The organism is Zemynaea arenosa, from assembly GCF_004614185.1.
Lineage (GTDB): Bacteria > Pseudomonadota > Gammaproteobacteria > Burkholderiales > Burkholderiaceae_D > Telluria > Telluria arenosa.
Genome location: NZ_SPVF01000128.1, coordinates 55177 through 112001, shown reverse-complemented (window position 1 = coordinate 112001; position 56825 = coordinate 55177). Strand labels below are relative to the sequence as shown.

Below are 56825 nucleotides of genomic sequence, written 5' to 3'. Positions count from 1 at the left end.
CAAGACCTACGAAACGGTGGTGCACCTGGGTGTGCGTACCACCACGGGCGACACCGAAGGCGAGGCGGTTGAGACGCGGGACGTCGATCCGGCGCTCGACGTTGAGCAAATCGAGCGTGTGCTGGCGCAGTTCCGTGGTCCCATCCAGCAGGTGCCGCCAATGTATTCGGCACTGAAGCGCGACGGCAAGGCCTACTACGAGTACGCGCGCGAAGGAATTGTGCTGGAACGCGAGGCGCGTCCGGTCACGATTCACCGCCTGGAACTGCTGGGGTACGAGGCGCCGTTCCTGCGCCTGTCGGTCACCTGCAGCAAAGGGACCTACATCCGTGTGCTGGGCGAGGACGTCGGCGCGGCGCTTGGCTGTGGCGCGCACCTCAACGCCCTGCGCCGCACCGGCGTCGGCGCGCTCACGGCGGAGCACATGATCACGCTGGACGGCCTGGCCGGCCACGCCGATCCGCGCTCGCTGCTGGCGCCGGTGGACGCGCTGCTCTCCACCTTCCCGCGCATCGACCTGACCGACGACCTGGCCAAGCGCTTCCTGCACGGCCAGCGCCTTGCGCTCGGCAAGGAGCCCGCGGTCACCGTGCCCGCAGAGCACGGCCGCACCCGCATCTACCACGACGGCCGCCTGCTCGGCACGGGCGTCCTCGGCGACTACGCCATCCTCGCGCCGGAACGCCTGATCCGCACCGCTGGCTAACTGCAACCGCGAGCTCGCCCGCCATCGCAGGTGCGCGCTAACCCGCCATCGCAGGCGCGGGCTCACCCGCAATTGCGGCTGCGGGCACGCTGAACTCCAGGGTCGCGCCATCCGCGGGGATGTGCAGGCGGGCGCTGACGCCCGAACGGTCGGCGGCTGCGCGCAGGCCTGCGCGCGTGACGGGGCAGTGGCTCAGCGCTTCAAGGTGGTTCGCCACCACACTGCCTGTGGCGATGCGGGTGAACTCCACCACTTCGTCCTGCCCCATGATGATGTCCGCCCCAAAGTCGAAGTGCGCGCCACCGGCCGGGATCAGGCAGACGTCCGGCTGGTGCTCGGCCACGAAAGCCCGGACCTCGGGCGTCAGCACCGTGTCGCCGGACAGGTACAGACGCGGCTCCCCCGGCAGCTCGATCAGATAGCCCACTCCGTGCTCCATCAACAGCGAGACAAAGCCCGTGCCATGACGGCAGGCGAGGGTGCGGATTTGCCCGCCCAAAAACGGCTGCGGCTCATGATGTCCAACCCCCAGCGGCTGCACGTTCAAGCCGCGCTGGCGCAGGTGCTGCGCATCGTGCGGCGTGCAGACCACCGGAATCTGCCGCTCCCGCAGCCAGTGCTTGGCCGCGCGGTCGAGGTGATCGAAGTGCCCCTTCTGGCAGTGCGTGATCAGGCAGTGCGTGACCGTCTTCAGCAGTTCGTCCGCCGGCGCCGGAAGTTCGACCAGCGGATTGCGGGCGCGCGGGACGAGGAACTTCAACGGCGGCAGGGCATCCTTCGGCGCCAGCATCGGGTCGACCAGGATGCGGTACCGACCGGCTTCGACGATGATGGTGGCGTTGCGCAGCTGGGTGATCTTCATGGCGGGTCAGGGTGGAGTGGCGATGTGGAGATTGTGGCCGCCCGCGACTTCTGTTCAAATGGCAGGAACTGACATAAAGCATCCAATTTCTGACATGCCCGTCCCAGACCCGCTCCGCATCGGCCTTGTGCTGTACCCAAACTGCATGCCATCCGGCCTGCTGTCGTTTGCGGACCTGCTACATGGAGCCAACCGGCGCGCGGGCGCCCGCCTGTTCGAGCCGGTGTTCGTGGGCAGCGCGGGAGGGCAGGTCGAGTGCGCCCACGGCCAGGCCCTGCGTGCCACCGCGGCACTGCGGGACAGCGCAGTCGATGCGGTGCTGATCCCTGGCTTCTGGAGCGAGTCGGCCGGTCAGATCGCCAGCACGCTCGCGCAGAACGCGGAGCTGGTGCAGACCATGGCGCGCCTGCCGCGCAGCGTCATGGTGTGGAGCTACTGCACCGGTGTGTGCCTCGCCGCCGCAGCGGGCCGCTTGAACGGGCAGACGGCCACGGTCACGTGGTGGCTGGCGGACCTGATGCGCGCGCAGTACCCCAAGGTGGACTGGCAAACGGAGAGGACCTGCATCTTCAATGCAAAGAACGCCACCGCCTCCGGCGTCAACGGCCACCTGCCGATCGCCCAGGCCTTCATCGAGCAGCGCCTGAGCCGCGATGCCTACTCCGACCTCGTCAAGCTGCTGGTACTGCCGCGCCCCGAGCGCACGCACCACGCCTTCCGCATGCTGAACCTGATCGAACAGCCGGACCGCGTGATGCGGGCCCTGTACGCGCAGGCGGAGCAGATGCCCGCTGCGGGGGCGAGCGTGGAGCGGCTGGCGGCGCAGCTCAACATGACGGGGCGCACGCTGGCCCGCAAGGTTGCCGCCGCGAGCGGGCTGGCGGTGGGCGCTTACGTGCGCCGCGTGAAGCTGAACCAGGTGAGCGAGCGCCTGATCCACACTTCCGTCCCCGCCAGCACCATCAGCGCGGAGCTGGGCTTCAGCAGCGACTCGGGCATGCGCCGCATGTTCAAGGAACTCACCGGAATGACGCCCGCGCAGTACCGCCAGGCCTTCGGCCGCGCGTGACGCCCGCCACGCGGGGGAGTCAGTCCCGCAGCGGCCAGTTGAATTCCGTGCGCCACTGCTGAGGATCGGCGCTCGACTCCGGCCCGGCTGCATAAAACTCCCACAGTGAATGAGCGCTGGTGTGGCCTTGTGCCGTCACCCATTGCCCCAGCTCGCCCCACGCGTCGCCCAGTCCCTCATAGCCGCCGTGGTAGACGGTACGCGCGACGCGGGCTGCGGGCAGTTCCCACGCCTGTACCCGGCCCGCAGGCGTGAACGGTTCCTCCACCGGCACGCCCACGGCGAAGTCGAAGGTCTCCGCTGGCAGCTGCACATGGTGCGAGAACATCGGCCCCGCCGGGCGCACGCCTTGCGCGGCCAGCACCTGCATCACTTCCTGCATGGCCGGGTGCATCATTTCGCGTATCTGTGCGCGCGGGATCGTGATGCGGATCGCGGCGCAGGGCCGCGCCAGTGCCTGGACGATGGTGGGCGTATCGATCATGCGGGCTCTCCTTGGGCCAGCTCGGCGATGGTGCCCGATGCCAGCAGGCCTTCGAGCGCGTTGAAGCCCGCGGCCACGCCTTTCTCCATCGGGGTCTTGAGCACCGCATCGCGCACCGCGGCCGAGTCGTACTGCACGCTCAGGGTCAGGATGGTCTGGCCGTCCTGCTCATCGAAAGTCACCACTGAATGCGCCGCGCCGTCGTACCAGGCCTGGTCAAAGCGTTCGGTTGCGGCCAGCCGCTCGCCAGGCACGATCTCGGTGAACTCGCCGCCCATGCCCATTTCCATGCCGTCCGGCCCGCGCCACACGTAGCGATAACGGCCGCCGACGCGCAGGTCGATCTCGCAGACGGGCATGGTCCAGCCATTGTGGACGCCAAGCCAGCGCTGCACCAGCGACGGGCGGGTGTAGGCGGCGAACACCAGCGCGCGGGGTGCATCGAAGGTGCGGGTCATCACGATCTCCCGATCGCCCGCGACGCGCAGTTCCATAGTGTGCTTTTTCATTGAGTGCCTCCTTTGGGGCTCTGCAGATCCTGCAGCAGAGCGTCGAGTCCATCGAAATTGGCTTCCCAAAGACGCCGGTAGCCGTCCAGCCATTGGCTTGCCTCCGCCAGCGGCGCCGCCTCGATGCGGCAGGGGCGGCGCTGCGCGTCCCGCGAGCGCGTGACCAAGCCCGCGCGTTCCAGCACCTTGATGTGCTTGGAAATCGCGGGCTGGGTCAGCGCGAACGGTTCGGCCAATTCGTTGACGGTGGCTTCGCCCGCAGACAGCCGGGCCAGGATGGCGCGGCGGGTCGGGTCGGCGAGGGCGGACAGGGTGAGGCTGAGGGAATCCATGCCTTTAGAACCATATGGCTATATAACTGATACGGAATATACGAGCATGAACGACGGCCGTCAAGCGATTTCTTGAACGTCATCTCAACCCAGGCGGATCGGCAGCTGGCGGATGCGCTTGCCGGTGGCGGCAAACAGCGCGTTGCACAGGGCCGGGGCGAGCGGCGGCGTGGACATCTCGCCCAGCCCTTCCGGGTGCGCCGTGCTGTCCACGAAATGCGTCACGATGCGCGGCGCCTCATGCATGCGCAGCACCGGGTAGTCATTGAAGTTCCCCTGCACCACGCGGCCGGCGTCGATGTCGATGCGCTGGTTGAGGGCCACCGAGAGGCCGTCCATGATGCCGCCCTCGATCTGATTGAGCGCGCCGCTGCGGTTGACGACAATGCCGCAATCGACCACGGCCAGCACCTCGTCCACCTTGAATGCGTTCGGTCCCGTCATCCGCAGGCTCACCACTTCGGCCACATAGGCCCCAAACATGAAGTGGCAGGCGAAGCCGCGGTAGACACCCTTGGCCGCCGGCCTGCGCCAGCCGGATCTCTCGGCCGCGAGTTCGATCACGTGGCGCATGCGGGCCGTGCTCCACATGGGGCCACCATGGTCGCGGAAGGGCAGTTCGCGGTCGCCGGTGCCGAGCAGTTCCAGGCGCAAGGCGACGGGATCCTTGTGCGCCGCATGCGCCACTTCGTCAAGGAAGGACTGGTCCACCCAGCAGGTGGCGTTGTGGCCGGGTGCGCGCAGGGCGCCGCGCGGGATCTTGGACACCACCGGCGTGTAGGCGACGCGCAGGTGCGGCACCAGCCCGGCCGGGAACGCGTCGGGAAAAACCTCGGTCGCAAACGGCGGGCTCGCAGGGTTGGCAAAGGCGCGGCGCGGCGTGGTGGAGCCGGTGACGTCCCAGGCCGTCAGGCGCTGCTGGCCATCGAGGGCGGCGCGCAACCTGTACATGCCCGCGGGGCGGTAGAAATCGTGGCGTACGTCGTCCTCACGCGTCCACACCACCTGCACCGGCTGGCCGCTGGCCTTGGACAGCAGCACCGCCTCGCAGGCGTAGTCGACCACCAGCCGGCGCCCGAAGCCGCCGCCGGAGCGCGTCATGCGCACAGTCACCTTGTCCAGTGGGAGGCCGGTGAGGTCGGCGGTGGCGCGCTGCACGTCGTCCGGGACTTGGGTCGGTCCCCACACATCGGCACCGTCGGCGCGCACGTGAGCGGTGTAGTTCATCGGCTCCATAGGCACGTGCGCGAGGAGCGGCACCTCGTACACGGCTTCGATGGCGCGGGCGCCAGGGGCCGCGAAGGCGCCTGCGGTATCGCCGTCGTTGCGCACCACGACGGCCGGGTTGGCGAGATTGCGCTCGAACTGCGCGCGCAGGCTTGCCGTGCTCTCGGTCTCTCCGCCGCGGGTATCCCACTCGACCTTCAAGGCCCTGCGGCCCTGCATCGCGGCCCAGGTGCTGGTGGCCAGCACCGCCACGCCTGCGCCGTTGCGCGTCGGCCGCGAAGAGGCATCGAGGCGGATCACCCGGACCACGCCGGGCACCTTGAGCGCCGCGCTGTCGTCCACGCTGCGGACGGCGCCACCGAACACCGGACACCGCTCGATGCACGCGACCAGCGCCCCGGCGGGGCGCGCGTCAATGCCGAATTCGGCCTGCCCACGCACGATGGCCCGCACATCGACGCCGGGGAGCGGCTGGCCGATCACCTTGAACTGTTTCGGGGCCTTGAGCTTGGGGTTGGCGCGGGGACTGAGCTTGGCCGCGTCCTGCGCCAGTTCGGCGTAGGTCAGCGAGGCGCCGGTGTCGCTGCGATAGACCTTGGCCTCACGCGCGGCGCAACGGTTGAGCGGCAGGTTCCAGCGGCGGGCAGCCGCTTCCACGAGCATCTCGCGCGCCGAGGCACCGGCCTGGCGCAGCGCGGTGAAATTGGTCTTGACGGACGTGCTGCCCCCGGCGCCCTGGTCGCCGTACTTCTCATCGAGGAGGGCCTGGCGCACCTGCACCATGGTCCAGGGCACCTCGAGTTCTTCGGCGATGATCTGGGGGAGAGAGGTTTTGACCCCCTGGCCGATTTCGGGGTTCTTGGCCATCAGGACGATGCTGCCGTCGCTGCCAATGGACAGGAAGGCGTTGGGGGAGAATGTGGCGGGAGGGGCGGCGGTACTGTCATCGAGCCGGAACCCGATCACCAGGCCGGTGCCCAGCAGGGCGGCCGTTTGCATGAAACTGCGGCGCGATACGCTCATTGTCATCCCCTTGTTGTTGATGTGGCAGCGGGACGATTCTAGCGAAGAGCCGCGCGGCGCGCTGATGGCGCCGCGAAATACCGTGAACGCTTACGTTCGTCGGCGGAACGCATACGCACCCGCGGCCGCCACACCGGCAGCGGCCAGGGCGCACAGGGCGGGCTCGGGGAGCGCCGATTTGGTGTGCAACTGGTAGACGAGAGAGAGCGGTGCGAGGGCGACAGCAAGTACGGCTGCGGCCACCGCGGTCCGCCATACCGGGTTCAATAACATATCAGTTCTCCTTTTTTTCCTGGGCTTGTACTGCGGGATTCATCTTAGCCACCCGGAAAATTTCCTGGCGCACTTAATGAAAGCTTCACAACTTTTTCCATCAGGATGCGCCGCCAATCTTTCGGGAGCGTGACAGGTGCTCAGGTCGGCTGAATTTGCCGGGTCAGGAAGGCGGAGATGCGGTCGTCGAACGCCCGGAATTCGGCGTGGTTTCGTGCAATGACGAGCTCGGAACGGCCGAGAAGGGTGTGCAGCGCGTGGGCGGAGGCTTCCGGGTGCGTGCTGTCGTCAGACCAGGCCAGGATCAGGGCAGGGATGTGGGCCACGCGCTGGAGTTCCGCGCGCGGCGGCAGGTTGCTGAGGGCGGTGCCGCGCATCATGTCGGCGAGCTCGGTCTTGCCGAGGTGGCGGGTGCCAGTGCCGCTGTGCTCCAGCATGCGTGGTTCGTGCCCGATGAGCCAGGGCGGCAGGGTGGAGTACTCCGGCTGGGCGACGTGCTCGGCCATCCTGGCGCCGCCGACGGCGGAGGCGTACAGCGCGGCGGCTCGGTAGCGTTTACTGCTGGCGGCCCGCGCTTCCCACAAGGCAGGCGGCAGCATCAAGATCAGGGCGCGGATGCGGTCGGGAGCAAGCAGGGCGGCAGTCAGCGCCGTCATGCTGCCCATCGAGGAGCCGCCGGCGATGAAGCGCGCGGCCCGTTCGCCATCGGCGACCGCCAGCATGTCGCGCGCCAGCGCCTCCCACAGGTAGTCCTGCGGACTGGCCGCCGGCGGCGTGTGCCCATGGCCACGCGCGTCATACCGGATCAGCCGCACGCCCGGCGGCGGCTCACGCGTGAGGCCGGCCGCGTCTTCGGACGCGGTGCTGGACATTAGCCCATGCGCCCAGATGTAGGGCACGCCGGCGCCGGTGGAGGTGACGTGAAGCTCGGATGCAGACATAGCCGCGATTATGGGTGGGGTGTACGCCACTCGGCAATAAAAAGAATCCGGCGGCTCCGTCTGCTGCGCCGCAGCACGTGCTATAATCGTGGGTTACAGATTTGGCGGCGTCCCCGCCGCGAACCTTCTTCAAGATAAGACAATGTCCGATACCAAACGCGCCATCCGCAACATCGCCATCATCGCCCACGTTGACCACGGCAAGACCACGCTGGTGGACCAGCTGCTGCGCCAGTCCGGCACGTTCCGCGAAAACCAGCAGGTCGACACCCGCGTGATGGACTCCAACGATCTGGAGAAGGAACGCGGCATCACGATTCTCTCCAAGAACTGCGCCGTCGAATACGAAGGGACCCACATCAACATCGTCGACACCCCGGGCCACGCCGACTTCGGCGGCGAGGTCGAGCGCGTGCTGTCGATGGTGGATTCGGTGCTGCTGCTGATCGACGCCCAGGAAGGCCCGATGCCGCAGACCCGCTTCGTGACCCGCAAGGCGCTGGCCCTGGGCCTGAAGCCGATCGTGGTGGTGAACAAGATCGACCGCCCGGGCGCACGCGCCGAGTGGGCCATCAACCAGACCTTTGAACTGTTCGACAAGCTGGGCGCCACCGACGAGCAGCTCGACTTCCCGGTCATCTACGCCTCCGGCCTGAACGGCTACGCGGGCCTGACCGAAGACGTGCGCGGCGGCGACATGAAGCCGCTGTTCGACGCCATCCTGAAATATGTGCCGGTGCGCGACGACAACCCGGACGGCCCGCTGCAGATGCAGATCACCTCGCTGGACTACTCGTCCTACGTGGGCAAGATCGGCATTGGCCGCGTCAACCGTGGCCGCGTCAAGCCGGGCATGGACGTGATCGTGCTGAACGGCCCGGATTCGGCCCCGATCAAGGGCCGTATCAACCAGGTGCTGAACTTCAAGGGCCTGGAGCGCGTGCTGGTCGATGAAGCCATGGCCGGCGACATCGTGCTGATCAACGGTATCGAAGACATCGGCATCGGTTCGACCGTGTGCGCGCCGGACACCCCGGAGGCGCTGCCGATGCTGACCGTGGACGAGCCGACCCTGACCATGAACTTCATGGTCAACACCTCACCGCTGGCGGGCCGCGAAGGCAAGTTCGTGACCTCGCGCCAGTTGCGCGACCGCCTGGAGCGCGAGCTGAAGTCCAACGTCGCGCTGCGCGTGCTCCCGACCGACGACGACACGATCTTCGAAGTGTCGGGTCGCGGCGAGCTGCACCTGACCATCCTGCTGGAAAACATGCGCCGCGAAGGCTTCGAGCTGGCCGTGTCGCGTCCGCGCGTGGTGTTCAAGATGGTCGACGGCGTGCGCCATGAGCCGTACGAGAACCTGTCGGTGGACGTGGAAGAAGTCAACCAGGGTGGCGTGATGGAAGAGCTGGGCCGCCGCCGTGGCGACCTGCAGAACATGGAATCGGACGGCAAGGGCCGCGTGCGCCTTGAGTACCGCATTCCGGCCCGTGGCCTGATCGGCTTCCAGGGCGAGTTCATGACCCTGACCCGCGGCACCGGCCTGATGAGCCACGTGTTCGACCAGTACGCGCCGGTGGACACCACCAAGGGCGAACTGGCCGGCCGCCGCAACGGCGTGCTGATCTCGCAGGACGATGGCCAGGCCGTCGCCTACGCGCTGTGGAAGCTGCAGGACCGCGGCCGCATGTTCGTCGAGCACAACACCCCGGTGTACGAGGGCATGATCATCGGCATCCACTCCCGCGACAACGACCTGGTCGTCAACCCGATCAAGGGCAAGCAGCTGACCAACGTGCGCGCCTCGGGCACCGACGAAGCGGTGCGCCTGGTGCCGCCGATCCAGATGTCGCTGGAATACGCGGTCGAGTTCATCGAGGACGACGAGCTGGTCGAGATCACGCCGAAGTCGATCCGCCTGCGCAAGCGCTTCCTCAAGGAGCACGAGCGCAAGAAAGCGGCCCGCGAGGCGTAATCGGCAAGGGCGCTGCGGCGCCCTTTCTTATTGGATCCCCATGAGCACCAAGACCCTCCCTCCGCGTACCTTGTCCGTCGCCCCGATGATGGACTGGACCGACCGCCACTGCCGCGTGTTTCACCGGCAGATCACCCGCCACGCCTGGCTGTACACCGAGATGGTGACCACCGGCGCGCTGGTGTATGGCGACGCCGAGCGCCATCTGCGCTACAACGAGGAGGAGCACCCGGTCGCGCTGCAGCTGGGCGGCTCGGATCCGGCCGACCTGGCCAAGTCCGCCAAGCTGGGCGAGGAGTGGGGCTACGACGAGATCAACCTTAACTGCGGCTGCCCGTCGGAGCGGGTGCAGAAGGGCGCGTTCGGCGCCTGCCTGATGGCCGAGCCGCAGCTGGTGGCGGATTGCGTGAAGGCGATGCGGGACGCGGTCTCGATCGACGTGACGGTCAAGCACCGGATCGGCATCGACCAGATCGAGACCTACGGTTTCGTGCGCGATTTCGTCGGCACGATTGCCGAGGCCGGCTGCTCGACCTTCATCGTCCACGCCCGGAATGCCATCCTGAAGGGCCTGTCGCCGAAGGAAAACCGCGAGATCCCCCCGCTGAAGTACGAGACCGCCTACCGCCTGAAGCAGGACTTTCCCGCGCTGGAGATCATTATTAACGGCGGCGTGAAGTCCGATGACGAGATCGCCGCCCACCTGGAGCACGTGGACGGCGTGATGCTCGGCCGCGAGGCCTACCACAACCCCTGGATCATGGCCGACTGGGACCGCCGCTTCTACGGCGATGCCAGCGCCGGATTGCAAACCAGGGAAGAGGTGATCGCCGCGATGATCCCCTACATTCACGCCGAGCTCGACCGCTACGCCCAGTACGGCATCAAGCTCAACAGCATCACCCGTCACATGCTCGGCCTGATGCAAGGCCTGCCGGGCGCGCGCGCCTTCCGCCAGACCCTGTCGGATGCCAAGAAGCTGGCCGCCGGCGACCCCGCCCTCCTGCTCGAAGCCGCCGCCCACGTGCGCGGCTGAGCCTTCCCCGCTCCACATCTGCCGCTCAGCCCGCCGGGGACGTACCCCGGCGGGCTGAGCCACATCAGTGTGCCGTTTTTGCATCGGGATGCATGCATCAAGCGTGACTCGCGGCGTCGCAAAATTGCGACACGGCAACAGCCGCAATCGTTGTCGTGTGGAAATTGCTTGCTGTAGGGCAAATCCTAACGCATACTCACGCTCTGTTCCGCGACTTTCTGTATGAACGAAGAAACAAGAAAGTGTTGTTCTAGCGAAACAATTGATGCACCAGGCAGAATTTCTGCATCCGCAGTCAGCCTTTTGATTTATCCTGACGGAAATAGCGCAGATAGCACAAACACCGGGTTTTACGTTTGATCTGCGTCATTTTTCCCAAGCGCATCGCCTGGCGCATCAGTCGCTGAAACGGGCGAGTTCGATCAATTTGGTGTCCAAAACAAAGACAACGACATGAATTTTGCAGATATGAAGGTCGGAACCCGACTTGCCCTCGGTTTTGCTCTGGTGCTGGTGCTGCTGGCCGGGACCACTGTGCTCGGTATCGTCCGCATGGGCCAGATCCAGGATCGCCTGGACCACGTGGTGAGCGTGAACAACATCGTGACCCGTCTGGTCACCGAAATGCGCGCCAACGTGGCGGACCGCGAAACCAAGCTGCGCATCCTGACCCTCATGACTGATCCGGCCGACATGGAGCCGGAAATGGTCAAGATCAAAGACCAGACCGCCAAGTACGACGACGCGGACAAGAAGCTGTCCGAGAAGTTCGCCGCCGGCGCCACTGACGAAGAGAAAAAGCTGCTGGCCCAGATCAAGGAATACGAAGCGGCCACCATGCCCGCCATCGCCAAGGCGTCCGAACTCTACCTGGCCGCCAAGGCCGAAGAGGCGACCCGCGTGATGATCAAGGAAATCCGTCCGCCGCAGAAGAAGTGGCTGGCAGCCCTGGAACAGCTCGGCGCCCTGGAAGACAAGGTCAACGCCCAGGCCGCCAAGGAAGCGGAAGAGTCCTATAACAATGCCCGTAACTTCATGCTGATCCTCGGCGTGGTCGCCGTGCTGGTCGGCGCTGCCGCCGCCTGGCTGATCACCCGCAGCCTGCTGAAGCAGCTCGGTGGCGAGCCGGACTACACCGCCAAGATCGCCGGTTCGATCGCCAACGGCGACCTGTCGATCTACATCGATACCGACGAGTCCGACAAGGACAGCCTGCTGGTCGAAATGAAAGACATGCGTGACTCGCTGGTCGAGATCGTCGCCCAGGTCCGCACCGGCACCGAGACCATCGGCACCGCCTCGCGGGAAATTGCGGCCGGCAACATCGACCTGTCCTCGCGTACCGAGATGCAAGCCTCCTCGCTGGAGAAGACCGCCTCGGCCATGGAAGAGCTGACCTCGACCGTGAAGCAGAACGCCGAGAACGCCCGCGAAGCCAACCAGCTGGCCGCCTCCGCCTCCGACGTGGCCCGCAAGGGTGGCGACGTGGTGTCGCAGGTGGTCGAGACCATGGGCTCGATCAACACCTCCGCCAACAAGATCGTCGACATCATCGGCGTGATCGACGGCATCGCCTTCCAGACCAACATCCTGGCGCTGAACGCCGCCGTGGAAGCGGCCCGGGCCGGCGAACAGGGCCGCGGCTTCGCGGTGGTCGCCTCCGAGGTGCGCAACCTGGCCCAGCGTTCCGCTGCGGCGGCCAAGGAGATCAAGACCCTGATCGGCGACTCCGTGGAGAAGGTCGAGCGCGGTTCGAAACTGGTCGGCCAGGCGGGCGTGACCATGGATGAAGTGGTGTCGTCGGTGAAGCGCGTGACCGACATCATGAGCGAAATCGCCAACGCCTCGCAGGAGCAGAGCGCCGGCATCGAGCAGGTCAACCTGTCCATCATCGAGATGGATTCGATGACCCAGCAGAACGCCGCCCTGGTGGAAGAAGCGGCCGCGGCCGCCCAGTCCCTGCAGGACCAGGCCAACGAACTGGCCCGCGTGGTCAGCATCTTCAAGCTGTCGGAAAACGAAGAGCGCCATGCCTATGTGGCCCCGGCCCCGGTGGCGGCGGCTCCGGTCGCCAATGTACCGGCGGTGCGTCCGGCCAAGCCGGCCCTGAAGAAACCCGAAGCGCCGGCCGCCGAGCCGAAGCGCGAGAAAAAGGTGGTGGCCGCGGCCGCGACCGACGAATGGGAAGAGTTCTGATCCCAGCAGTTTGAAATCAGCCGTTTATTCGATCCTTTTAATCTCTAATCGCAGTGACCACAAAATGAAGAAACTGAGCCTTATCGCAGCCCTTTCGATCGTCTCCGCCACCTCTTTCGCAGCGGAAATCCCGGCCTCCCTCGACGTCTCCAAGTGCAAGGCCGAGTACCCGAAAACCGCCCTGATGAATGAAGAGCAGGGCACCGTGTCCGCCTCGTTCCTGGTCGGCCCCGATGGTTCGGTGGCCGATTCCAAGGTCGAAAAATCGTCCGGTTCCAAGACCCTGGACAAGGCCACCATCAAGGCCCTGTCGGCCTGCAAGTTCAAGCCGGGCACCAAGGACGGCGCACCGGCCCAGACCTGGGCCAAGATCGACTACGTCTGGAAGCTGTAATCCGGCGGGTCTGTCCACCTAAAAACACACTTCTCACTGGGGGAAACTGGTATGAAAACGCTCTCGAAGACCATGGTCGCAGTCCTGTTGGCTGGTGTTGCCGGTGTTGCGGCAGCAGGTGAAGTACCAGCCAGCTTCGATGCGAAGTCCTGCAAGGCCGAGTACCCGAAGGCGTCGCTGATGAACGAGGAACAGGGCACCGTGACGATGTCCTTCCTGGTCAACGCCGACGGTTCGGTGGCCGAATCCAAGCTGGAAAAGACCAGCGGTTTCAAGAACCTGGACAAGGCGGCCCTGAAGGCCATCGCGGCCTGCAAGTTCAAGCCGGGCACCAAGGACGGCGCGCCGGCCCAGACCTGGACCAAGGTCGACTACGCCTGGAAGCTCGACTGAGCCTCAGGTAGCTTTCCCCAGTGGCAGGCGGCGGGTTGCGGCCCGCTGCCGCTGCACCCTCCCGGGCGACCGGCAGCCTCATGCTGTCGAGTGCGCTGTGGAGTCTCTCTCCAGTGGTACGCTGTTGTGCATGTACCGCTTCCTCCTGCTGTTTCCCCTGGTTGGTCTCGTCTCGGCCCTGAGCGGCTGTGCTGCCTCGCGCGCGCCGGCGCCGGGGGAGCCGTCGGTGCAGGTCGTCAATGTGCTGTCCTGGGATAACGCCCTCAGCGGCAAGCGCGACGGCTTGCGCTCGGCCTGGCCGCTGCATCGGCTGCGCGGGCATGGCGAGGAATTTCCGCTGGCGCAGGTCAAGCAATGCCAGGGGACGGTGTGCAGCTGGGGCGTGCTCAAGGCGGGCCGGACGATTCGCTCAGCCCAGGCGACGGAGCAGGGCGTGCGCGTGGATCTGGTGCTCGATGTGGATGTGGCGCGCAACCATGCGCAGCGCACGGGGCCGCAGCAGGCGGCCGTCAACATTCCCGCGGACGTGCCCGCGCTGGCCGCGCAGCGGCATGTCGAGCGCAGCGTCGACCTCGCATACGGCAAGCCGGCCCGGATCGACTTTGATTTCGGCATCGCCTACGACATCTGTGCGGAGCGGCTGGATGGTGCGGGCAAGCCGGTCGATACCTGCCCGTTGCCCTACTTCTGACCCGGGTTCCGCCGAATTAATAAACCTTTTAGTTTACTTATTGCCGGGTGAGCGCTACATTGGCGTTCATGAAACCCCGCGCCCTCACCATCGCTGCCTGTCTGCTGGCCCTGTTGTCCACGGTGGGGGCGGCGCTGCCCTATCCCATCCTGCCGCCGCTGTTCGCGGGCAGTGCGCTGAACGACTTCAACCATTTTCTCGGGCTACCGCCCAAGCTTCTGTTCGGAATCGCCGTCACCATCAACCCGATCGGCTTGCTGATCGGATCGGCGGTGCTGGGGCCGCTCGCGGACCGGTACGGGCACCGGCCGGTGCTGCTGGCCACGGCGTTCGGCGGGGCGGCCGGGCATGCGCTGAGTGCGGTGGGGCTGGCGCTGCAGTCGTATCCCCTGTTCCTGGCGGCGCGCCTGTTCACCGGGCTCATGGAGGGCAATGGCTCGGTCGCGCGGGCCTTGCTGGCCGACCAGCTCGCGGGGGACGAGCGCTTCCGCGCCATGTCCCTGCTGAACGGTGCCTTCTTCCTTGGCTGGCTGGCCGGCCCGCTGCTGGGTGGCGCCACCGTCCACTGGGGCGTGACCACCCCGTTCTGGATTGCCGTCGCCGCCCTGGCGTTCACCGCGATCCTGGTCGCGCGCGCCCTTCCGCGCACTCCGCCCGCCACCGCTGCTGCCCGGCGTGAGGCAGCGCCCTCCTGGTGGCAAGTCGCGCGGCGCCAGCATGCGCTGAACCTGCTGCGCCATGCGGACCTGCGCACGCTATTCCTGGTCGAACTGGCCTACGCGAGCGGCGTCACCGCGTTCTATGAGTTCTATCCGCTCTGGCTGGTCGAGGTCGCCCACTTCGACGCCCGCGGCATCGCCCTGACCACCGCTGCCATGTGCGCGCTCATGACGGGCTGCTCGGTGCTGGCCGGCCGCTTCGCGGGCGGCGACCCGTTGCGCCGTGCCTGCTGGAGCGCGCTTGGCGTCGCGGCCTGCGTGCTGGGCGTCGCCCTCGGCGGCCCGGTGACCGGCCTGCTCGCCATCATCCTGTACGGCCTGCCGAACGCCGTCTGGAGCGCCGTGATCCCCTCGTGGAGCGCCGAGCGCTTCGGCCGCGCGCACGGGCAGGGCGCCGTGATGGGCCTGATCTCGACCACCTTCTGCCTGGCCAGCATCCTCACCGCCGCCGCCGGCTCCCTGCTGACGCTGATCGACACCCGTCTCATCCTCGCCCTCGGCGCCACCCTGACCGCCGGCGCTGCCGTGCACTTGCGCGCCTGGCGCCGGTCCGAAATCATGACGTCGTCCGCCAGCCCGGCACCGGCCGATCCATCGGGCCCCGCCGATCGGCGCGACGCCGCCGCGGTGCCGCGCAGCCCCGCCGGCGAGCCAGCGCCGGAAACCCCATCCACCCATCCCGCCCCAGCGAGCCGCCCATGAGCACCTTCGACCGCGTCCTCTACCTTCTGAAAACCCGCGGCCCCCAGACCGCCCAGCAGCTCGCCAACCACCTCGACCTGACCCCCATGGGCGCTCGCCGCCAGCTCGAGTCCGGCGCCGAGAAAGGCTTGATCGCCTTCCAAGACATCGCCGACAAAGTGGGGCGCCCCGCCCGCACCTGGAGCCTGACCGCCGCCGGTCACGCCCGCTTCCCCGACCGCCACGCCGACCTCACCCTGCACCTGATCGACGAGGTCCGTGCCCTGTTCGGCGAGGCCGGCCTGGAGCGCCTGATCAGCGCCCGCGAACACGCCACCGAAGCCAACTACGCTCACCAGCTCGCCGATCAGACCACCGTGGAAGGGCGCGCCGCCGCCTTGGCCGCCATCCGCGCCGCCGAAGGCTACATGGCCGAGTCCCAGCCCCAGCCCGACGGCACCGTCCTGCTGGTCGAAAACCACTGCCCCATCTGCGCCGCCGCCGACCACTGCCGCAACTTCTGCCGCTCCGAACTGCAAGTGTTCCAGCGCGTGCTCGGCCCGGACTGCGCCGTCGAACGTACCGACCACATCCTGGCTGGCGCGCGCCGCTGCGCGTACCGCATCGTCCCCCTGCACCGGGTCTGACCGGCTGCGGCCGGAACCCCGCGCACGATTGCCTGCTTTCTCCCCATCAAATTATTTTTCACGTGTAAAATTTCACGATAGCCAGAGTCCGAACCAACTATCACCGATGAGCATCGCCGATCCGTTTACCTCTTCCGTTCTGCTGATCGACGACGAAACGCTCGCAGATGAATTCTTGCGCCACTGCGTGCGCGACTGCGACGACATCCAGATGCGCTATCTCGCGCAAGCCAGGGAGGCGCCTCAGATCGCCCAGGAGTCCGAGGCCACGGTGGTCATCGTGGATCTACGCATGCCCTCGGTCGACGGCTTCGACGTGATTCGCATGCTGCGCCAGAATCCGGCCACGGAGCACCTCCCCGTCATCCTGCTGTCCTCCGAAGAAGACCCCGAAATCAAGGCCAAGGCCTTTTCCCTCGGTGCCAACGACTACCTGGTCAAGTGGCCCGACGCGCGTGAACTCACCGCCCGCATCCGCTACCACAGCGGCGCCTACCGCGCCCGCATGCAGCGCGACGAAGCCTTCAATGCCCTGCGCCGCAGCCAGGTGGAGCTGGCCCAGAGCCAGGCCGCCCTGCACCAGGCCCAGAAGATGGAGGCCATCGGCCAGTTGACCGGCGGCGTGGCGCACGACTTCAACAACGTCCTGCAGATCATCGGCGGCAACCTGCAGCTGGTGAAGCTGATTGGCGGGGTGAACGACGCGGCCCGCGCGCGCATCGACACCGCGCTGGCGGGCGTGGAGCGCGGTGCGCGCCTCGCGGCCCACCTGCTGGCCTTCGCCCGCCGCCAGCCCTTGCAGTCGGTGGTGATCAATCCCGGCAATGTGATCGTCGAGATGGAAGAGATGATGCGCCGCGTGCTCGGCATGCGCGTCACCATCGTCACCGAGATCGAAGAGAAGCTGTGGAGCACCGCGGTCGATCCGGGGCAGCTGCACAACGTCATCCTCAACCTTTCCATCAACGCGCGCGACGCGATGCCGCTCGGCGGCACGCTCACCATCAGCGCGCAGAACGTGCCCGCCGGCTCGCGCGTGCTGGCCGAGGTGGCAGAGGGCGACCATGTGCTGATCGAGGTGCGCGACACCGGCGTCGGCATGCCGCCGGACGTGCTGGAACGCGCCTTCGAACCCTTCTTCACCACCAAGCCGACCGGCCAGGGCACGGGCCTGGGACTGTCGATGGCCTATGGCTTCGTGAAGCAGTCGGGCGGCGAGATCCAGCTGAAAAGTACACCGGGGCAGGGCACCTCGGTGCGCATCTTCCTGGCCCGCAGCGCCGAGACGCCCAACAAACCGGAAGAACCAACTGCCGCCTCGCTGCAGGGCGGCCCCGAGACCATCCTCGTGGTGGAAGACGAAGCCGATGTGCGCAGCACCACCGTGGCGCTGCTGTCCGCGCTCGGCTACCGCGTACTGGAAGCCGCTGATGCAGGCAGCGCCTGCGACATCGTGAATTCAGGCGTGGAACTGGACCTGGTGTTCTCGGACGTGATCATGCCAGGCAAGGTCACGGCCTACGAGCTGGGAGAGCTGGTCAAGCAGAAACTGCCGGCCACGCAGATGCTGTACACATCCGGCTACGCGGAAGGTGTGATCGCGCACGAAGGCAAGCTCGATCCGTCCATCAGCCTGCTGCAGAAGCCCTACCACGCCGACGTCCTGTCGGCCCGCATCCGCCACCTGCTCCGCCGCCGCAAGCAGGCCGTTTCCTGAGCCGCGCGGCGCCGCTCAGTTCTGCGGGCGGATGTAGCGCATCGAGCCGGGCGGCGGCTCGTTCAGGACGGCCCAGAACACGCCCAGGTCCGCGATCGCGCGCACGAATTCCTTGAAGTCGACCGGCTTCACCACGTAGGCATTCACGCCCAGCTCATAGCTGCGCAGCAGGTCCTGTTCTTCCCTGGAGGACGTCAGCATCACGACGGGCAAACTGCGCAGCATGCCCGTGGTGCGGATCTCGCGCAGCACCTCGATGCCATCCACCTTCGGCAGCTTCAGGTCCAGCAGCACCACCGCCGGATTGCCCGCCGTGCGGTTGGCGTACTTGCCGCGTGCGTGCAGGTAGTCGAGCGCCTCGGCGCCGTCGCGCGCCACGATCACCTCGTTGGCGAGCTGGCTCTTTTCGAGCGCGATGAGAGTCAGTTCCAGGTCGTGCGGATTGTCTTCGACGAGCAGGATAGGCTTGAGCATGTTCTGTGTTCCCGTGCGGCCGTGCGGTGTTGGTTAGACGGCCAGCTGTTTTGGAATGGTAAAGGTAAAAGTCGCGCCCTGATCCGGTTCGCCGCGCGCCGTGACTGTGCCGCCGTGCCGCTCGATAATGCGGCGCACGTTGGCCAGCCCGATGCCGGTGCCCTGGAAGTCTTCCATGCGGTGCAGGCGCTGGAACACGCCGAACAGCTTGTGGACGTATTCCATGTTGAAGCCCACGCCGTTGTCCGCGATGTGGAAGACGTGTTCATGCTCGTTGTCTTCGGACGAGATATCGATTCTAGCCGATTCGCGCTGCCCCGTGAATTTGGCCGCATTCGACAGCAGGTTGTACACCGCCAGCTGCAGGAAGGCCGGATCGGCCTGCACCAGCGGCAGCGGACCCACGTTCCACTCGATGCTGCGGCCCTTGAGGTCCGGCGCCATCCGCTCGATACAGTTCATGACCAGTTCCCGCATGTCGATCCGGATCGGCCGCAGCGACGCGCGCCCCATCTGCGAGAACGACAGCAGGTCGTCCACCAGCTTGCCGCACAGGCGCGCCGATTCCTTGATGTTGGTGAGGAAGCGCTGGCGCTTGCCCACGTCCTCGCTGCCGCTCGACTCCAGCAGCAGGTCGGAAAACCCGACGATGTGCCGCAGCGGCGCGCGCAGGTCGTGCGACACCGAATACGAAAACGCCTCCAGCTCCTTGTTGGCGCGCCCCAGCTCCTCGGCCAGCTCCGCCATTTGCTCGGCGCGTTCCAGCGCGATCCCCAGCAGCGCGGTACGGAATTCCAGCGCCATCTCGATCTCGCCCGAATGCCAGGGCGCGCTGGTGCCGTGGATGGTCTCGCGCCAGGTCGCGAACGAGGTGCGCGGATGCAGCTGCCCCTGCGGCCCCAGTTCCTTGCCGTCCGGGCGCCCGGCCCAGTCGATGGTGTGCACCACCTCGGGCCGGAACCACAGCAGGTAGTGCTTGTGGATGCGCGAGATCGGCATCGCCAGCAGGCCCGCGGCACACTGCTGGAAGGCCGCTGCGGGCGGATAGAGCTGCGGCAGGCGGTCGGTGTGGAATACATCGTTTTGATCGTGCACGTCCAGCCACGCCACCAGCTCGCGGATGTGCGGCACGGTGGGTGTCTCGCCGTGGCAGACCACCCGGTCGTCCACCAGCACCGCGACCCCGCCCGCGCGCGCAAAGCGCAGCAGTTCGGGGAACACGCTGCTCATGTTGTCGATGAAGTCGGAGCTCTGCGTCAGGTGCGCCAGCATCCCCACCATCAGGCGCCGCACCTCCAGCCGGAATTGCAGCTCGTCGGCATCTTCGCGCGTCTCGATGCGCAGCGCCAGGATCTGGCCCAGCTGCTCGCAAGCGGTGCGCTTGTCGAAGGCGATGTGGCAGGCCGCTTCGTTGTGGCACGAGATCAGGCCCCACAGCTGGCCCTTGACCATCAGCGAGATCGACATCGACGCATGCGTGTGCATGTTGCGCATGTACTGCAGGTGCACCGGCGACACGCTGCGCAGGGCCGCGAACGACAGGTCGTTGGGCTGCCCGGTCCGCGGGTTCACGGGCGGCACCAGTTTGGCGGGCGTGTAGTTCGCATCGCTGATCAGGCGGATGCGGTTGAGGGCATACAGCTCGCGCGCCTGCTTCGGGATATCGCTGGCCGGGAAGCGCTGGCCCAGGTAGGACGGCATGGTGCCGTCGTTGGATTCGGCGATCACATGGCCGTGGCCTTCGCCATCGAAGCGGTACACCATCACCCGGCCAAAGCCGGTCACGGCGCGGATCTCGCGCGCCGCCAGGTCGCTCATGCTCTCGGCGGTGTCCGCGTCGTTCAGCTTGTTGAGGAAGTCGCCGACCAGCGGATACAGGTGGCGGAAATCCGCATCGCCCTTGCGGTTGATGGCTTCGAATTCCAGGATGGTGAGCGCGTCGTACTGGTGGGCCAGCACGTCGAACCGGTTGCCGGTGGCGGCGTTGACGGTGCCGAGATACGAGGGCCGCTCGCGCGGCGCATGCGCCGCCAGTTCGCGCTCCAGCGCCTCCCCGGCGGCCGCGCCCAGCACACCAGTCAGGCGCTGGCCGAGCGCCGCGCCGGCCGGCATGCCGACGTGGGTCTCCAGGTTCTCGCTGGCCTGCACCACGGTGCCGCCGTCGAGGGCCAGCAGGAAGCCGTGCGGCTGGATCGAGCCGGGGTAGCGGATCGGCTCCTGGTCGCAGTTGATGAGAGCCTGGGCGAGTTGGTCGGGCAGTGTCTGGGTCATCGCAATCGGCGTCAAAGAACGGGTGAGACCAGCGCCGGAGCCAGCGCGCGGGCAGCGCGGCGGCCGGCGAACCAGCGGGCGAGCGACGCGAAGGTGTCCGCGGCGGCGGCACAGGCGTCATCGATCTCCTGCCGGGTCACGACATGCTCGTCCAGCGCGTGCAGGAATCCGCGCCAGTGAGGTCCATTGCTGCTGCCGTAGCCTTCCAGCCAGCGCGGTTCCCAGCCCGCGAGCGGGCCGCGCAGGCGGTGCTGGAGCACCTTGGTGCCCAGCTGCGCGCCTTCGATCACGTAGGCCACGCCGAAGCGCCGTGCCGCCGAGGACAGGTCCGGACGGTCGGCGCAGCGGGGCAGGGCCGCGATGTCAGCGGGGCTGAAGGCGGCATGCGCCAGGTCTGCCTCGATCCAGGCCAGCTTGCCCGCCCGCGCCGGCGCGTCCACGCCGGCCGGCCAGGCCCCGCTCCACAGGTCGGCGTCGAACGGCGCCATCCAGCCGTACAGGTCTTCCAGGTAGTGCAGGTAGGTGGCGCGGTCTGCGTCCGCCGCCGCGATGTCGAGATGCGTCTCGAGGTCGGCGTGCAGGGCGGCCGTGGCCTGGCGCAAAGCAGCGAGAGAGACGGACATCGTGTGGCGGTGATCGGAAAGTGTCGGTGAACTGCCCGCATTCTAACGTAATCCGGGGCCGCCGGAACGCCTGCGGTTACTGGGCTGCGGGCAGGAAACGCTCGATGGTTTCGACCAGCGTTTCGTAGCTCACCGGCTTGGTCAGGTGCTGGTTGAAACCGCCCGCCAGCGCATCGTCACGGTCCTTCTGCTGGCCATAGCCGGTCAGCGCCACCAGCGCGATCTGCTCCAGGCCCGCGATCTTGCGGATCGCCCCGGCCAGCGCGTAGCCGGTCATGTCCGGCAGGCCGATGTCGAGGAAGGCCAGCTGCGGCCGGAATTCCGCCGCGCGGGCCAGTGCCGAGGTGCCGTCGTTGGCGGTGGCTACCTCGTGGCCCGCGAATTCCAGCAGGGAGGCCAGCATGTCGGCCGAATCGCGGTTGTCATCCACCACCAGCACGCGCCGCTTGGTGCTGGGCGCGGGCGCTTCATCCTGCACCGGGGCCGCGGCGGTGGCAGCGGCGGTGAGCGGCAGGCGGATTTCGAAGATGCTGCCCTGGCCCGCGCCCGGCGAGCTGACGCCGACCGTGCCGCCATGCAGCTCCACCAGCGTGCGCACCAGAGACAGGCCGATGCCCAGGCCGTCCTTGACCCGTTCGTCCGTGTGGCGGCCCTGCGCGAACAGGGTGAAGATCTGGTCCTTCTGTTCGGGCGCGATGCCGATGCCGTTGTCCGCCACGCGGATCACGGCCTCGCCATTCTCGGCCAGCGCGGAAATGGAAATCTGCCCGCCACGCGGCGTGAATTTGCCCGCGTTGTTGAGCAGGTTGGCCACCGCCTGGGCGAGACGCACCGCGTCCCCCTCGACCCAGATGTCGTCATCCGGCAGCGACACCGCCAGCGAATGGTCGCCGCGCTTGATGGCCGGGTTGGCCGTTTCGATCGCGGCGAGCACCACTTCGTGCAGCCGCAATGGGGCCTTGTGCACCGTGATCTTGCCCTGCGAGATACGCGAGACGTCCAGCAGGTCGTCCACCAGCCGCACCATGTGGTCGGTCTGGCGGATGATCATCTGGCGCGCGTTCTCCTGCGCGGGCGGGGCGTACGGATCGAGGTGGCGCAGCAGCTCCACCGCGCTGCGGATCGGCCCGAGCGGGTTGCGCAGCTCGTGCGCCAGGATGGCCAGGAATTCGTCCTTGCGGCGGTCAACCTCGCGCAGCTCGCGCTCCACGCGGCCCAGGCGCAGCAGGGCGCGCACGTTGGCGATCAGTTCCTCGGGTTCGATCGGTTCGAACAGGTAGTTGTCGGCGCCGGTGTCCAGCGCGCGCACCTTGTCGGTGGTGCCGACGAAGGAGGCGGAGGTCTGCAGCACCAGGATGTGGCGCGTGGCCGGATCGTCCTTCAGCTGGCGGCATACCTCGAAGCCATTGATGTCCGGCAGCCGGGTATCGAGCAGCACCAGCATCGGGTTCTGCGTGCGCGCCATGGCGATCGCTTCGGCCCCGGTGCCGGCCTCGATCACCTGGTAGCCGGCGCGCGACAGGATGCGCGTCTTGGCGTAGCGGGCGGCGTCGGTGTCGTCGACGTTGAGGATCAGCTGGTCGGGGGCGCGCGTAGTCATGAGGTCTCCGATTTCATTCTACCCCATCACTTGTGCCGGGGCGGGGCACAGGCTGTTCAACGTGGCGAGCAGTTCCTCCCGCACCACGGGCTTGAGGAAATAGGCGTCCGCGCCGAGCGCGAAGGCCTTGTCCTGGTCCGCCACTTCGGACGCGATCACCACCGGCACCGTGCGCCGCTCGCCGCTCTCCTTGAGGTTGGCCAGCCAGCGCCAGGTGTCCTCGCCATTCAGGTACAGGTCCAGCACCACCGCCACCGGGCGCACGGCGCTCCACAGCTGCTCGGCCTCGTAGACGCTGCGCGCGGCCACCACGCGAAAGCGCGTGCCGCTGAAATACTTGCGGTATAAAAGCACGGTCGCCTGGTCGTCTTCCACCACCAGCACCGGCAGGCCCTGCTCCTGCGCGGCCGCGGCGGAGCCATAGGGGCTGTCCGGCTCCGGCGGCGCGTACTGGGGCGGGACCACAGCGGTGAACATCGAGCCCTTGCCTGGAGTGGACAGCAGCTCCACGTGGCCGCCCAGCAGCATCGCCAGCTTGCGGCACAGGGGCAGGCCGAGGCCCGTGCCCTTGACCCGGTTCTGCAAGCGGTTCTCGACCTGGCTGAATTCCTCGAAGATGATCTGCTGGTGCTCGGGCGCGATGCCCAGGCCCGTGTCGCGCACCGCAAAGCGCACCATGCCCTGCTGATCGCGGACGGCGCTCACGCGCACCTCGCCCTGCTCGGTGAACTTGAGCGCATTCGAGATGAAGTTGCGCAGGATTTGCGACAGCTTGGCTTCGTCCGTGTACATCACGATCGGCTCGGCCGGGTCCTCGAACACGAGGTCCAGGGTGGAGGCCACCAGCAGCGGGCGCAGCATGCCGCGCAGGGCCGAGAACAGCTCCGTCACCTCGAACTCGCCGGCGCGGATCTCGATCTTGCCGGCTTCGATCTTGGCCAGGTCCAGCAGGTCGTCCACCAGTTCCGTGAGCGACTCGGCACCCTTGAGGATGAAGCGCACCTGTTTGTCCTGCTCCGTGGTCAGCTCGCCGTCGACGCGGTCGAGCAGCAGCTTGGCGAGCGCCCGGATGGAGGACAGCGGGGTGCGGAATTCGTGGCTCATGTTGGACAGGAAGCGCGACTTCATCTCGTCCGCGCGGCGCAGGTGGTCCGCTTTTTCGTCCAGCTCCGCGTACAGCGCGACCACGCCGCGGTTGGTGTCTTCCAGCTCGCGGGTCAGCTGCAGCAGCTCGTCCTGGCGGCCCTTCAGTTCCGCCAGGGCACCCAGCAGTTCCTTGTTCTGCTGCTGCACTTCGGTCAGCGTCATGTCCTCGGGCAGGGCGGCCAGGTCGCTGCCCATGTGGCCGATGTCCGAAGCGGTCAGGCGCGGCGCTTCCGGCGGGAGCAGCTTGCGCAGGGTGATTGCGGTGCCCTGGTCCGGCGCGGTCTGGATGTCGCAGCGGTCCATCAGGCGCCGTGCGCCGAGGATGCCCAGGCCCATGCCGGTGGTGGACTTGTAGCGGCCCGAGAGCACCAGGTCCAGGTGGGGGATGCCGGGGCCGCGGTCCTCGATGCGCACCACCAGCACCTGCGGCGCGGTCTCGCCTTCGATGGCGAATTCCACCCGGCCGGTGCGCGCGTAGTTATAGACGTTGCGCGCCAGCTCCGAGACTGCGGTGCCGATGCGGGCCTGGTCCTGGCTGCCGAAGCCGCATAGCTCCGCGACCTGGCGCGCCCGCTGGCGCGCGGCGACGACGTCCAGTTCACTGTCGATGAGGAGGCTGAGGATACGGAAGCTCATGGTTCGAAGGTCGTCAAGTTCAGGCCTGGCGGTCGCGCAGGACCAGCACCGTGACGTCGTCGCGCCGGCGGCAGAAATCGCGGTACAGCACCGCCGCGACGAGGGCGGGATGGCAGGACAGCAGGCCCGGATAGGCATCCAGGTCCCAGCGGGTGGCCAGTCCATCCGAGTGGAGAATCAGCAGCGCGCCCGGCTGCCACGGCACCACGAACTCCTGGATCTTGCGCACATTGCTGCCGACGATGCCGTTGTGCGAGACCAGCTGCTTGCGTTCGATCCCGTTGCCGTTATAGAGATGGGCCGCGATGTTGCCGATGCCCGCGAAACGCAGCTCTTCATCATGGGTGTCGATCTGCGCCACCGCCACCGCCGCGCCGCGGGTCGCGCGCAGGGCGGCGTGGGCGTCGTCGATGATGGTCGCCGGCGGATGCGCGGCGCAGCGCTGCAGCACTTCGCCTGCCGCTTCCGAGGCTCGCGCCGCGTCCGGACCGTGGCCCAGGCCATCGGCCACCAGCACGGTGGCGCGGGTCGGCCCGCAGGCCAGGGACCAGGCGTCGCCGCAGACGGTTTCGCCGGCCATCGGCAGGCACACGGCCCCCATTTGCAGCACGTCTTGGTCCGGGGGCGCCTGGCCCGGCCAGGCCAGCAGGTGCACCACCGTGCCCTTGCCGGGCGCGCTGTAGATGTCGAATTCGTGGGACAGGCGCTGCATCGCGCCCAGCCCGATGCCATAGGTGCCCGCGCCGGACGTCCCGTCCTCCATGCTGCGCGCCAGGTTGGAGATGCCGGGTCCGTGGTCGAGCGCCACGATTTCCAGCCCATCCTGGCCGCCGCGGCGCACCGCGCGCAACAGGATCTCGCCATGGCTGCCGTGCTTGAGGATGTTGGTCGCAGCCTCCGTCACCAGGAGGGCCGCCTCGCCGGTCGCGGTCTCGTCGAAGCCGAGGGCGGTGGCGAGGTCGGTGGCCGCGCGCCGCGCGGCCGCCACTTGCGATACTTCGTGCACCTCGCAGCGCTGCTGCGGGCGCGCGAAGCCTAGTACGGTTTCCATTTCGTGATCCGGACGGTGGTGCCGGCGCCGGGAGCCGACTCGATGTCAAATTCGTCTGTCAGCCGCTTGGCGCCCGACAGGCCAAGTCCCATGCCGCCGCCGGTGGTGTAGCCGTCCTTCAGCGCCAGGTCGATGTCCGGAATGCCGGGGCCATGGTCGATGAATTCCAGTCCCAGGCCGTGGCGCAGGCCATTGGTGAGACGCGACAGTTTCGCCTCGCCGCCGCCGCCGTAGCGCAGGGTGTTGCGGGCCAGTTCGCTGGACGCCGTGACCATCTTGGTCTGGTCGATCAGCGAGAAGCCGGCCGCCACCATCTGTTCGCGCACGAGCTGGCGCAGGCGCACGACGTCTTCGTCGCTGCGCAGCTGCATGATCCGTTCATCCGCGGTGTCGGTCATAGTGTGTACGTTTGATACGGTTGATACCGTTTTTATACCGTCTTAATCGTTCTGCTGGCGCAGCAGCTTGACGCCCTGTTCGACGTTCAGCGCCGTCCTCACGCCATGCAGGGTGAGGCCCAGCTCCACCAGTGTGATGGCGACCGCCGGCTGCATCCCGACCAGCACTGTGCGGGCGTCCAGGATGCGCGCCATGGCGGCGGTGTTGCTGATCATGCGGCCGATGAAGGAATCGACGATGTCCAGCGCGGAGATGTCGATCAGTACGCCGCGCGCCTTGTCCTTGACAATGCGTCCGGTGAGGTCGTCCTGCAGTGCCATCGCCAGGCGGTCATGCATGTCCACCTGGATGGTCACGAGCAGCAGGTCGCCCATCTTGAGAATGGGGATGCGATCCATGCCGGGTCCTTTCAGTCCTTCTGCGTGGAGTAGGAGACGTTGGCACCGGTGCGCTTGAGGGCGACCAGGAAGGCGTCCGCGAGGCTGGCCTTGGTGACCACGTCTTCCAGATTCACGCCCAAGTGCACGATGGTCTGCGCGATCTGCGGGCGGATGCCGGAAATGATGCAGTCGGCGCCCATCAGGCGAGCCGCGGCCACGGTCTTGAGCAGGTGCTGGGCCACCAGGGTGTCCACGGTGGGCACGCCGGTGATGTCGATGATGGCGATCGAGGCGCCGGTGTCGATGATCTTCTGCAGCAGGTTTTCCATCACCACCTGGGTGCGGGCGCTGTCCAGGGTGCCGATCAGGGGCAGGGCCAGCACGTCGCGCCACAGCTGCACCACCGGGGTCGAGAGCTCGAGCAGCTCCTGCTGCTGGCGCATGATCACCTGCTCGCGCGACTTGGTGAATTCCTCGATGGTGTAGAGGCCCAGCTGGTCGAACAGGTTGCCGGTGTTAGCGGTTTCCTCGACCAGGGTCAGCGGGTCGCTGATGTCCTTGCGCAGCAAGCCAAATACCGGCTCTTTGAGCGAGAAGACGAAGGTCGCGGTCTCGATCGGCGTGTAGCCCTGGCGCACGCGGCTGGCCGAGATCTCGGCCAGCAGATGGCGCACGTCGGCCCAGGCGGCCGTGTTGATGTCATAGGTGCCGCCCTTGGCCACGGCGTTGGCCACCAGCGGAATGAAGCGGGCGGCTTGGGTGCGGGCCTCCGCTTCCCCGGCCTTGTCCCGGCGTACCAGACGCGACAGCATGCCCTCCAGCCATCCTTCCAGCAGGGCACTTTCGTTGTTCTTGAGAACTGTGGCCAGGTGGCCGGTCGTGTTGGCGCTCATGCAGGCTCCCTTCGGTTTTTATATGTGTGCGTTGGACAAAAGACAGCACATTTGGCAAACGTGCATCCTGACGATTGTAGCCGATGGCCCGATTTTTCCTGCGTTCAATTTGTAGGACAACATGCCGTTTCTTTGTAGGCAAAAATAGGAGGTCGCGCGCGCTGCGATCTGGGTAGACTGGCGCTTATTGACGTGATGGAGGCCGTATGGACATGAAGCGGATAAACGCGGGCAAGCTGCGCGCGATCGGCTATGACGCCCGGGATAAAGTCCTCCGGGTCGAGCTGGAAGATGGCTCGGCGCTGGAATACCTGAACGTCGGCGCCGAGCTGTGGCGGCGGTTTTCGACATCCGGCGTGGCCTGGAGTTTTTACCGGGACAATATCGAAGAAGAATTCACCAGCCGCCGGGCAGCCGCGCGCAATGCCGGCGCCGCGCGGGCCGCGCTGGACGATCTCTTCAAACCGCCGGGCGAGTCGTCCTGATGGTTATCGTTTGGGCTGGCGAAACAGGATGTGGACCCAGTTGGCGTGGCGGGGCGTGACCACGTCCTGCATCCGGTTCAGCCACACCGCGCCTTTGGTCGCGACTTTCTGCGCCAGGTTGCGGGGCGGCGGCGGCGTCAGTTTATGCCCGCAGTGAATGCAGGGTTCCTCCTGCCCATACGTCCCATACGGGTTTCCAGCGAAATTCATCAGGGCGGCGGACAGGCCGTTGGTATCGGGCCCCGCCGTCTCTACGTACGTGATTTTCTGCACTTCCAACTGAGGGAACAGCGCCTGCAGCCGCCGCTCATCAAATGAGTTGACGTGCGCCCAGGGCGGATTGACGGCGCCGCAGTGGTAGCAGGTGGTCTGGTCCTTGCGGATATCCTGCTTGTACGGAACGCCGATCAGCACATATTGCCCCGCCACGCGGCTCAATTCCGCGCAGGCCTTGTCCAGCAGGCGGGTGGGAATATGCTCCAGCACCTCGGCACAAAACACCAGGTCGAAATGGCGGTCCGGGAATTGCAGGGCGGTGGCGTCGCCTTGCACGCAGGTGACGCGCGGCGCCGTAAAAGAGGGCTTGTCCAGGTCCAGCGCGGTGACGCGATCGACTTTGCCGGCAAGCGCCTTCGACATATAGCCGTCCCGCGCGCCAATATCGAGGGCCGAATGCAGGCCCGAGGGAATCAGCCGCATCAAATCCGAGAACCGGGCCTGTTCGCGCGGGCTGGCACGGTAATGCTCCATGACCAGGGCGTAGGCGTCTTCCTGTGGGGCGGATGGTAATCCAGTTTCCCTCAGCATCTGCGACATCGGTGTCCTCCACGGTCAATACGGCTCAGGCTGATGGTACAGCGTTTGTACCTTCAGCAATGTGGTATTTTCATCATGAAGGAAAACTACTTCACACCGGTTTAAATCGTAGAAATCGGCGAAATTACATGTTAGTTTACTACTTCACAACTCTCGGAGGCGCCGTGCTCAAACTCGTTTTCGTCCTCGCAGCCTGGATTCCGGCTTTCGCCGCCGCGGCGCCCTATGACATCCGGCATGTGGAACCTTTGAATTGGTGGGTGGGGATGAAACGCACCGAGCTGCAGATCATGGTGCACGGAGAGAATATCAGCGAGTTGCAGCCATCGGTGGCTTATCCCGGCGTACAGATGACCGGCGTGGAACGTACCGACAATCCGAACTTTGTCTTCGTGAATCTGAAGATCGGCAAGGCCGCGCAACCCGGTGAGCTCAAGCTCCAATTCAAGCGCGGGTCTACGGTGGTGACCAGTTATCCCTACCGGCTCGAGGCGCGGCGGCCGCATTCATCCGAACGCCGCGGCTTCGATTCCAGCGACGCGATCTATCTGATTGTGCCAGACCGCTTTTCCAACGCTAACCCGGCCAATGACACGGCCGGCATGCGTGAAGCGGCAGAGCGCAGCAATCCGGTGAGGCGCCACGGCGGCGACCTGGCGGGTATGCAGGCGCAGCTCGATTACGTCCGCAGTCTCGGGTTCACCATGCTGTGGCCGACGCCGGTACTGGAGAATAACCAGCCGCAGTACTCGTACCACGGCTATGCGCTGACCGATTACTACAAGATCGATCCGCGCTTCGGCAGCAATGAGGACTTCCGCACCTTCGTCGCCGCCGCCAATGCGCGCGGGATCGGCGTGATTCACGATGTGGTGCTCAACCATATCGGCACCGGCCACTGGTGGATGCAGGATATGCCCGCAGCGGACTGGATCAACCACGGCACGACATTCGTCCCGACGAATAACCAGCACACGGTGGCGCAGGATATCCACGTGGCGCCGGAAGACAAGGCGCGCTTCTTCGACGGCTGGTTTGTCGAATCAATGCCCGACATGAACCAGCGGAACAAGCTGGTGGCCCGCTACCTTATCCAGAACACGCTGTGGTGGATCGAGTATGCGAATCTCTCCGGCATCCGCGAAGATACTTATTCGTATTCGGATCCCGCCTTTCTGAATGAGTGGAACCGCGCCGTGTTCACGGAATATCCGCGGTTGAATATCGTGGGCGAGGAAATGGACGCGCGGCCGCATATGGTGGCGTACTGGCAGAAGGGCGTCGTCAACCGCACTGGCTTCAAATCGGAACTGCCAACGGTGATGGACTTTCCGCTGACAGACACCGCGCCGGGCGCGCTCACGGCCCCGGAATCGAGCGGACAGGGCCTCATCAAGATCTACGAGATCATCGCGGCTGATTACCTATATGCGGACCCGATGAAGCTGATGGTGTTCCCCGATAACCACGACCGGCCGCGGGTGCTGGCGCAAGTCGATAACAATGTCGACCTGGCGAAGGCGGACGTGATCCTGATGGCGACTACGCGCGGCATTCCGCAGGTGTTCTACGGGACCGAGGTGCTGATCGGCAGCCCGAAAGAACGCAACGACGGCGTGCTGCGCGCCGACATGCCGGGCGGCTGGGCGGGCGATACCGTCAACGCCTTCACCGGCGCCGGGCTGACGGCCGCGCAGCGCGACATGCAGCAGTTCGTGCGCACGCTGTTCAACTGGCGCAAGACGTCCACCGCGGTCACGCGCAGCCAGCTCACGCACTACCTGCCGCGCGACGGGCAGTACGTCTACTTCCGGCACGACGGCAAGCAGACCGTGATGGTGGTGCTGAACAAGAATCCGGCGGCGAGCCAACTGGACCTGAAACGCTTCGCGGGCGTGATCAAGGGCGCGCGGGCCGGACGCAATGTGCTGACCGGCGCTGCCGTGGATTTGACCGGGCCGCTGGCGCTGCCGGCCATGACGTCAGCGGTCATCGAATGGTGAGCGGCGGCGCGGATAGCGCCGGTATGCCCCGCATCGTGGGCGCGCGCGGCCTCGATAGCACCAGCGCGCCCCACATCGAGAACGGAGAGGGCCCCGATAGAACCGGTGCGCCACGCAGCGCGAGCGCAGAGGGCCACGAAAGGGCCAACGCGCCCCACATCGCGAGCGCGGACGACCTCGAAAGCGCAGGCGCGTCACGCAACGCGAGCACGGGTGGCCGCGATAGCGATGATGCTGGACGCAACGCGAGCGCGAGTGGAAGGCGCGTGCTGGTCGCGGGCGGTGTCGGCATCGATACCATCGTGCGCGTGCCCTCGCTGCCGCTGCCGATGGCCGACTCCATCCATGTGCCCGCCGTGCATGACTACGTGGCGCACACCGGCAACGGCGTCGCCCTTGGTTTGCTGGCGCTGGGCCACCGCCCGGTTCTGCTCGACTTCATCGGCGACGACCCGCAAGCGCAGCTGATCCATGCGCGCTACCGCGAGCGCGGCCTTGCATTTGACTACCTCGTCCATGAAAGCGGCACGCGGCGCAGCGTCAACCTGGTCAGCCCGGACGGACGGCGCCTGTCTTTGTACGACGGCCGCCATCCCGACACGCTGCGCATGCCGCGCGAGTTGTACCTGCCGCGCCTGCGCGAGGCCGAGCACGTCCACGTCAGCATCGTGCCGTGGGCGCGCGCGCTGTATGACGACATCGAGGCGCTGGGGCTGCCCGTGTCCACCGACCTGCACGACTGGGACGGCCGGAATCCCTACTACCACGACTTCGCGCACCGTTCGGACATCGTATTCCTCAGCAGCGCGGCTCTTGGCGAAGGTGTGTTCGACGTGATGCGCTCGATTCTTCGCGAGGGCCGCGCACGCGTGGTCGTCGCCACCGCCGGCGCCGGCGGCAGTCACGTGCTCGAACGCGATGACACCGAGATCCGCCACTTCCCCTGCGCCCAGCTCGGTCTTTCTATCGTCGACAGCAACGGCGCCGGCGACGCCTTCTCGTCCGCCTTCCTGCACGCCTGGTTCGAGGGCGCATCCACTGACACCTGCATGCGCACCGCCGCCATCTCCGGCGCCTACGCCTGCGCCTGGCCCGGCACCGCCGAGCGCAGCCTGAGCCGCGAAGAGCTCGCGCGCTTTGACCAGCTACCCTCGATAGTAGGTACCGAAAGATCTCCATAGGTTGCAGAGATCGCTTGGAACTCTTGCGTGACGCACAGTCTAACGGAGCGTCAAGCGGCCACAGCGAAGACGCTGTAGTGGCGCGCACATGGTGTATCGCAGGGAGATACAATCTTGATCAGAAGCTTCGCGGACGAGGGACTGGAGCGTTTCTATCTTACCGGTAGCAAAGCTGGCATCCAGCCGGACCACGCGGGGAAGCTGCGGCGGCAACTCACGGCCCTGGACGGTGCATCGGATCTTGGCCTGATCGACGTACCGGGCTGGCGCTTGCACCGTTTACTCGGTCAGAAAGCTGGCTTCTGGTCGATCCGAGTGAGCGGCAATTGGAGGCTCATCTTTAAGTTTGATGGGCGCGACGCCGACTTGGTCGATTACATCGATTATCACTAGAGAGCTATATGTCACGCATGCATAATCCTGCGCATCCAGGGGAAATCCTGAAGGAAGATGTGCTCCCGGGACTCGGCATAACGGTCACTGAAGCTGCGGCTCAGCTGGGAGTCTCCCGTGTCGCGCTATCACGAGTGGTCAATGGTCGGGCAGGTGTCAGTCCCGAACTCGCCATCCGGCTGGCTCAATGGTTGGGAGGAAATGCTGAGTCATGGTTGCAAATGCAGATGCAACATGACCTTTGGCACGCCGAGCGGAAGACTACTGCTAAAGTACGCCCGGCCAAGCGCACTGAAGCCGCATAAATAGAAAGGCCGCAGAGCTTACGCTCGCGGCCTTTTGGAATTCTTGGGGTGGCTGATGGGACTCGAACCCACGACAACAGGAATCACAATCCTGGACTCTACCAACTGAGCTACAGCCACCATAGAGTACTTCTGCGCCCCACGGAAGAGCGGGACAGCTCGCTATTATACAAGCCGTTTGCTGCAATGGCAAATAAACTGATGGGTGAGGGCGTCAGCCCAGCGAAGGCACTTCGTGCACCGGCGCGTCCACCTGGAGCAGGGTGCGGAAGCCGAAGGACAGCGTCTCGGCCGCGCCGCTGGTGAACCCAGTCAGCGAGCCGCCAGCGCCAGAAGCTGAAGACCGCAGCAGCCCGGCCCCTTCCAGCAACCGCGCCAACTGCCGCGCCACCGCATCCCCGGTATCGACCAGCACCACATGGTGCGCGCCGCGCCGCTGCAGGATGTCTTCGATGGCCTGCTGCACGAACGGGTAGTGCGTGCAGCCCAGGACCAGCGTGTCCGCTCCCGCCGCCAGCATCGGATCGATGAAGCCTTCCAGCAGCGCCACTGTGGCCTCGGACGACAGCTCGCCCAAATCCACCGCATCGGCCAGCCCCGCGCACCCCTGCAGCACGAATTGCGCGCCACTGGTCTCGGTGATCTGGTCCCGCAGCAGCAGGAACTTCTCGCCCGCCAGCGTGGCCTCGGTGGCCATCACGCCGACCTTGCCGCTGCGCGTGGCGGCGGCGCCGGGCTTGAGGCCCGGCTCCACGCCGACGATCGGCATGTCCGGCCATGTGTCGCGCAGCAGCTTGATGGCGGCGACGGTCGCGGTATTGCAGGCCACGACCAGCGCCTTCGCCCCGCGCGCCCGCAGGAAGCGCGCGATGGCGAGCGCGCGTTCCGCCAGCACCTGCTCGGACTTTTCGCCATACGGTGCAAAGGCACCATCGGCGAAGTACAGCAGATCCTCCGCAGGCAGCTGCGCGCGAATATGCCGCAGCACTGACAGTCCGCCGACGCCGGAGTCGAACACGCCAATCGGCGCCAACGCACCGGCAGCATGAAAGGCGCCCGTATCCACGCCACCTTGAACCAGGGCAGCCGACGGAGAAACAGGCGCGTGCGTCATGGCGATTACTGCGCCGCCTTGGCCGCGTTGAGCTGCTCGATGCGCACCGCCCACTCCTTCGGGCCGGTCTGGTGCACCGAGGTGCCGTTCGAATCCACGGCCACCGTCACCGGCATGTCCTTGACCTCGAACTCGTAGATCGCTTCCATGCCCAAGTCCGCGAAGCCGACCACCTTGGCCGACTTGATCGCCTTGGACACCAGATACGCCGAGCCGCCCACCGCCATCAAGTACGCCGATTTGTGCTCCTTGATCGCCTCGATGGCCGCCGGGCCGCGCTCCGCCTTGCCGACCATCGAAATGAGGCCGGTCTTCGCCAGCATCATCTCGGTGAACTTGTCCATGCGGGTCGCGGTGGTCGGGCCGGCCGGGCCCACGACTTCGTCGCGCACCGGGTCAACCGGGCCGACGTAGTAGATCACGCGGTTGGTGAAGTCCACCGGCAGCGGCTCGCCCTTGGCCAGCATGTCCTGGATGCGCTTGTGCGCGGCGTCGCGGCCGGTCAGCATCTTGCCGTTCAGGAGCAGGGTCTGGCCCGGCTTCCACGACGCGACTTCTTCCTTCGTCAGCGTGTCGAGATTCACGCGCTGCGACTTTTCGGTGTCGGCGGTCCACGCCACGTTCGGCCAGGTGGACAGCGCCGGCGGTTCAATGTACGACGGGCCCGAACCATCGAGCACGAAGTGGGCATGGCGGGTCGCTGCGCAGTTCGGGATCATCGCTACCGGCTTGGACGCCGCGTGGGTCGGATACATGTTGATCTTCACGTCCAGCACCGTGGTCAGGCCGCCCAGGCCCTGCGCGCCGATGCCCAGCGCGTTGATCTTGTCGCACAGTTCGATGCGCAGCTCTTCCAGCTTGTTCTGCGGGCCGCGCTGCTTCAGCTCATACATGTCGATGTCGTCCATCAGGGACTCTTTCGCCATCAGCATGGCCTTCTCGGCGGTGCCGCCAATGCCGATGCCCAGCATGCCCGGCGGGCACCAGCCGGCGCCCATCAGCGGCACGGTCTTGAGTACCCAGTCGACCAGCGAGTCGGACGGGTTGAGCATCACGAACTTGGTCTTGTTCTCCGAGCCGCCACCCTTGGCCGCGACCTTCACGTCCACTGTGTCGCCTTCCACCAGTTCCATGTGCACCACGGCCGGGGTGTTGTCCTTGGTGTTCTTGCGCTCGAACTGCGGGTCCGCGACGATCGAGGCGCGCAGCTTGTTGTCCTCGAAGTTGTAGGCCCGGCGCACGCCTTCGTTGATGGCGTCCGTCACGCTGCCGGTGAAGCCTTCGAAGCGCACGTTCATGCCGATCTTGAGGAACACGTTGACGATGCCGGTGTCCTGGCAGATCGGGCGCTTGCCCTCGGCGCACATGCGCGAGTTGGTGAGGATCTGGGCGATGGCGTCCTTCGCGGCCGGGCTCTGTTCCAGCTCGTAGGCGCGCGCCAGGTGCTGGATGTAGTCGGCCGGGTGGTAGTAGCTGATGTACTGCAGGGCGGCGGCGACGGACTCGATCAGGTCATCCTGTTTAATGACGGTCATGGTGGTGCTCTTCGGGTTAGTGATGTTTGGACTGATTCTGGGTCAGCGTGGTGATGCGGTCGGTGTAGGCGATGGCCATGGCCGAGAGCAGGAACACCACGTGAATCACGGTCTGCTGCATGACCACGGTGGGTGCATACGACGCCGCGTTAATGAAGGTTTTCAGCAGGTGGATCGACGAGATGCCGATGATCGCCATCGCCAGCTTGGTCTTCAGCACGGACGCGTTCACGTGCGAGAGCCATTCCGGCTGGTCCGGGTGGCGCTCCAGTCCGAGGCGCGAGACGAAGGTTTCGTAGCCGCCCACGATCACCATGATCAGCAGGTTGGAGATCATGACCACATCGATCAGGCCGAGCACCACGAGCATGATGGTGGTTTCGTTCAGCTTTTCGGGCCGCGGGCTGCCGGGAACGGTGACCGCGTTGAGGATGTGGTCCAGCGCATCGGCATTGCCCATGGCGGCCAGGACGAGGTCCTTGAGCTCCACCCAGAAGTGAAAGACGTACACGCACTGGGCGAGGATCAGGCCGAGGTACAGCGGCAGCTGCAGCCAGCGGCTCATGAAGATCAGGTTGGGGAGCGGGCGGAGTTTTGGAGAGTCGATGGGATCGTGCATGGCGTGATATCGCTGGGCTCAAACCCGGCCATTTTACACGCCCGATGCTGGAAGCGCCCGGCGGGCGGGGGTAAAATCGGCCTGTTGTCAGCCATGACACGCCCACCGCGACCTGTAAGGGCATCGTAAGCGATATACGTTATGGTGATGAGAAAACATTCAACCAACGGAGACAATGATGGCCGGTACAGAGACCCAGCAGGACGGCTTGCAGGAGAACCGCGTGTTCAATCCGCCCGCCGACTTCACCGCCCATGCCGCAATCGCGGGCATGGACGCGTATAACACCCTGTGCGCGGAGGCCGCCGCCGACTACGAGGGCTTCTGGGCCCGCCTGGCGCGCGAGACGGTCAGCTGGCACAAGCCCTTCACCAAGACCCTCAACGAGTCCGAAGCGCCGTTCTACAAATGGTTCGAAGACGGTGAGCTGAATGTCTCGTACAACTGCCTGGACCGCAATCTCGAAAACGGCAACGCGGACAAGACCGCGCTGATCTTCGAGGCGGACGACGGCAAGGTCACCACCGCCACCTACCGCCAGCTGCATGCGCGCGTGTGCCAGTTTGCCAATGGCCTCAAATCGCGCGGCATCAAGAAGGGCGACCGCGTGGTCATCTACATGCCGATGTCGATCGAAGGCGTGGCCGCGATGCAGGCCTGCGCGCGCATCGGCGCCACGCACTCGGTGGTGTTCGGCGGCTTCTCGGCCAAGTCCCTGCAGGACCGCATCATCGACGCGGGCGCCGTGGCCGTGATCACGGCCGATGAGCAGATGCGCGGCGGGAAGCCGCTGCCGCTCAAGGCCATCGTGGACGAAGCGCTCGGCATGGGCGGCTGCGACACCATCCGCGACGTGATCGTCTACAAGCGCACCGGCGGCAACGTGGCCTGGACCGAGGGCCGCGACCTGTGGCTGCACGATGTGATCGATGGCCAAGCCGACCAGTGCGAGCCGGAGTGGGTGGGCGCGGAGCATCCGCTGTTCATCCTCTACACGTCCGGATCGACCGGCACGCCGAAGGGTGTGCAGCATTCGTCCGGCGGCTACCTGCTGTGGGCCGCGCAGACCATGAAGTGGACCTTCGACATCAAGCCGAACGACGTGTTCTGGTGCACCGCCGATATCGGCTGGATCACCGGCCACACCTATGTGGCGTATGGCCCGCTGGCCGTGGGCGCGACGCAGGTGGTCTTCGAAGGCATCCCGACCTTCCCGCACGCGGGCCGGTTCTGGGAGACCATCGCCAAGCACAAGGTCTCGATCTTCTACACCGCGCCGACCGCGATCCGCTCGCTGATCAAGGCGTCGGATACGGACGCCAAGGTCCATCCGAAGAACTTCGACCTTTCCAGCCTGCGCCTGCTGGGCTCCGTCGGTGAGCCGATCAATCCGGAAGCGTGGATGTGGTACTACAAGAACGTGGGCCAGGAACGCTGCCCGATCGTGGACACCTTTTGGCAGACCGAGACCGGTGGCCACATGATCTCGCCGATGCCGGGTGCCACGCCGATGGTGCCGGGGTCTTGCACACTGCCGCTCCCGGGCATCATGGCGGCCATCGTGGACGAGGCGGGGCAGGATGTGCCGAACGGGCAGGGCGGCATCCTGGTGGTCAAGCGCCCGTGGCCGTCGATGATCCGCACCATCTGGGGCAACCCGGAGCGCTTCAAGTCGGGCTACTTCCCGCCGGAGCTGGGCGGCACCCTGTACCTGGCCGGCGATGGCGCCGTGCGCAACAAGGATACCGGCAACTTCACCATCACTGGCCGCATCGACGATGTGCTTAACGTGTCCGGCCACCGCATGGGTACCATGGAGATCGAGTCGGCGCTGGTGGCCAATCCGCTGGTGGCGGAAGCTGCGGTGGTGGGCAAGCCGGATGAAACCACGGGCGAAGCAATTTGCGCCTTCGTGGTCCTCAAGCGCGCCCGCCCGACCGGGGACGAAGCCAAGCAGCTGGCGCAGGAGCTGCGTAACTGGGTGGGCAAGGAGATCGGGCCGATCGCCAAGCCGAAGGAAATCCGCTTTGGCGACAACCTGCCCAAGACCCGCTCCGGCAAGATCATGCGCCGCCTGCTGCGGGTGCTGGCCAAGGACGAGCAGATCACCCAGGACATCTCGACGCTGGAAAACCCGGCCATCCTGGAGCAGCTCAAGCAAGCGATCTAAACCGCGTCCCCGCGCCCCCAGCCCGGCCTGCGCGCCGGGCTTTTTCATGGCTGCCGCCCGAGGGTATCAGTCCAGTTCCCGCGGCGGCATCGGCACCGTGCCGATGTCGATTTCGGGCACGCCCAGGGCGATGGCCAGGGCTCGCTGGGCGGTGGCGACGAAGGTGCGTTCGGCGTCGGGTTGCGCATCCGTGATCAGGTGCGCCGACTGGTGGTGGCCCGCCTGCACCAGCCGGCCAGCGCGGCGCTGCCGTGCCAGCAGCCACAACCCGGCCAAGCGCTGGGTCGGGGTGCGGCCGAGCACCACCACGGGTTCATAGTGATCGGCATGTGAGGCATACCAGCCGAGGACGTAGCTCGGGTGCTGGAAGACGGTCGCGTTCCGGCTCGCGAACAGCAGATCCTGCCATTCGCCGGAACCGGCCAGGGCGCCCAGGCGCGCCAGCGCGGACGCGCCAAACAAGACTTCGGCTGTGACTTGCTGCATCGGTTGTGCAAGAATTAATGAACAAGCAACAATAACCGATCCCAGCGAATCGTTCAAGAATCTATAACGATTTTCAGACGCAGCGCGCCGGGCTCATGGTGGCGCAGCGTATAATCACGCCGCGTTGCACCCCCCTAGCGCGACGGCGGTGTGACCGCTTCGGTCAAGCAGCGCGACAGCCGGTCGAAGTGCGCCAGCGCGGCCTGGGTCAGTTCCACACTTTTGCGGCGCGCATCGTCCGTGTCCGCGAGGAGGAGCCAGCCTTTCTTGCGCATCGAGGTCAGCCGCCCGTGCACCGTGGCGGGCGAGCCCAGTTCCTCGAACGACATCAGTTCCCGCACGCCCAGGGTGTGGCCCGCTTCCTGGCGGGTCACGATGAAGGACAGGATGCGCTCTTCCAGCGCGTCCAGTGGCGCCAGCGAGGGCAGGTCGCGCATGGCCTGGCTGAGGCGGAGGAAGCGGAAATAGATATCCGCGGGGCGGGGCGACTTACTCATCCGGGAGGAGATTTTTGGTGGAGTGGCGACAGGTCAGGATGCATGCGCTCATGCTGCTCATCACGATTTTCTTCTTTCTGGTGCTCTATACGCTCAACGAGTGGCTGTTCCGGTCCTTCGAATTCGGCCCCGGCATCAACTTGATCTACCTGCCGGCCGGCGCCCGCCTGTTGTGCGTGCTGCTGTTTGCCGAGACGGGTGCGGTGGGCCTGCTGATCGTGTCGTGGCTGATCAACTTCCTGGTGCTGTTCCCCGACGAGCCGGTGCGCGCATTTGCCGGCGGGATCGTGGCCGCCGTGGCGCCCTATCTGGCCTACCTGGCCGACCGCCGCCTGTTCGGGCTGCGGCCAACGCTGGCGAACCTGTCGTCGCGGCGGCTGCTGGCCTGCGTCCTGTTCTATTCCATCGCGAGCCCGGTGCTGCACCACCTGTGGTTCGCCCTGCATGGCGATCCGCTGTCCTTGTGGGGGCTGGCGGCCATGTCGGTGGGAGATTGCCTGGGCGCGCTGATCGTCGTCTACTGTGGCCGGCTGATCCTGCGCATCTACACCGCCTGGGCCCACCGTCCGCGCTGAGCAAATTCTATCCGAAAATCACGCTCCCCAACGTAAAACGGCAAGCCCGGAGGCTTGCCGTTTTGGTGGGAGAGAAGAAGACTCAGTCGCGGATTTCGAGCACCCGGTTGAGGCTCAGCGCCGCCAGCGAGCCGCCGGCGCCGGAGAGCAGGTAGACGCTCACGAAGGCCAGGCCGAAGTTGGCCGCCAGGCCGAGGGCCACCACCGGCGCGAACGCCGCGCCCACCAGCCACGCCAGATCCGACGTCAGCGCCGCCCCGGTGTAGCGGAAGCGCGACTCGAAGTTGGCCGTCACCGCACCCGCCGCCTGCCCGTACGAGAAGCCCAGCAGGACGAAGCCGACCAGGATGAACACGTTCTGCCCAAGCTCCCCGCCACTGATCAGCAGCGGCACGAAACCGGAGAACACCGCGATGCCCGTCGCCAGCAAGCCCAGCGTGGTGCGGCGCCCGAGACGGTCCGCGATGAAGCCGGACCCGATGATCGCCGCGATGCACAGGAAGGCGCCGACGATCTGCGTCTCCAGTACGTTGACCACGGCGCGCTCGGTCGAATACAGGTGAATCCACGACAGCGGGAACACCGTCACCAGGTGGAACAGCGCGTAGGAGGCCAGCGCCGCCAGCGCCCCGATCACGATATTGCTGCCCTGGTTACGGATCAGCTCCACAGTGTTGGTCGGCTCCAGCTCACGCTCGTCCAGCAGGTGCGAGTACTCCGGCGTCGACACAAGGCGCAGGCGCGCAAACAGCGCCACCACGTTGATCGCGAACGCCACGTAGAACGGATAGCGCCAGCCCCAGTCCAGGAAGTCCTTCTCGGTCAGCGCCAGCATCATGTACGCGAACACCCCGGCCGCGATGATGAAACCCGTGGGCGCGCCGAGCTGCCCGAGCATGGCGTAGAAGCCGCGCTTTTCCTTCGGCGCGTTGAGCGCCAGGAGCGACGGCAGCCCGTCCCACGAGCCGCCCTGCGCGATGCCTTGCGCCACACGCGCCACCGCCAGGATGCCGATCGCCAGCCCGCCCGCGCTCTGGTAGGAGGGCAGGAAGGCCAGGCCGGCCGTGGCGCTGCCAAGCACCATCAGCGCCACCAGCAGCTTGGCCTCGCGGCTCACTTTCTGCTGCAGGTACATGAAAATAATCGTCCCGAACGGACGCGCGATAAACGACAGCGAGAAGATCGCAAAGGACCACAGCTGCGCTTCCAGCGGCTGCTCGAAAGGGAAGAGCAGCTGGGGGAACACCACCACCGAGGCGATGGCATAGACGAAAAAGTCGAAATATTCGGATGCCCGGCCGATCACCACCCCGACTGCGATCTCGCCCGGGTGCACCAGGCCGTCGCCGCCGCGCGAGTTGACGTTACGTGCGCCGCTGCTACAAGGGCTTGAGCGAAAATCGCTCGAATTTGCTGATTCGGCATGCTGCAATGTTGCCATGATTGCCACTACCTTTCGTCTCCAGTTTCATTTTCGTCGGCTTGTCCGATGGGCAGGTGGGACAAAGTGTCCAATCGACCATGGCGAGCCGTTGGCATTACAGTAGCACGTTATCCCCCAATCCGTAACACTCAAGACCTCCGCATGAAATCTCCGTTAGTTCGCCGTGCCCCGGCGCTGCTGTTGGTAGTTCTTTCGACGCTGCTGGCTGGGTGCAATACGGTGGTGATGAATCCTTCGGGAGACGTGGCGCGCCAGGAAGCGCATCTCGTGGTCCTCGCAACGGTTCTGATGCTGCTGATTATTGTCCCGGTCATCATCCTTATCGTCTTCTTCGCGTGGCGCTACCGCGCCGCCAACAAGGAAGCGAAGTACGAACCCGATTGGGACCACTCCACCGTGCTGGAACTGGTGATCTGGGGCGCGCCGCTCCTCATCATCATCGCCCTCGGCCTGGTGACCTGGATCAGCACCCACCTGCTGGACCCCTACCGCCCCCTGAGCCGCATCGACGCCAAGCGCCCCCTGGCCGCGGACCACAAGCCGCTGGTGGTGCAGGTCGTGGCGATGGACTGGAAATGGCTCTTCATCTACCCGGAGCAGGGCATCGCCACCGTCAATGAGCTGGTGACGCCGGTCGATACGCCGGTGCGCTTCGACATGACCGCCACCTCGGTGATGAACGCGTTCTACATCCCGGAACTGGCGGGCATGGTCTACACGATGCCGTCCATGCAGACCCAGCTCCACGCCGTGATGAACAAGGCCGGCAGCTACGAAGGCTTCTCCTCCAACTACAGCGGCGCGGGCTTCTCGCACATGCGCTTCAAGTACCACGCCGTGAGCGATACGGACTTCGGCAAGTGGGTGCAGGGCGTGAAGGCCGGCGGCGGCGCAATGGACCGCGCCAACTACGCGGTGCTGCTCAAGCCCAGCGAGGCGGATCCGGTCAAGCGCTATGGCGCGGTCGACCCGACCCTGTACACCGCCATCCTCGAACGCTGCGTGAATCCGGGCCAGACCTGTATTTCGCACATGGTGGCCGCCGACGCCGCGCGCGCCAAGATCATTGCCGAGACGTGCACCGACCCGCGCGTCGCCCAGCAAGCCATTCTCTCCCTGAAGAAGCAGCAAAATGTCGCTACTGCAACCAACTGATCATCCTATCCTCGGCCGGCTCGGCTGGGACGCGATCCCGTTCCACGAGCCGATCCTGATCTCCACCTTCGTCATGGTGGCGATCGGTGGCCTGGCCGTCCTCGGCCTAATCACCAAGTACAACCTGTGGGGCCGCCTGTGGCGCGACTGGTTCACCAGCATCGACCACAAGAAGATCGGCATCATGTACATGATCCTCGGCCTGGTCATGTTCCTGCGCGGCTTCGCCGACGCCATCATGATGCGCGCCCATCAGGCACTGGCCTTCGGCGACAACGCCGGCTTCCTGCCGCCGCACCACTACGACCAGGTGTTCACGGCGCACGGCGTGATCATGATCTTCTTCGTCGCCATGCCGCTGGTGACGGGCCTGATGAACTACATCGTCCCGCTGCAGATCGGCGCGCGCGACGTGGCCTTCCCGTTCCTGAATAACTTCTCGTTCTGGATGACCACCATGGGCGCCGTGCTCGTGATGATCTCCCTGTTCGTGGGCGAATTCGCGCGCACCGGCTGGCTGGCGTTCCCGCCGCTGTCCGGCATCCTCGCGAGTCCGGACGTGGGGGTGGACTACTACATCTGGTCATTGCAGATTGCCGGTGTCGGCACGCTGCTCTCGGGCGTCAACTTGATCGTCACCATCGTCAAGATGCGCGCGCCGGGCATGACCCTGATGAAGATGCCGGTCTTCACCTGGACCTCGCTGTGCACCAACGTACTGATCGTCGCCGCCTTCCCGGTGCTGACCGTGACGCTGGCGATGCTGGGCATGGACCGCGTGTTCGGCACCCAGTTCTTCACCAATGACCTGGGCGGCAACCCGATGCTGTACGTGAACCTGATCTGGATCTGGGGCCACCCCGAGGTCTACATCCTGGTGCTGCCGGCCTTCGGCGTGTTCTCGGAAGTGACCGCGACCTTCTGCGGCAAGCGCCTGTTCGGCTACACCTCCATGGTGTATGCGACCGTCGTGATCACCGTGCTGTCCTACCTCGTGTGGCTCCACCACTTCTTCACCATGGGTTCCGGCGCCTCGGTCAACTCGTTCTTCGGCATCACCACGATGATCATCTCGATCCCGACGGGCGCGAAGATCTTCAACTGGCTGTTCACCATGTACCACGGCCGCATCCGTTACGAGCTGCCGATGATGTGGACCATCGCCTTCATGATCACCTTCGTCATCGGTGGCATGACCGGCGTGCTGCTGGCGGTGCCGCCGGCCGACTTCGTGCTCCACAACTCGCTGTTCCTGGTGGCGCACTTCCACAACGTGATCATCGGCGGCGTCCTGTTCGGCATGTTCGCGGCGATTAACTACTGGTGGCCGAAGGCCCTCGGCTTCAAGCTGGATGTCTTCTGGGGCAAGGTCTCGTTCTGGCTGTGGGTGATCGGCTTCTGGGTCACCTTCACGCCGGTGTACATCGAAGGCCTGATGGGCGTGACCCGCCGCGTCTCGCACTTCGACGACTTCGCCCTGCGCCCGTACTTCGTGCTGGCGCTGATCGGCACCGTGATGATTGCGGGCGGTATCGGCGCGATGCTGATCCAGTTCGCCGTCTCCATCATGCGCCGCGAGAAGCTGGCCGACGTGACCGGCGACCCGTGGAATGGCCGTACCCTGGAGTGGTCGACCTCCTCGCCGCCGCCGGACTACAACTTCGCGTTCACCCCGGTGGTGCACGATACCGACACCTATGCGGACATGAAGTCCAACCACTTCAAGCGCCCGACCAGCGGCTTCGTGGACATCCACATGCCGGCCAATACCTGGGCAGGCTTCGTGCTGGCCGCGATCGCAGGCGTGGTGGGCTTTGCCCTGATCTGGCACATGTGGCTCATCGCCGGCGTGTTCTTCGCGGGCCTGGTCGTGACCACCATCGTCCATACCTTCAACTACAAGCGTGACTACTACATCAAGGCGGACGAAGTGGCCCGCGTTGAAGCAGAGCGCACCCGTATGCTGGAAAGCCTGGCCTGAGCATGAGCACTGCAGCTAACACTATCGACACCGCGGACGGCACCGACCTGTCCTCGCGCTACTACGTGGCGCACCACCATCCGGAAAACGGCACCATGCTGGGTTTCTGGATCTACCTGATGAGCGACGTGCTGCTATTCGCCTGCCTGTTCGCCGCGTATGCGGTGCTGGGCCGGGCCTACGGCGGCGGCCCCACCGGCATGGAGCTGTTCGACCTGCCGACCGTGGCGCTGAACACCGCCTTCCTGCTGATGTCGTCGATCACCTACGGGTTCTCGATGATCGCCGCGCAGGACAAGAAGGTGAAGCAGACCATCATCTGGCTGGGCATCACCGGCCTGTTCGGCCTCGCCTTCCTGTACCTGGAGATCGACGAGTTCGTGCACCTGATCCATGAAGGCGCGGGTCCGCAGCGCAGCGCGTTCCTGACCTCGTTCTTCTCGCTGGTCGGCACCCACGGCCTGCACGTGTCGTTCGGCGTGATCTGGCTGGTGACCCTGATGTTCCAGATCGGCCGCCATGGCCTGCACACCGCCAACATGCGCCGCCTGATGTGCCTCTCGATGTTCTGGCACTTCCTGGACGTCGTCTGGATCGGCGTCTTCACCTTTGTCTACCTGATGGGAACCCTGCCATGAGCGCGCACGATACTCATGACCATGCACACGCGCATGACCACAACGGTCATGGCCACGACGATCATCACGATGACCATGGCAGCCATCCGCATGTGAGCTTCAAGGGCTACATGGTCGGCTTCGTGCTGTCCGTGATCCTGACCGCGATTCCGTTCTGGCTCGTGATGCACAAGGTGATCTCCAGCACCAGCGCCACCGCGCTGGTCATCCTGGGCATCGGCGCGGTGCAGATGGTGGTTCACATGATCTACTTCCTGCACCTGACGCCGAGCGCGGAAAAAGGCTGGACCATGCTGTCGACCCTCTTCACCATCATGATGCTGGTGATCGTGATGTCCGGCTCTCTCTGGGTCATGTACCACATGAACCAGAACATGATGCCGGGGATGCACGGCGGCGCTGGCCACGGCGGCCAGATGGAGCACGCCGGGCAGGTGGGCACGGGCGGGCAGACCGCACCGCTGCCGCAGTCCACGCCATGACCGCGGCCCGCACCGGCGGCGGTGCGGCCCAACGTGGACCCGTGGTCCGCGCGGCCGCCGCCGTGGGTGCGGTGCTGGTGGTGCTCACGTTCCTCGCGCTGGGCACCTGGCAGGTCATGCGCCTGCAATGGAAGCGCGACCTCATCGCGCGGGTTGATTCCCGCATCCACATGCCTCCCGCTCCCGCGCCTTTGCTTGGCGTACCAGTGAGCCGGGAAGCGGACGAATACAAGCATGTCCGCCTCGAAGGCAGCTTTCTCGACGAACGCTCGGCCTATGTGATGGCCGTGACGGACCTGGGTTCCGGCTTCTGGGTCGTCACGCCCCTGTGCCGGCCGGATGGCAGCGTGGTGCTGGTCAACCGCGGCTTCGTGGTGACGGCTCCCCCGCGCAAACCGCACGCTGCGGAATCGCCTGCGGCGTGTGCTCCCGGTACCGCCGGCGCTCAGAGTTCGGTCACGGGCCTGCTGCGCATCTCCGAACCCGGCGGCGCCTTCCTCCGCCAGAACAATCCCACCCAGGACCGCTGGTACTCGCGCGACGTGGAGGCCATCGCCGCCGCGCGCGGGCTGCCGCGTGTGGTGCCGTACTTCGTCGATGCCGATCTCGATCCTTCGGTCCCGCGCGCGCCGGGCGTGCCGGTGGGCGGGCTCACGGTCGTCCACTTCAACAACAACCACCTGTCATATGCGCTGACTTGGTATGCTATGGCCCTGCTGTCGGCCGGTGCCTTCGTTTGGATGGCCCGGAACGGACGGCGCCGCGACCAACTCAACGACTGACGCATGCCGCTTTCCTCACCGCTGAACGTCCCGCCACGGGACGTCCCGGGCCCGCTCATCGCGCCCACCGAGACTGCCGTCGATTCGGCCGCCGGCCACAAGATCATGCAGCAGCTGATCCACCTGCGCTGGATCGCGGTGGTGGGGCAGATCGCGACCATCGTCTTTGTTACGCAAGTCTTCCGCATCCGGCTGCCGATCGCCGAGATGTGCATGGTGCTGGCGGTGCTCATCGCCTTCAACGTGGGCAGCCATCTGCGCTGGCACGAGAAGCGCGAGGTGTCCTACCCGGAGCTGTTCTTTGCGCTGCTGGTGGATGTGGCGGGGCTCACGCTGCTGCTGTACTTCAGCGGCGGGATCGTCAATCCGTTTGCCTTCCTGTTCCTGCTGCAGGTGAGTATCGGCGCGGTGATGCTGCGGCGGCGTGGGGCGTGGGCGATTGCGGGCATCACGCTGCTCTGTTTGAGCGGGCTGGCGATTCACTCGCTGCCGCTGCAATGGCCGTTCGACCCCGAGCGCGGCATCGAGTCGCTGTACATCCAGGGCATGCTGCTGTGCTTCGCGCTCAATGGCGGCCTGCTGGTTTACTTCATTACGCGTATCATGAGCAGCTTGCGCGACCGCGATGCGCAGCTGGCCGAGCTGCGGCAGCGCGCCGTGGAGGAAGAGCACATCGTGCGCATGGGCCTACTCGCATCGGGCGCGGCGCACGAACTGGGCACGCCGCTGGCGACGCTCTCCGTGATCCTCGGCGACTGGAAGCGGCTGCCCGAGATCCGCAAGCACCCGGACCTGCTGGAAGAAGTGGGCGAAATGCAGACGCAGCTCGCGCGCTGCAAGTCCATCGTCAGCGCGATTCTGCTGTCCGCAGGCGAGACGCGCGGCGAATCGTCCAAACGCACCACGGTGCGCGGCTTTCTCGATACGCTGGTGGAGGAGTGGCGTGCGTCACGGCAGGTCGAGGCGTTCGAGTACACGAATGCCATCGAACCCGGACTGCCCGCCGTCTTCGACGAGACGGTGCGGCAGATGATCTGGAATGTGCTCGATAATGCGTTCGAGGCATCGCCCGCGTGGCTGCGCTTCGAGGCGCAGCGGGACGATTCCAGGCTGGTGCTGCGGGTGAGCGACCGCGGACCGGGCTTCGATCCCGACATCCTCGCGCAGTTTGGCAAGCCGTATGCGTCCAGCAAAGGGCAGCCGGGGCGCGGGCTCGGGCTGTTCCTGGTCGTGAACGTGGCGCGCACGCTCGGTGGCAGCGTGGTCGCGCGCAACCGGGAAGAGGGCGGGGCGGTGGTCGAGTTGACACTGCCGCTGGCCAGTATCGATAGTGGGAGTGGAGTACAGGTGTGATGTCTGAGCTGGATGACGTGAACGAGGAACGCGCGCTGCTGCTCGTCGAGGACGACGAGGCCTTCGCGCGCACGCTCGGGCGCTCGTTCGAGCGGCGCGGGTACGTGGTGCGCAACGCGGCCAGCGTGGAAGAGGTGCAGCAGGTGCTGGAGGAGTTCTCGCCGGGGTATGCGGTGGTGGACCTGAAGCTGAAGAACGGCACGTCCGGTCTCGCGTGCGTGCAGGCGCTGAACCAGCACGATCCCGAAATGCTGATCGTGGTGCTCACTGGCTTTGCGTCGATTGCGACTGCGGTGGAGGCGATAAAGCTGGGCGCGTGCCAGTACCTCGCCAAGCCATCCAACACGGACGACATCGAGGCCGCCTTCGGCCACGTCGCGGGGGCGCAGGAGGTGGAGCTGACCAACCGGCCGACTTCAGTGAAGACTCTGGAATGGGAGCACATCCACGCGGTTCTGGCGGAGACGGACTTCAACATCTCCGAGGCCGCGCGGCGGCTGGGCATGCACCGCAGGACGCTGGCGCGGAAGCTGGAGAAACAGCGGGTGAAGTGAGGGCTACGTCCCGGTGTGGCGTGGCCGCGCGCCGTGGAGCAAAAGTGCTGGTACTCAGCAGATTTCTTGCTATAATATGCGGCTTCCCAACCATGGGACCCCATCAGGAGAGATGGATGAGTGGTTTAAGTCGCACGCCTGGAAAGCGTGTATAGGTTCATAGCCTATCGGGGGTTCGAATCCCCCTCTCTCCGCCAGGATATCGTTCAGCTTGATAGCCGGACATCAAAAAAAACCGCCGTTCTCCCTATGAGACGGCGGTTTTTTTGTTCTGTCTCGTCCTGGCAAATTCGGCCGCATTCGAGACTTTTGGGGAACTGGGAAAGGACATCGCTGTCCAACCAGGTGTTCGATATCCCCAAAAATGCCAAAGATCGTCCGCCCGCTGACCGATGCCGAGGTCCGCAATGCCAAGCCAGCCGAGACAGCGTACAAGCTGTTCGACGGTGACGGCCTGTACCTCGAAGTGACGACGCACGGCCGCAAGTTCTGGCGCTTCAAATATCGCCGTCCTGATGGACTTGAGAACCGGCTTTCGTTCGGGCGCTATCCCGAGATCTCGCTGGCCACAGCGCGTGAGAAGCGCGCCGACGCGCGTGCAGTGCTCGCACAGGGGATCGATCCCGCCGTTGCGCGTAGCCTCGCACTGGCCGCCGAAGCGCTGGCGCTTGGGCCAACGTTCGAAGCGGTCGCACGCGAGTGGCACGACGTCCAGAGCGACAATTGGACGCAGCGCACGAGGGACAACATCATTCGCCAGCTGGAGCGCGACATCTTCCCCGAGATCGGCAGCATGCGTCTGAAGCAGATCGCAACCGTCGATGTGCTGCGTGCCGTCCGCAAGATCGAGAGCCGCGGCGTGCGCGAGACGGCCCACCGAATCACGGCCAACGTGAATCGCATCTTCATCTTCGCCGTGCACTCAGGGCTCATTGATCGCAATCCCGCCGACCACCTGGTGATGGTACTGAAGCCCGCCAACGAGCAGCACTTCGCAGCGATCGGGCCTGACGACCTGCCGCAATTCCTGCGTGCCCTGGCCTCCAACGAAGCGCGGATGGGACACGTGGTGCGCATCGCGATGCGCCTCATGATGCTGGTCTTCGTGAGAACAAGTGAATTCATTGAGACGCCGTGGAGCGAGATCGACCTCGAACATGGCCGGTGGATCATCCCCTGGCAGCGCATGAAGATGGGGCGGCGGAAGGTCAAGCCGATCAAGGTCGATCACGATACCTGTTTGCCGCGTCAAGCCGTCGATCTGCTGCGAGTGCTCTATACCTACACAGGCGCAGGTAAGTACCTTTTCCCGAATCAGCGGACACTTGATGAACCAATCAGTAACAACACCTTGCTGGCCGCGCTTGATCGGATGGGATACAAGAAGCAGATGACAGGCCACGGCTTCCGCGCACTTGCGATGACGACGTTGAAGGAGCGCCTGGGCTACCGACACGAGGTGGTGGACCGGCAGCTGGCTCACGTCCCGAAAGACAAGCTCGAAAGCGCCTATGATCGGGGCGCGTACTTTGACGAGCGCCGGCGGATGATGCAGGACTGGGCGGACTATCTCGAGAAGTTGGAGCTTGAGGCGCTGGGCCGCCGTCCGGCGTGAGGCACTTCCGCTGCATCACTGTTTTTGCTCTGCTTTGATGCCTCGGTAGCAGCCAACGATCAGCCAGATCAAGACGACGATGGACGCGGCATCGAATGCCAGAAGCACATCGGTAAGCAACTGTCCCATGATCGAATCCTCCTTCGCCTATCTGACGGTCACGATCACCGTTAGTTCGAAAATCCCGGCTTATTTGACGGGGGATTTCTGCGTTCGCACGACTCGCTCATGTGGCAGAATGGTCGAGCAAACCCGGTGGGATCGCCCCGCCACTTCTTGGGATCGCCCCAAGCGTTGCGCTCGTTACGCGCCTTCTCGATAGCTGGTCAAGAACCGGCTGACACTCCAGGCAGCATCGACTGCCACTTCAGCACCGCGGTTGCGCAAGACGCACCGCGCTCTCAGTCCGCAGGCCGCGAGCTTGCTTTCCATTCGCCCAGCTTGCAGCGGGCGCTAGCACGCACGAGGCGTACTTCTCCTTGTGGCCACGTGCGTGTCCCGCGCGTCGTTACTGGCGGCCCGGCTGCCAGTGACGACGCGCTAGCGCTAGCGTCCTGCTTCGCAAGCAGGGTGATTGCAGCAAGTGACGAAGGTAAGTGACGAGCTTCGACCTCGCACCTACCGGGCTCATTGAACCTGCTTGCCGTCCCCTTGCTTCCTCGGGAGCCGACTCGTGCACAAGGTGCACTCCATGGACCCTGGGTCATTGGTCCCCGCTGTCCGGCCCCGCCGGCCGCGGCGCCACACACGCATGCGGCGTGGGCAGGCAGTGCAGCAGTTCCGCATACACGGGAGTGGTGTCCCGTTGCCTTCAACTCCCCATCTCGTCAAGGCGAGCTGGGCGGCAAAAAACACTAACCTGACTTTTCTACACCAACCCGTTGTGATCAGTATGAAGCCGATTCTGGCTCGTTCGTAAAGTGTGCTCTGGCTACCCTCTTAAGCTAAAGAGCGGGTGCGATGCACAGAACAAGAGAAGCACCGTGACGCTGTCAATATGAAAAATAGCAATGCCACTAACAGAAAGGAATCAATTCTGTTAAATTGCCTGAGAGTCAGTCAATTGATGAAAGGCACATCTGTGGCGGCGAATCAGAAACCTAAGCGCGCCCTATTGGCGTATTGCGCTCTCGCGCAGAAGCTCAGCACTCCAGGAGTGGGTATAGCAGACGCACTCGTTCCATTTCTGGCAGAGGCCTGTGCTGAACTGGAAGGACAACTTTTCGATGCCGAAAAATTCTCGGGCGCTGTTGCAGCGCGATTCGGCTTCAAGATACCAAGACTCGCGGCGCTCGGATTAACTGAACTGCTTTTTAAACATAAACTCCTAGAGCTGGTTTCCTCAACAGGGTCTTCGGCCGTTTATAGACACCGACGGCGGAGCCAAGCAGAAGACCAGCAGGTAAGTGCGGTAACTGAGGCGCAAATCGATGGCGTTCTCCTCGAATTCGCGAAGTTTTGCCAGAACGATGAGCGACTCAAGGGTTTGGCTAGGGAGTCCTTGGATGCTGCTTTTCTCGCCCGTTTGCTCAATGTTGATTCGATGCGGTTGCTGGGACGAAAAGAGGGCGGGATAGCGGTAAAGAAGAGTGCTAGTACGATAGTTCTCGACCCGCTAAAGAATCAGGATTCCGCGCAGACCTCCAAGGAAGAGCTGCATTTGGACTATATGATGTCCCAGTTCCTGCTGGACCTCCAGGCGAAGAATGGCGCGGTCTTCGAGCTAGTGTCTGACATTGCGTTCGCGAACATGGCTGCCGAGGCTATCGCGTGCTTCTGCGAGCCAAGCGACGAACAGAGTTCCTTGGATGGACTTACCGTATATCTTGACTCTCCCCTCCTACTCGACATGTTGGGCGTCAACTCAGAATACACCGAGTACGGTAAGGAATTGCTGGCGACAATCAAGAGCAGCGGAGCCGTCCCTGCAATTCTGGACCATTGCGTACTTGAAGCCGAGGCAGCTGTCACAGCACGACTTGGTTATCTTAGGTCTGGTGTCAACACAAACGCAATCAAGTGGGGTACCTCGGCGCAGCCAGACTTGTTGAGTGCTCTAGCTGGGAATGTCGGGAAACGTGCTTATGAGCGGCTCGGAATAGAAGTTCACCGGGACCCGGATACTGGTCTACTACATCGGCGATCCCCAACCGCAGTAGGCAGTATTGAAACGGAGATTCGGTCACGGATGCAGCATTGGCGCAACGTGGATGCACAGGACCATGATCGGAAGTCAATCTGGTCCCTCTTGGCGATTCGAGATACTACGGTTCCCTGTCCAAAAATCTGCGACTCCAAGTGGATTTTTGTGACTCGCAATACAGCGTTAGTGTCGATAGCGAATGACTCCTGGGCCACGTGGCTATCTGATACGACCAAACATAGCGCGGTTCACGTTCAGAAGTGGTCGCCGATCTCGATGTCGGACAAACAGTTTGCCGGCTACATTTGGGCGAGAGAAGGCGGCGGAATTTCGTCGATTCCGAAAGCGCGTTTGTTAGCGAACTGTTCTGCAGCAGTTCGGCCGCGTGCGGATGTCAAAGCAAAGGCCTACAACTTGGTCCTTGAAATGAATGGAAAAGATGAGGCCGACGACCTTGCTGCCCTTTTTGAGGATCGAGAAGGCGCGAAGTCTTTGATGCGAGCCACCGGTGGCGATCCAGAAGATGTTACTGCCGAGCGTCTTCCCTATATCATTGATCAAGTAAAGTTAGCAGCTGGGGAATTTGCGGCGGAGCGAGCTAGAGAAGAAGCCGCACTCGAAATGCTTGCAAAGGAAGAGGCTCACAGAGCCGAAGTCGAGCGCGTTCGCCTTGAATCCGAAGCCCTTATCAAGTTGCGCGAGAGGGAAAAGCTTGAGGTTGAGGAGAGATCTGACCGCGAAAGAAAGGACGCAGAAGCAAAATTGCTGCAAGAGCAGCAAGAACGGGAGAATCTCGCATCGATAAATCGCGAACTTCTTTCTGAGCGAGCTCAACGCGAGAATGCTGAGAAAAGGAGGATTAACGATGTGTTGCGCGAAGGTTTCCATTTTGGGCTTAGTTGCTACAGGAGGATGCGCTGGCTTATCGTTGCATTTTACGGCGCGCTAGTCGTGTACGCCGCGTGGGCCGCTGCTGACAGTCCTTGGACCGCATTTATCATTACGACGTTGCTAAGCGTTGGGGGATTTTGGTTTGTACCGAATATTCTCCACAAACCGCTGCAGAAGGTGGCGTATCGAGAGCTGGAGCGCTTTGTCTCGCTAAAGGATCGTACCATCCAAATCCCGCCTAGCAGGCCAAATTTCGAGGATGCTGGCTGGGAAGCGCTTGATGAGTCAATCGGTACGCATGAAAATTGACGTCCACTATTCGTACTGCGATTAGCGGTGGCGCCGGTCTCTGTGCGCCGCAGGTGCAGCGGCGCAGATGTGGGCGGTTGAAACCGGTTGAGTTGCCCGTAGAGTTAGTGCGCTAGTCTGAAGGGGGCGCTTTTTATATGCTGTTCCGTCGTTATCAGCGCCCGTGATATCTTATCGGGAATGTGAATTTCCGTTGCTTATGGTCAACGTATAGGGACACCGTTGGGGGCAAAAAAAGATCTTGAACGAGATACCCGTCATAGGGGAAGTTTTGGATGAGATTCCCCCTCTCTCCGCCAAAATAGCCTAAGCCCATATGGGTGCTGTCGAGAAACCCGCTGAACTCTTCGAGACGGCGGGTCTTTTATTACCTGATCTTGTCTGTGCCGCATCGCACCAGCCATGCTGGAGTACGTGTCATGAACGGGCCGACGGGTTATATTGTTGCAGGCTTAGGTAAAGCGCTATGTTACGGTCTTTCGTCTCAACAGCTGACGGAACATGGGTTCGCACATTAAATTGAGGCGGTGGATCACGGTCGGCGCGGCTGCAATCGTGGCCGGTGGCGGTTGGGGTCTATTCGCTGCGGTTCTAGCGCGGCTCATTACTCCGGTCACTGAACTGCAGGCTCTCGAGTTTGTTGCCGTCCCTATTGCGACTCTCACGATCTGCTTCATCTGGCGTCGTCTGCCGAGAATCCTCGGGTTCGAAGACTGAGCCATCGAAGGAATTGTTTATGCTCGTGCTCGATTCTCTAGGAAGCCCATGTTCAAGCGAACGATGAGATTCGCCACCTGCCTCATTGGAGTTGGAGGCCTTCTTCTGGTCGCCGGCCTCATTGGTGAGTGGCTGATGGATTGGCTGCCTGTTGATCTTTTCTTAACTGACCCTGATACAAGGCATACAGGGTATTACCGCGTAGTGGCGGTCGCAGAATCCGGCTACGGTTGGCGGCAAGTGTTTGTGATTGTCGGGTTCTGCATCTGTTGTGCAGGAATTGTCCTGAGGAGGCGAGCAAAAGGAAGGAATTAGGCGTCCGTAAGCCTTCCGCTGCGATCTGCCCACTCTTTCCCAGTACTTAGCGCACCGTCTCCCATCCTGGCGGCGTCCACCGCAGCAGCGTATTCGGTGCGAGCGGATTCTGCGACTGTGCACCCAGCTTACGGGACAGCGTGCGCAGCGCATCGAGAGCGGTCGGTGTACTTTCAGACACGTAAATTACCATGTCGGTAGTCGGAATGGCGATCACAAGCTGGCCGTTCTGAGCCCGGGCTAACCACTCCCACTGGTCAATCAACGCCACTCGTGCGGGCTCGAGGAAATTTGGGCCGAGATAGCCGATCTGGCCACTGCCTGCGGGCTTCGCGGCTTCTGACAACGGCTTCAGACCGGCCGCGACATTCTTTGCCCCCAGTTCAAACAGCTGGTCCTGCTGCAGCCGGAGCTTCCCAAGATCGCGGTTGTCCAGGGGGCGAACTGCCCGGGGCGTGTCAAGGACCGCCAGGACCATCAACCCTTCCGCCAGCGGCTTTCGCTGCAGTCCCGGCCCCTCAGGCCCCAAGACCTCCTGCGCATGTTTGACGTACTCCGCGGATCGCACTGTCAGTTGGACCGCGGATTTGTCAATTGGAGCGTGTTGTTGCTTGAGGATCTGGGCTACCGCCTTGGCAAATTGAGTGATCTCGGTATCACAGGCCGCTGTCGTTGCTTGGCAAAACGAAAGGACACGATCCAGCTTGGCGTTCAGCTCGCCTATGGACAGTCTCAAGGGGCCTTGGACCACAACCGGCGTGTCGCCGATTTCGCGGCGCGTGGCTTGCGCAACGTACTCCGTGAAGGGAACAGGTTCCAATGGGATGGTTTGCGCGAACGAATCTGGCAGCGACAGCCCCGCACATACGCCAAACAGGAGACGAATCTGGTTCATCAGTAGCTCCGCCGGAGGGAATACCGGAAAGCATAGTCATTTCCGTTATTGCTGGGCGCGCTTATGGCGCCCCCGTTCAACCCCATCCGGATGCGTATAAGAAGCTGATCGCGCCGATCGATCCAACCACGATGAACGGCAGAGCAATGAACGGCAGGACTTTCGCCGCGGCCAGCAAGCCAGCGCTCACGGCCACGACCACCAAAAACCAGAATAACCGCGACTCCCAGCCACGCTGCGCCTCGTGCGTTCGTACTCGCTTATCCGCCAGCTCCTGCAGAATCGCCTCGTCCCTTAGCCGTTCACGCAGGTAGCTCAGCACCACGGTCTTCTCTTCCTCAGAGCTGGTTTGCATGCTGAGCAAGGATTGAAGCCTGCTGCGTTCTTCGACTCGGATGTGCGCATCTTCAAGGTAGCGCCTGTACCCGGGCATCGCAGAGTCGACCAGCGGGGAGGGCGCGCCGCTCCCCACCACGTTTGAGAGAAATATCGTGTTCCGGCCAACCTCGAACCAGGCAAACACATGCGGCCCGAGGTGAGACGACTTCTGTTCGATGTCCCTGATGAGATGGAGCGTACCGCCGTTCCGTATAGGAGATTCCTCCACCTCGTCCCAATTCATGCCCAGATGGTTGGCAAACCCGCGCACCTCGTCCGCAGAATCACGTCCATCGCTCAAGACCCAGGTCATGAAGCGGAATCCCGCCTCAAGGGCATCAACTCGTCGCATCGTCATCGTGCCGCAATGTCCTCTGCCAGTCAGAACCCGGTGAAGGTATTAGTTTCCCAGACCGTTTCCGAACTCGGATACAACGCCACCTGCGCATTGGCCAACGCGCTCCCCGCGCCACCGGCAGAGAGGTTCCCCTTCAAAAACGCATCGATCAGCCGCACCGTCTCCAGCGGCTTCGCCACCGGGAACCCGTGATCGAAGCCTTGGTCCGCGCCGATCATCACCGCCGTCACGTCCGCGCCCGCGTGCTTGAGGTCATATTTGGAAGTCGCTGTGTAGTTGTCGTAGATGACCTGGTCGCCGCGCCACTTGGCAAAGTCGGTGGTTGCCTTGACCAGGAGCGCGCGCTTGCCGGTGAACAGCGTCGCCATCCGCCCATCCCCCGGGATCGTCACCACGCTGCCGTCCGCATTCTGCGTGCCCTTGACCACGTTGACCGGAGAGACGTTGAACTTGTGCGAGTAGTACAGCGATTCCGGCATGTACTGGATGTTGAAGCCATCGAGCAGCGAATTGCTGTAGCTCGGCGCGGCACGGAACGTGGGATCGGTCACCGCGGCCGGAGTAAAGGCCTTGCTGATGTCGTATTTCAGGATGTCGTTGTAGACCACCGCGTCCCAGGTTGCCTGCACGTTGGCGTAGGTGCGCTGGTCGCCCTGCCAGGACCGCTGCTGGAACTCGGTACCGGTCAGCCCTTCAGCATCGTTGGTGACGGTCACCCAGTCGCCATCGGCCCACACATGCCCGGCGCGATCGGTGCCCGCCTGTCCCGCATTGAAGCTCACGCGGATGCCACGCGTGCCGATGCCCGCCAGGCTGACCACGTTGGCGTAGCGCGCCGGGTTGGCGATCACCATCTCCAGCGCGACGCCGAAGCCCATCGAATAGCCGACCACTGTCACACCCGAGGTCGGGAAGGTGGTGATCTTGTTCATCACCTTCTCGAAGTCGAGGGCGAAGTCCTTCAGCGACGTGATCTTCTTGTTGTAGCTGGACTTGCCGCTGCCCCGGTAATCGAAGGTGTAGACGGTATAGGCGTCGTTGAACGCGTCGACCGAGCGGAAGTACCCGAGCATGCCGTCGAACGCGGCGCCCGAGGTGTTATTGCCGGGGATGAGGACGATGGTCTGCGGCCCGTGCCCGACCTTGCGGACGTAGATGCTTTCCTTCGGATCGCCCGCGGCAGCGCCGTCGATGATGATCGCGCCTTCGCCAATGGTGGCAATGGCATCGGCGTTCGTGCCGGGAGCGCCTGGAGCGCCGGCTGCACCCGCCGGGCCAGCAGCACCGG

General features: G+C 64.6%; 52 protein-coding genes and 2 tRNA genes (2 of these 54 only partly in view). 28 read left to right on the top strand and 26 right to left on the bottom strand.

Annotation, left to right across the window (positions count from 1 at the left end; translation table 11 throughout):
* Positions 1–706, top strand: the 3' portion of a protein-coding gene (gene truB, locus E4L96_RS10240) for a tRNA pseudouridine(55) synthase TruB (protein WP_135207106.1). 209 nt of this gene lie to the left of the window's left edge; the window shows 706 of its 915 coding nt (coding positions 210–915); its start codon lies off the left edge, out of view; the stop codon is at positions 704–706.
* 37 nt (positions 707–743) lie between these two features.
* Here truB and E4L96_RS10235 read toward each other — a convergent pair whose 3' ends face one another.
* Positions 744–1568, bottom strand: a complete 825-nt coding sequence (locus E4L96_RS10235; RefSeq protein WP_135207105.1) for an MBL fold metallo-hydrolase — start codon at positions 1566–1568, stop codon at positions 744–746.
* 145 nt (positions 1569–1713) lie between these two features.
* On the opposite strand from E4L96_RS10235, the gene E4L96_RS10230 reads away from it, so the two are divergent.
* Complete coding sequence (locus E4L96_RS10230) at positions 1714–2637, top strand: GlxA family transcriptional regulator (protein WP_135207104.1); 924 nt, start codon at positions 1714–1716, stop codon at positions 2635–2637.
* A 19-nt stretch (positions 2638–2656) separates the two neighbouring features.
* On the opposite strand, the gene E4L96_RS10225 is transcribed toward E4L96_RS10230, so the two are convergent.
* The 5 genes from E4L96_RS10225 to E4L96_RS10205 form a co-directional block, all read right to left on the bottom strand.
* Positions 2657–3121, bottom strand: a complete 465-nt coding sequence (locus tag E4L96_RS10225) for a GyrI-like domain-containing protein (RefSeq protein WP_135207103.1) — start codon at positions 3119–3121, stop codon at positions 2657–2659.
* Complete coding sequence (locus E4L96_RS10220) at positions 3118–3630, bottom strand: SRPBCC family protein (RefSeq protein ID WP_135207102.1); 513 nt, start codon at positions 3628–3630, stop codon at positions 3118–3120. Before E4L96_RS10220 ends, E4L96_RS10225 begins: the two co-directional genes overlap by 4 nt.
* Positions 3627–3962, bottom strand: a complete 336-nt coding sequence (locus tag E4L96_RS10215) for an ArsR/SmtB family transcription factor (protein ID WP_135207101.1) — start codon at positions 3960–3962, stop codon at positions 3627–3629. Before E4L96_RS10215 ends, E4L96_RS10220 begins: the two co-directional genes overlap by 4 nt.
* A gap of 84 nt (positions 3963–4046) precedes the next feature.
* Positions 4047–6188: a xanthine dehydrogenase family protein molybdopterin-binding subunit gene (locus tag E4L96_RS10210; RefSeq protein WP_167758651.1), complete on the bottom strand. Its 2142-nt coding sequence runs from the start codon at positions 6186–6188 to the stop codon at positions 4047–4049.
* Between the two features lie 437 nt (positions 6189–6625).
* Positions 6626–7426, bottom strand: coding sequence for an alpha/beta fold hydrolase (locus E4L96_RS10205; protein ID WP_135207099.1), 801 nt, complete (start codon positions 7424–7426; stop codon positions 6626–6628).
* 142 nt (positions 7427–7568) lie between these two features.
* On the opposite strand from E4L96_RS10205, the gene typA reads away from it, so the two are divergent.
* From typA to E4L96_RS10160, 9 genes are all read left to right on the top strand, one after another.
* Positions 7569–9401 (top strand): translational GTPase TypA, encoded by a 1833-nt coding sequence (typA, locus tag E4L96_RS10200; protein ID WP_135207098.1) that lies wholly within the window; start codon positions 7569–7571, stop codon positions 9399–9401.
* A 40-nt stretch (positions 9402–9441) separates the two neighbouring features.
* On the top strand, positions 9442–10437 hold the full coding sequence (gene dusA / locus E4L96_RS10195; RefSeq protein ID WP_135207097.1) for a tRNA dihydrouridine(20/20a) synthase DusA: 996 nt from the start codon (positions 9442–9444) through the stop codon (positions 10435–10437).
* Between the two features lie 453 nt (positions 10438–10890).
* Entirely contained in the window at positions 10891–12633 is a 1743-nt protein-coding gene (locus E4L96_RS10190; protein WP_229414380.1) for a methyl-accepting chemotaxis protein, read from the top strand.
* Between the two features lie 64 nt (positions 12634–12697).
* Positions 12698–13027 carry an energy transducer TonB gene (locus tag E4L96_RS10185; RefSeq protein ID WP_135207096.1) on the top strand — a complete coding sequence of 110 codons (330 nt, stop codon included), beginning with the start codon at positions 12698–12700 and terminating at the stop codon, positions 13025–13027.
* Between the two features lie 51 nt (positions 13028–13078).
* Entirely contained in the window at positions 13079–13420 is a 342-nt protein-coding gene (locus E4L96_RS10180) for an energy transducer TonB (protein ID WP_135207095.1), read from the top strand.
* 130 nt (positions 13421–13550) lie between these two features.
* On the top strand, positions 13551–14111 hold the full coding sequence (locus E4L96_RS10175) for a hypothetical protein (protein WP_135207094.1): 561 nt from the start codon (positions 13551–13553) through the stop codon (positions 14109–14111).
* Between the two features lie 68 nt (positions 14112–14179).
* A complete protein-coding gene (locus tag E4L96_RS10170; protein WP_135207093.1) occupies positions 14180–15532 on the top strand; it encodes an MFS transporter in 1353 nt (450 codons plus the stop codon).
* Positions 15529–16158: a helix-turn-helix transcriptional regulator gene (locus E4L96_RS10165; protein ID WP_135207092.1), complete on the top strand. Its 630-nt coding sequence runs from the start codon at positions 15529–15531 to the stop codon at positions 16156–16158. Before E4L96_RS10170 ends, E4L96_RS10165 begins: the two co-directional genes overlap by 4 nt.
* A gap of 106 nt (positions 16159–16264) precedes the next feature.
* Entirely contained in the window at positions 16265–17875 is a 1611-nt protein-coding gene (locus E4L96_RS10160) for a response regulator (protein WP_135207091.1), read from the top strand.
* A 15-nt stretch (positions 17876–17890) separates the two neighbouring features.
* On the opposite strand, the gene E4L96_RS10155 is transcribed toward E4L96_RS10160, so the two are convergent.
* The 9 genes from E4L96_RS10155 to E4L96_RS10115 all read right to left on the bottom strand — a co-directional run bounded on the left by E4L96_RS10155 (position 17891) and on the right by E4L96_RS10115 (position 27348).
* On the bottom strand, positions 17891–18349 hold the full coding sequence (locus E4L96_RS10155; RefSeq protein WP_135207090.1) for a response regulator: 459 nt from the start codon (positions 18347–18349) through the stop codon (positions 17891–17893).
* A gap of 33 nt (positions 18350–18382) precedes the next feature.
* Positions 18383–20620 carry an ATP-binding protein gene (locus tag E4L96_RS10150; RefSeq protein ID WP_135207089.1) on the bottom strand — a complete coding sequence of 746 codons (2238 nt, stop codon included), beginning with the start codon at positions 20618–20620 and terminating at the stop codon, positions 18383–18385.
* Between the two features lie 11 nt (positions 20621–20631).
* Positions 20632–21243: a biliverdin-producing heme oxygenase gene (locus tag E4L96_RS10145; protein ID WP_135207088.1), complete on the bottom strand. Its 612-nt coding sequence runs from the start codon at positions 21241–21243 to the stop codon at positions 20632–20634.
* Positions 21244–21319: 76 nt separating this feature from the next.
* Positions 21320–22843, bottom strand: a complete 1524-nt coding sequence (locus E4L96_RS10140) for an ATP-binding response regulator (RefSeq protein ID WP_135207087.1) — start codon at positions 22841–22843, stop codon at positions 21320–21322.
* 18 nt (positions 22844–22861) lie between these two features.
* Positions 22862–24625: an ATP-binding protein gene (locus E4L96_RS10135; RefSeq protein WP_135207086.1), complete on the bottom strand. Its 1764-nt coding sequence runs from the start codon at positions 24623–24625 to the stop codon at positions 22862–22864.
* Positions 24626–24644: 19 nt separating this feature from the next.
* Positions 24645–25676 carry an ATP-binding SpoIIE family protein phosphatase gene (locus E4L96_RS10130; RefSeq protein ID WP_135207085.1) on the bottom strand — a complete coding sequence of 344 codons (1032 nt, stop codon included), beginning with the start codon at positions 25674–25676 and terminating at the stop codon, positions 24645–24647.
* Entirely contained in the window at positions 25661–26074 is a 414-nt protein-coding gene (locus E4L96_RS10125) for an anti-sigma regulatory factor (RefSeq protein ID WP_135207084.1), read from the bottom strand. The genes E4L96_RS10130 and E4L96_RS10125 overlap by 16 nt, the downstream gene beginning before the upstream one ends.
* A 42-nt stretch (positions 26075–26116) precedes the next feature.
* A complete protein-coding gene (locus tag E4L96_RS10120) occupies positions 26117–26473 on the bottom strand; it encodes an STAS domain-containing protein (protein ID WP_135207083.1) in 357 nt (118 codons plus the stop codon).
* An 11-nt stretch (positions 26474–26484) separates the two neighbouring features.
* Complete coding sequence (locus tag E4L96_RS10115) at positions 26485–27348, bottom strand: STAS domain-containing protein (RefSeq protein ID WP_135207082.1); 864 nt, start codon at positions 27346–27348, stop codon at positions 26485–26487.
* A 206-nt stretch (positions 27349–27554) separates the two neighbouring features.
* Between E4L96_RS10115 and E4L96_RS10110 the strand changes: the two genes are divergently transcribed.
* Complete coding sequence (locus E4L96_RS10110; protein WP_135207081.1) at positions 27555–27833, top strand: KTSC domain-containing protein; 279 nt, start codon at positions 27555–27557, stop codon at positions 27831–27833.
* Positions 27834–27836: 3 nt separating this feature from the next.
* Here the strand turns inward: E4L96_RS10110 and E4L96_RS10105 are convergent, their stop codons facing one another.
* Positions 27837–28649, bottom strand: coding sequence for a class I SAM-dependent methyltransferase (locus E4L96_RS10105; RefSeq protein ID WP_220433414.1), 813 nt, complete (start codon positions 28647–28649; stop codon positions 27837–27839).
* Between the two features lie 2 nt (positions 28650–28651).
* Here E4L96_RS10105 and E4L96_RS10100 point away from each other — a divergent pair, with 2 nt between their 5' ends.
* From E4L96_RS10100 to E4L96_RS10085, 4 genes are all read left to right on the top strand, one after another.
* Positions 28652–30652, top strand: coding sequence for a glycoside hydrolase family 13 protein (locus tag E4L96_RS10100; protein ID WP_229414378.1), 2001 nt, complete (start codon positions 28652–28654; stop codon positions 30650–30652).
* A gap of 23 nt (positions 30653–30675) precedes the next feature.
* Positions 30676–31833: a carbohydrate kinase family protein gene (locus E4L96_RS24570; protein WP_267874326.1), complete on the top strand. Its 1158-nt coding sequence runs from the start codon at positions 30676–30678 to the stop codon at positions 31831–31833.
* 114 nt (positions 31834–31947) lie between these two features.
* Positions 31948–32226, top strand: coding sequence for a type II toxin-antitoxin system RelE/ParE family toxin (locus E4L96_RS10090; protein ID WP_135207080.1), 279 nt, complete (start codon positions 31948–31950; stop codon positions 32224–32226).
* An 8-nt stretch (positions 32227–32234) separates the two neighbouring features.
* A complete protein-coding gene (locus tag E4L96_RS10085; RefSeq protein WP_135207079.1) occupies positions 32235–32531 on the top strand; it encodes a HigA family addiction module antitoxin in 297 nt (98 codons plus the stop codon).
* 44 nt (positions 32532–32575) lie between these two features.
* Here E4L96_RS10085 and E4L96_RS10080 read toward each other — a convergent pair.
* From E4L96_RS10080 to E4L96_RS10065, 4 genes are all read right to left on the bottom strand, one after another.
* Positions 32576–32651 (bottom strand) — tRNA-His (locus tag E4L96_RS10080).
* Positions 32652–32745: 94 nt separating this feature from the next.
* On the bottom strand, positions 32746–33645 hold the full coding sequence (gene murI / locus E4L96_RS10075) for a glutamate racemase (protein WP_135207078.1): 900 nt from the start codon (positions 33643–33645) through the stop codon (positions 32746–32748).
* Between the two features lie 5 nt (positions 33646–33650).
* The gene (locus tag E4L96_RS10070; RefSeq protein WP_135207077.1) at positions 33651–35180 is read right to left on the bottom strand and encodes a fumarate hydratase; all 1530 of its coding nucleotides are present in this window, start codon (positions 35178–35180) and stop codon (positions 33651–33653) included.
* 16 nt (positions 35181–35196) lie between these two features.
* Positions 35197–35799, bottom strand: a complete 603-nt coding sequence (locus E4L96_RS10065) for a TIGR00645 family protein (protein ID WP_135207076.1) — start codon at positions 35797–35799, stop codon at positions 35197–35199.
* A 178-nt stretch (positions 35800–35977) separates the two neighbouring features.
* On the opposite strand from E4L96_RS10065, the gene acs reads away from it, so the two are divergent.
* Positions 35978–37969, top strand: coding sequence for an acetate--CoA ligase (acs, locus tag E4L96_RS10060; RefSeq protein WP_135207121.1), 1992 nt, complete (start codon positions 35978–35980; stop codon positions 37967–37969).
* Between the two features lie 66 nt (positions 37970–38035).
* On the opposite strand, the gene E4L96_RS10055 is transcribed toward acs, so the two are convergent.
* Entirely contained in the window at positions 38036–38455 is a 420-nt protein-coding gene (locus E4L96_RS10055) for a GNAT family N-acetyltransferase (RefSeq protein WP_135207075.1), read from the bottom strand.
* 134 nt (positions 38456–38589) lie between these two features.
* On the bottom strand, positions 38590–38952 hold the full coding sequence (locus E4L96_RS10050; protein WP_135207074.1) for a winged helix DNA-binding protein: 363 nt from the start codon (positions 38950–38952) through the stop codon (positions 38590–38592).
* A gap of 50 nt (positions 38953–39002) precedes the next feature.
* On the opposite strand from E4L96_RS10050, the gene E4L96_RS10045 reads away from it, so the two are divergent.
* Positions 39003–39527 (top strand): hypothetical protein, encoded by a 525-nt coding sequence (locus E4L96_RS10045; RefSeq protein ID WP_135207073.1) that lies wholly within the window; start codon positions 39003–39005, stop codon positions 39525–39527.
* Positions 39528–39609: 82 nt separating this feature from the next.
* Here the strand turns inward: E4L96_RS10045 and E4L96_RS10040 are convergent, their stop codons facing one another.
* On the bottom strand, positions 39610–40968 hold the full coding sequence (locus tag E4L96_RS10040) for an MFS transporter (RefSeq protein WP_135207072.1): 1359 nt from the start codon (positions 40966–40968) through the stop codon (positions 39610–39612).
* Between the two features lie 144 nt (positions 40969–41112).
* On the opposite strand from E4L96_RS10040, the gene cyoA reads away from it, so the two are divergent.
* From cyoA to E4L96_RS09990, 10 genes are all read left to right on the top strand, one after another.
* The gene (gene cyoA / locus E4L96_RS10035; RefSeq protein WP_135207071.1) at positions 41113–42126 is read left to right on the top strand and encodes a ubiquinol oxidase subunit II; all 1014 of its coding nucleotides are present in this window, start codon (positions 41113–41115) and stop codon (positions 42124–42126) included.
* Positions 42104–44107 (top strand): cytochrome o ubiquinol oxidase subunit I, encoded by a 2004-nt coding sequence (cyoB, locus tag E4L96_RS10030; RefSeq protein ID WP_135207070.1) that lies wholly within the window; start codon positions 42104–42106, stop codon positions 44105–44107. The genes cyoA and cyoB overlap by 23 nt, the downstream gene beginning before the upstream one ends.
* 2 nt (positions 44108–44109) lie before the next feature.
* Entirely contained in the window at positions 44110–44745 is a 636-nt protein-coding gene (gene cyoC / locus E4L96_RS10025; RefSeq protein WP_135207069.1) for a cytochrome o ubiquinol oxidase subunit III, read from the top strand.
* The gene (cyoD, locus tag E4L96_RS10020; protein WP_135207068.1) at positions 44742–45227 is read left to right on the top strand and encodes a cytochrome o ubiquinol oxidase subunit IV; all 486 of its coding nucleotides are present in this window, start codon (positions 44742–44744) and stop codon (positions 45225–45227) included. The genes cyoC and cyoD overlap by 4 nt, the downstream gene beginning before the upstream one ends.
* A complete protein-coding gene (locus E4L96_RS10015; protein WP_135207067.1) occupies positions 45224–46009 on the top strand; it encodes an SURF1 family protein in 786 nt (261 codons plus the stop codon). The genes cyoD and E4L96_RS10015 overlap by 4 nt, the downstream gene beginning before the upstream one ends.
* A 3-nt stretch (positions 46010–46012) precedes the next feature.
* On the top strand, positions 46013–47362 hold the full coding sequence (locus E4L96_RS10010; RefSeq protein WP_135207066.1) for an ATP-binding protein: 1350 nt from the start codon (positions 46013–46015) through the stop codon (positions 47360–47362).
* Positions 47362–47916 carry a response regulator transcription factor gene (locus tag E4L96_RS10005; RefSeq protein WP_370660738.1) on the top strand — a complete coding sequence of 185 codons (555 nt, stop codon included), beginning with the start codon at positions 47362–47364 and terminating at the stop codon, positions 47914–47916. The genes E4L96_RS10010 and E4L96_RS10005 overlap by 1 nt, the downstream gene beginning before the upstream one ends.
* 106 nt (positions 47917–48022) lie before the next feature.
* Positions 48023–48113, top strand: a tRNA-Ser gene (locus E4L96_RS10000).
* A 167-nt stretch (positions 48114–48280) separates the two neighbouring features.
* The gene (locus tag E4L96_RS09995) at positions 48281–49531 is read left to right on the top strand and encodes a tyrosine-type recombinase/integrase (protein WP_135207065.1); all 1251 of its coding nucleotides are present in this window, start codon (positions 48281–48283) and stop codon (positions 49529–49531) included.
* Between the two features lie 997 nt (positions 49532–50528).
* Positions 50529–52874, top strand: coding sequence for an MAP7 domain-containing protein (locus tag E4L96_RS09990; protein ID WP_135207064.1), 2346 nt, complete (start codon positions 50529–50531; stop codon positions 52872–52874).
* Between the two features lie 1078 nt (positions 52875–53952).
* Here the strand turns inward: E4L96_RS09990 and E4L96_RS09985 are convergent.
* The 3 genes from E4L96_RS09985 to E4L96_RS09975 form a co-directional block, all read right to left on the bottom strand.
* Positions 53953–54801, bottom strand: coding sequence for a hypothetical protein (locus E4L96_RS09985; RefSeq protein WP_135207063.1), 849 nt, complete (start codon positions 54799–54801; stop codon positions 53953–53955).
* A gap of 76 nt (positions 54802–54877) precedes the next feature.
* Complete coding sequence (locus E4L96_RS09980; RefSeq protein ID WP_167758650.1) at positions 54878–55537, bottom strand: hypothetical protein; 660 nt, start codon at positions 55535–55537, stop codon at positions 54878–54880.
* Between the two features lie 23 nt (positions 55538–55560).
* Positions 55561–56825, bottom strand: the 3' portion of a protein-coding gene (locus E4L96_RS09975) for an alpha/beta fold hydrolase (RefSeq protein ID WP_135207061.1). Its footprint extends 97 nt past the window's final position; only the last 1265 of its 1362 coding nucleotides appear in the window; its start codon lies beyond the right edge, outside the window; the stop codon is at positions 55561–55563.

Coding starts and splice junctions, on each gene's coding strand:
- E4L96_RS10235 (WP_135207105.1), bottom strand. CDS start 1,568: ATGAAGATCACCCAGCTGCGCAACGCCACCATCATCGTCGAAGCCGGT.
- E4L96_RS10230 (WP_135207104.1), top strand. CDS start 1,714: ATGCCATCCGGCCTGCTGTCGTTTGCGGACCTGCTACATGGAGCCAAC.
- E4L96_RS10225 (WP_135207103.1), bottom strand. CDS start 3,121: ATGATCGATACGCCCACCATCGTCCAGGCACTGGCGCGGCCCTGCGCC.
- E4L96_RS10220 (WP_135207102.1), bottom strand. CDS start 3,630: ATGAAAAAGCACACTATGGAACTGCGCGTCGCGGGCGATCGGGAGATC.
- E4L96_RS10215 (WP_135207101.1), bottom strand. CDS start 3,962: ATGGATTCCCTCAGCCTCACCCTGTCCGCCCTCGCCGACCCGACCCGC.
- E4L96_RS10210 (WP_167758651.1), bottom strand. CDS start 6,188: ATGCAAACGGCCGCCCTGCTGGGCACCGGCCTGGTGATCGGGTTCCGG.
- E4L96_RS10205 (WP_135207099.1), bottom strand. CDS start 7,426: ATGTCTGCATCCGAGCTTCACGTCACCTCCACCGGCGCCGGCGTGCCC.
- typA (WP_135207098.1), top strand. CDS start 7,569: ATGTCCGATACCAAACGCGCCATCCGCAACATCGCCATCATCGCCCAC.
- dusA (WP_135207097.1), top strand. CDS start 9,442: ATGAGCACCAAGACCCTCCCTCCGCGTACCTTGTCCGTCGCCCCGATG.
- E4L96_RS10190 (WP_229414380.1), top strand. CDS start 10,891: ATGAATTTTGCAGATATGAAGGTCGGAACCCGACTTGCCCTCGGTTTT.
- E4L96_RS10185 (WP_135207096.1), top strand. CDS start 12,698: ATGAAGAAACTGAGCCTTATCGCAGCCCTTTCGATCGTCTCCGCCACC.
- E4L96_RS10180 (WP_135207095.1), top strand. CDS start 13,079: ATGAAAACGCTCTCGAAGACCATGGTCGCAGTCCTGTTGGCTGGTGTT.
- E4L96_RS10175 (WP_135207094.1), top strand. CDS start 13,551: ATGTACCGCTTCCTCCTGCTGTTTCCCCTGGTTGGTCTCGTCTCGGCC.
- E4L96_RS10170 (WP_135207093.1), top strand. CDS start 14,180: ATGAAACCCCGCGCCCTCACCATCGCTGCCTGTCTGCTGGCCCTGTTG.
- E4L96_RS10165 (WP_135207092.1), top strand. CDS start 15,529: ATGAGCACCTTCGACCGCGTCCTCTACCTTCTGAAAACCCGCGGCCCC.
- E4L96_RS10160 (WP_135207091.1), top strand. CDS start 16,265: ATGAGCATCGCCGATCCGTTTACCTCTTCCGTTCTGCTGATCGACGAC.
- E4L96_RS10155 (WP_135207090.1), bottom strand. CDS start 18,349: ATGCTCAAGCCTATCCTGCTCGTCGAAGACAATCCGCACGACCTGGAA.
- E4L96_RS10150 (WP_135207089.1), bottom strand. CDS start 20,620: ATGACCCAGACACTGCCCGACCAACTCGCCCAGGCTCTCATCAACTGC.
- E4L96_RS10145 (WP_135207088.1), bottom strand. CDS start 21,243: ATGTCCGTCTCTCTCGCTGCTTTGCGCCAGGCCACGGCCGCCCTGCAC.
- E4L96_RS10140 (WP_135207087.1), bottom strand. CDS start 22,843: ATGACTACGCGCGCCCCCGACCAGCTGATCCTCAACGTCGACGACACC.
- E4L96_RS10135 (WP_135207086.1), bottom strand. CDS start 24,625: ATGAGCTTCCGTATCCTCAGCCTCCTCATCGACAGTGAACTGGACGTC.
- E4L96_RS10130 (WP_135207085.1), bottom strand. CDS start 25,676: ATGGAAACCGTACTAGGCTTCGCGCGCCCGCAGCAGCGCTGCGAGGTG.
- E4L96_RS10125 (WP_135207084.1), bottom strand. CDS start 26,074: ATGACCGACACCGCGGATGAACGGATCATGCAGCTGCGCAGCGACGAA.
- E4L96_RS10120 (WP_135207083.1), bottom strand. CDS start 26,473: ATGGATCGCATCCCCATTCTCAAGATGGGCGACCTGCTGCTCGTGACC.
- E4L96_RS10115 (WP_135207082.1), bottom strand. CDS start 27,348: ATGAGCGCCAACACGACCGGCCACCTGGCCACAGTTCTCAAGAACAAC.
- E4L96_RS10110 (WP_135207081.1), top strand. CDS start 27,555: ATGGACATGAAGCGGATAAACGCGGGCAAGCTGCGCGCGATCGGCTAT.
- E4L96_RS10105 (WP_220433414.1), bottom strand. CDS start 28,649: ATGTCGCAGATGCTGAGGGAAACTGGATTACCATCCGCCCCACAGGAA.
- E4L96_RS24570 (WP_267874326.1), top strand. CDS start 30,676: ATGCCCCGCATCGTGGGCGCGCGCGGCCTCGATAGCACCAGCGCGCCC.
- E4L96_RS10085 (WP_135207079.1), top strand. CDS start 32,235: ATGTCACGCATGCATAATCCTGCGCATCCAGGGGAAATCCTGAAGGAA.
- murI (WP_135207078.1), bottom strand. CDS start 33,645: ATGACGCACGCGCCTGTTTCTCCGTCGGCTGCCCTGGTTCAAGGTGGC.
- E4L96_RS10070 (WP_135207077.1), bottom strand. CDS start 35,180: ATGACCGTCATTAAACAGGATGACCTGATCGAGTCCGTCGCCGCCGCC.
- E4L96_RS10065 (WP_135207076.1), bottom strand. CDS start 35,799: ATGCACGATCCCATCGACTCTCCAAAACTCCGCCCGCTCCCCAACCTG.
- acs (WP_135207121.1), top strand. CDS start 35,978: ATGGCCGGTACAGAGACCCAGCAGGACGGCTTGCAGGAGAACCGCGTG.
- E4L96_RS10055 (WP_135207075.1), bottom strand. CDS start 38,455: ATGCAGCAAGTCACAGCCGAAGTCTTGTTTGGCGCGTCCGCGCTGGCG.
- E4L96_RS10050 (WP_135207074.1), bottom strand. CDS start 38,952: ATGAGTAAGTCGCCCCGCCCCGCGGATATCTATTTCCGCTTCCTCCGC.
- E4L96_RS10045 (WP_135207073.1), top strand. CDS start 39,003: ATGCTGCTCATCACGATTTTCTTCTTTCTGGTGCTCTATACGCTCAAC.
- E4L96_RS10040 (WP_135207072.1), bottom strand. CDS start 40,968: ATGGCAACATTGCAGCATGCCGAATCAGCAAATTCGAGCGATTTTCGC.
- cyoA (WP_135207071.1), top strand. CDS start 41,113: ATGAAATCTCCGTTAGTTCGCCGTGCCCCGGCGCTGCTGTTGGTAGTT.
- cyoB (WP_135207070.1), top strand. CDS start 42,104: ATGTCGCTACTGCAACCAACTGATCATCCTATCCTCGGCCGGCTCGGC.
- cyoC (WP_135207069.1), top strand. CDS start 44,110: ATGAGCACTGCAGCTAACACTATCGACACCGCGGACGGCACCGACCTG.
- cyoD (WP_135207068.1), top strand. CDS start 44,742: ATGAGCGCGCACGATACTCATGACCATGCACACGCGCATGACCACAAC.
- E4L96_RS10015 (WP_135207067.1), top strand. CDS start 45,224: ATGACCGCGGCCCGCACCGGCGGCGGTGCGGCCCAACGTGGACCCGTG.
- E4L96_RS10010 (WP_135207066.1), top strand. CDS start 46,013: ATGCCGCTTTCCTCACCGCTGAACGTCCCGCCACGGGACGTCCCGGGC.
- E4L96_RS10005 (WP_370660738.1), top strand. CDS start 47,362: ATGTCTGAGCTGGATGACGTGAACGAGGAACGCGCGCTGCTGCTCGTC.
- E4L96_RS09995 (WP_135207065.1), top strand. CDS start 48,281: ATGCCAAAGATCGTCCGCCCGCTGACCGATGCCGAGGTCCGCAATGCC.
- E4L96_RS09990 (WP_135207064.1), top strand. CDS start 50,529: ATGAAAAATAGCAATGCCACTAACAGAAAGGAATCAATTCTGTTAAAT.
- E4L96_RS09985 (WP_135207063.1), bottom strand. CDS start 54,801: ATGAACCAGATTCGTCTCCTGTTTGGCGTATGTGCGGGGCTGTCGCTG.
- E4L96_RS09980 (WP_167758650.1), bottom strand. CDS start 55,537: ATGACGATGCGACGAGTTGATGCCCTTGAGGCGGGATTCCGCTTCATG.